The organism is Pedobacter hiemivivus (genome assembly GCF_005144565.1).
GTDB lineage: Bacteria > Bacteroidota > Bacteroidia > Sphingobacteriales > Sphingobacteriaceae > Pedobacter > Pedobacter hiemivivus.
The window spans coordinates 1-57,671 of the sequence record NZ_SWDX01000007.1; the positions used below are offsets into that span (position 1 = coordinate 1).

Sequence of the window (57,671 nt, forward strand, 5' to 3'; positions counted from 1 at the left end):
ATCATTGATAACGATGCAGCGAGCGTATCCATCTCGACTGCTGCTACAGTGAGCGAGGCCGCGGGTACAGCTACTTTTACAGTGACTTTAACAGGCAATGTCCAGGAATCCTTTACGGTAAACTATGCTACCTCAGACGGCGGAGCCATTGCGCCCGGTGATTACGCAAATGCAACAGGTTCGGTCATCTTTCCGGCAGGTTCAATAAGCGGAGCGACCAGGACTTTTACGGCATTGATCCAGAACGACAACCTTGTAGAAACAGGCGAAACATTTAGCGCCGCTTTAACGGGTATTACCGGTCTTGTAACAATAAATACGGCTACTGCCACCACTACCATTGTGGATAATGATGTCGCCGAATTAAGCATCACTGATGTAACAATGACCGAAGGCGATGGTGGAACAACCAATATGAGTTTTGGAGTGAAGCTAAATAATGCGACAGCAAAGGCTTTCAAAATCGGTTATACTACGGCTGATGGCACTGCAACAATCGCAAATAATGATTATGTGCCCGCACTTAGCGGTGCTACATTGGATTTCAATGGTTCAGCGAATGAAATTCAGACGATTACAGTGAAGATCAATGGAGATAAGAAGATGGAGGCAGATGAAAACTTTAAGGTCATCTTAGGAGCTATTTCTGAAACCTTTGGTGGTCGCTTAACGGTGAATAGTACGCAGGGGACAGCTACAGGAACAATAACGAACGATGATTCTGGAGAGATTACAATCACTAAAGTCAACGGCGATGAGCAGGGTTCTGTACCTGGCAGCTTTATTTTTAGTCTTCCTTCGGGTGTAACCTCGGGCCAACCGATAATCATAAATTATACGTTGGGAGGCAGTGCTAAGCATACGGCGCCGGATCCTGATTACATTGGTACATTAACAGGAACGGTAACGATTGCCGCAGGAGATGAGCGCGCAATACTGAACCTTCCGGTAAATGATGATGAGATTGTAGAGGACGATGAGACGGTAACCATTGATGCCAGTGTGAGCAGCATTTTTAGCGGGATTACGCTGAATGCATCCCGTCCGGTGGTAACGATTAAAGACAATGATGTAGCCAAACTAACCTTAAGCGGACCGGTAACTTTGTCGGAAACCAATAATGGTATTCCTACAGCCACATTTACAGTAACTTTGGATAAAAGGGCAACCGGTAGTTTTGATCTTAAGTATGCTACCGCAGATGGTACCGCAAAAGCAGGAGATAACGATTATATTTCAAACTCGGGTATTTTACATTTTGCGGGCAATGCCGGTGAGTCTTATCCCATTACGCTACAGATAAAAGGAGATAAGAAGATTGAGCAGGATGAAATCTTCAGTTTAGTTTTGAGTAATTTGAGCCAGTCGTTTAACAACCGTTTAACGATTCCTGTAACCAGCACTACGGTAACGATAGAGAACGATGATTCGGGGACGATAGTAATTGTACCCGTAAACGGATCGGAAGATGGTACCCCAGGTAATAGTCCTGCCAGCTTTACCTTCAGGTTCAGTGATCCTGATATGACCACTGATGTGCCGGTAACGATCAGTTACGGCTTGAGTGGAACCGCCTTAAGTACCGGAACCAACTATGATTATACCGCCAGTCCGGTGATAGGTTCTATTACGCTTCCTGCTAATGCGAAAAGTGTAAAGCTGAACCTGGATGTAAATGATGACCAGATTGTAGAAGGGACTGAAACAGTAATCCTTACCACAAACACTGGTGGACTTCCTTATGGAATTACAGTGAGCAATTCACCGCAAAGCTTGAATATAGCTGATAACGATGGTGCTAAGTTGACCATCAGCAATGGAACAGTAACAGAAGGTGACAGTGGAACGCAAGACATTACCTTTAACGTGAAACTGGATAAAGCGACGGGAGTACCGTTTGCCGTAACGTATGCTACTGCTGATGGAACAGCTACGGATGGAGAAGATTATGTTGGAAGAACAGGTGTTCTGAACTTTAATGGTACAGCTAATGAAATTCAAACGATCACCATCCAGGTGAAAGGGGATCAGAGGATTGAGCAGGATGAGACTTTTACAGTAACGCTTGGAACGCTGTCTAATCTTAATGATATTTTTAGCATCCCATCGCCGGAAGCAAGGGGTACCATTATAGATGATGATCGTACGCAGATAATTTTAAGCAAGGTAGCTGATGGCGAAGAGCCCTTAACAAATGCCCGCTTTAAAGTGAGTATCATAAACACTAGTGTGACCAGTTCGGAGGCAACACTAGTTTCCTATACCATTGCCGGAACCGCCATTAATGGAGTTGATTATATTGCACTAAATGGAAAGGTGATCATTCCTGCCGGATCGAACGAGGCTTTTATTGATGTGGAGGTGATCGATGATCAGTTGATTGAACCAACCGAAACTGTAATACTGAGTTTAACAGCTGCTAGCAGCGTCAGTTTTACTTTGCCTGTTCAGACTACTCCGATAAGTGCAAGCATAAAGGATAATGATCAGGTAGCGTTAACGGTGAGCAATCCTGTAGTAACAGAAGGAAACAACGGAACAGTTACGGCTACGTTTAATGTGATCCTGAGTACAGGGACTCCTAATGGTTTTACGGTTTCGTACAATACAACGGATGGAACAGCAACTGTTGCGGATAACGACTATAATGCCGTTAACGGAACATTGAACTTTAACGGAACAGCAGGAGAAACTCATGCTATTAGTGTAACGGTTAAAGGTGATCAGAAAATTGAACGTGATGAAACTTTCAACATGATTTTAAATCTTTCAGATACATTTGGAGGACGTTTAAACCTCATCGGATCGCCTGCGGTAGGAAAGATCCTTGATGATGATAACATCCCTGCGAATAAAAAGATCACCATCACTACAACGGATGGGATGGAAGGAATCTATAACGGAAGTTATACTTTTAGTTTCCCTACGGGCATAACTTTTGACTCGCCGACAACTATACCTTTTATACTGGGAGGTACAGCCTTCAAAAATCAGGATTATATAGCCATGTTCTCAAGTCCGATAGTCATACCAGCAGGAGTGAACAGCCTTAAGCTGCCCGTTCCAGTTATCGACGATGACATTATGGAAGGTACTGAGACCTTGCAGATGATCACTGCAGGAGTAGTCAACAGTCGTTACAATGGCATTACAGTTAATACACCTGTACCGGTATTAAATATTCTTGACAATGACTATAGTCAGCTGACAATTAGCAGTCCGACGATAAAAGAAGGAAACAGTGGAGGAACGTTGTTAACGTTTGAGGTGAAATTAAATGGTGCAACTGGTGCTGGCTTTATGGTTGATTATGTCACAGAAGATGGAACAGCTACCTTGAATGATAATGATTATAATTTCGTTAAGGGAACCTTGGTTTTCAATGGAACGGTTGAAGGGGAGACTAAAACCATTTCGGTTTGGATTAATGGAGACATCAATATTGAAGATGATGAAAACTTCAGGGTAGTGCTAAGTGGTTTATCTAACACATTTGGCGGCGCGTTAAAGATCAGTGAATGGCCGGGTGTTGGAACGATCCTGAATGATGATATACAGCCGGTGGCTTCAGACGATATCATTATGACAGATGAGGATACACCTGTAACATTTAGTGTTACAGGTAATGATGCTGATGTCGATGGAGCAGTAAACCCTGGTAGTATAAAAGTTGTTACCAGCACTGTTCATGGAACATTGTTGTTCAACCCTGACGGGACATTTACCTATACTCCGAAGGATAATTACAACGGAAAAGACGAATTCACTTACACAGTGAAAGACAATACGGGTATTGAATCGAATGTGGCCAAAGTAAGCATTGTAATCAATGCCCTGAATGATGCACCTGTGGCGCGCGACGATATATTTTATGTCAGAAAAGATGGTAGTCTTAATGCAACAGTAAAAGCGAACGATACTGATCTCGATGGAGATCGCTTGAATTTTACGGTGATAACTTCACCAACAAATGGAAAGATTACTTCATTTAATCCTGCTGATGGGTCGTTTGTTTATGTACCTGATAACGGTTTCGTGGGTATTGATCACTTTAGTTATAGGGCTTGTGATGCACCAGGTTTGTGTAGTACCGCTCAGGTTACATTGTATGTTCAGCCTAAGGTTACGGTTAAGCTTACTCCATCGGTGGCAACCATTACAGAAGGTGATTTAATCAGTATTACCGCTGAGATTGGTGAAGCATTATTTCAGGACGTGAACATTACCTTGAACTACACTGGTGCAGCATTGATAGAGAAGGATTATACCCTGGAAGGCGACTATATCACTATGGTTATTCCAGCAGGGAAGTTGAACACTACGCAAAAGTTCACAATTAGAAGTATAAAGGACTTTCTGAAGGAAGGTGATGAACTTATACAGGTGCGCGTGCAAAATGTTGATCCGTCCGACTTTGTAGATAAAGGGCAGGGTTCGGATATTCTTATTAAAGACTTCTATCCTGAGGATAAGGGAACTGATGAAAATGCAAATGGGGACATCAATCCGGATCCATTAGCATCACCTAACGGGGACGGTTTAGGTAATGAGAACTTTATCATTCATAATATAGAACGGTATCCGGATAATGAAGTGTTGATCTTCAACAGATGGGGTAATAAAGTTTTTCAGGTTAAAGGATACAATAACCGGGATAAGGCGTTTGCAGGTGTGGCAAATACTGGGCTTTTGGTAAATAAAAGTTCTGTTCTGGTAGACGGGGTTTACTTTTTTATCATTTATACGAAAGACAGTACGGGTGCTTTAAGAGTCAATAAAGGCAGTGTTATTATTAAGCGTTAGTATGGTTTTGGAACGCATTTGGGATTATAAAATAATTAAATTGATTGAACACATGAGAAAGATAATTTTAATTTCTATTTGTTTATATAGTTCATTTTTTGGGTACAGTCAACAACAGGCAATGTATACACAATACATGTTTAATGGCCTGGCAGTAAATCCTGCTTATTCAAGCATGGATGAACAATTATCCATCACAGCACTTTCACGTCTTCAATGGGTTGGTTTTAAAGGAGCTCCTAGAACACAAACTTTATCTATACACACGCCCATTAAAACATCAAATACCTTTGTCGGTGCGCTTTTAATTAATGATCAGATAGGGGAGGTTTTAAAAGAAACCGGGGGATATTTTAGCGTCTCCCAAAGAGTGGCTGTAGGGCAGGAGTCCTTTCTTTCCGTAGGGATAACCGGGGGAGCAAGTAGTTTCAGATCAACTTATTCAGAAAATTATCCTTATAGCCCCGAATCTGTCAATGATCCTGTCTTTGCCGATGAGAATAGTATAAGAGGTAATTTCGGGTTCGGGGTAATGCTTTTTTCCAAGAATTATTATCTGGGCTTTTCTTCACCTTATTTTTATCAGCGGGATTTTTCGTCTTATAATAAGGAGTCTGCATCCGCGAAGAACAAGCCGTATTATTTATTCCAGGCAGGGGTACTCCTGCCGCTTGGTGATGATTTTAAAGTAAAACCGAATTTCTTAATTAAATATGTGAATGGCTCTCCTGTTCAATTTGATTTAAACGCTAATTTATTAATAAAGGAAACCATATGGGTGGGAGCTTCTTATCGTTCTGCAGATTCTTTCGATGCAATCGCTTCTGTATACATTACACCACAAATTCAACTTGGGTACTCTTATGATTTTTCGAATACAGAATTGGCAAAGCGCCAATCAGGGTCTCATGAAATTATGCTTAAATTCAGTTTCTCTATTAAAGGAAGAGACCCTAATGATACCTGCTACTTTTAGCCCAGATCATTTATTGTCCAAGAGTTTTTTAGTTTAAATATTTATTGCTTCGGCTTATGGAAAGCGGATTGTGTTGGCATCAATACTATAAATCAATGGTATAATGTTTAATTTAAATTCTAAAGCAATGTTGGGTTCAAAAATCGACTTATTTGGCAATGAATGGCTTGATGTAGTATTTGATCAGAAAAACAAAAGCTATGGTGCTTATGCACTGCGCAGAGAAAGTTCTTCGAATACTTTAAGGGCACTTTTTATAGCGGGAACATTGTTTATCCTGCTGTTTTTATCTCCAAAGATCATTAGCCTGATCAAGGGAAATGATACCATTGAGGATATTCCTGATAAGGTAACAACGGTGACTGTGCAGTCGCCACCACCTGTAAATCCAGAAACTCCACCGCCAGCAGCCATTGAGCCACCTCCGGCAAGACAAAATCAAATCAAGTTTCCTCCCCCAATTGTTGTGGAAGATAATAAGGTGATTGATACTGATCCAGTACAGATTAAAGATCTTGTGGATGCAAATACAGCACAGAAAGATGCCCTTGGTGTACCTGATGGTAACATTGTAATTGATGGACCGCAAGGTAAGGGACCGGTAGGTGCTGGTGCAACTGAGGATAATACCGTGTACGAGATATTTATAGCGTTAGAAGTACAACCTACATTCCCTGGTGGGATGGATAAGTTTTATAAATATCTTTCAAAAAGTATAAGGTATCCGGCCATGGCTCAAGAAAATAATATTCAAGGTAAAGTGTACTTATCTTTCATTATCGAAAAGAACGGCACGCTAACCGATATTAAAGTTGAAAAAAAGGTGGGCTATGGAATCGATGAAGAAGCTGTTCGAGTGTTGGCCGCTAGCCCAAAATGGGTAGCTGGAGTACAGAATGGAAAGTTCGTCCGCGTAAAGTATAACATCCCGATTAACTTTGCTATGCCTCAGTAATTATCAGCATAAAAAAGGCCCGCTTTAAAGCGGGCCTTTTTTATGCTGATAATTCCATTTTATATTCGTTAATGAATATTTTATTTAGATGCGCTTCATAACGTTGCAGGTCATTTGGTACATCCGCATTTTTCTCTATATCATGAAAATGGATGCTTTCCAATGGCTCCATACCAGTAAAAGCATTCATGCGGTGGAAGCCAAACATAGGTCCTTCGTCCACGCTTTTTTCATTAAAAAATTCTCCAGGTAAGGTAAATGCTTCTTTAGGTGCATTCCATGAAGTGCTGAGCATATACTTTTTGCCATGCATCAATCCACCTGTTCCGTAATTGATGGCTGGATTAGTTGAAGATCTGCCATCACTATGGTAAATCCCATTGTTGTGACCTTCTGTAAACACTAAATCTATATATTTCTTAAATTCATTGGGGAGCTGGAACCACCACACCGGAGTATGGTAAATGATCACATCAGCCCATTTATAATTTTCTACTTCTTGTTTGATATCGTATGGTTGATTGATGTCGGTTGATCGTACTTCAAAGCCCTCATTATTTTCAAAAAAGCTTATTGTTTTATCTGTTATTGTCTTGTTGAATTTACCGCCAGAATGTCCAAAAACCTGTCCGCCGTTAATTACAAATATTCTTTTCATAGTTTTATCTTTTAATAACACTACAAAGGTAAAGCCGATATATGTATAATTATAATAGTTTAATTTATACATTTGTATCATAATTATGATAGTATGGTTAATTTAGAATGGTTCAGAACATTTAAAGCTATTTATGAAACCGGGACGCTTACAGGTGCTGCTGAAGCATTGTATATCTCGCAACCGGGAGTAAGTTTACACCTAAGCTCGCTGGAGGCCTATGTTGGTTATAAACTTTTCGACAGAACGTCGAGGAGAATGATCTCAACAGAAAGGGGTAAGGTGCTTTACAATTATATCCTCGAATCTTTAACAAAACTGGAAGAAGCTGAAAGGCATTTTCATAAAAGTGTAGAGAAGGACATTCCAACTATAAGCATCGGGATGTGTTTTGAAACTTTTCAGTTTACACTGGAATCTTATTTACCAACGCTGCCTTTCAATGTGATCATCAAGTTTGGAGAGTATCCCCAAATGTTGAATGATCTGGATAGTGGCATCCTTGACCTTATCATAACTCCTCAAAAAGGAGATTATAAGGGTTTATTTTATGAGCCTTTTTTTAAAGAAAAAATTGTACTGGTTTGCGGGGCAAAAACGGCTACAGAAGCGTTCGAAAGTTTAACCAAAGCAAAAGATACAAATGGCCAGTTGGACTGGCTAAAACAGCAAACCTGGTATGGTACTACTGGAGATATGGAACACCAGCGTAGGTTTTGGCACAATAACTTTGGTAAACGGCCTGATTTTAAACCTAACTATATTGTTCCTAATTTATGTTCCATTCTTAGGTGTTTAAGTGCAGGTAATGGTATTGCAGTAATGCCTGATTTCTTGTCTAAACGAGAACTTGATCAGGGAAGTATTAAGGTTCTTTGGGAGGGTAATGACCCTATCGAAAACACCTTATACTTCGGTACCCGCAAAAAAACAATTTACGAGGAGCAGATCAAAACCATCAAAGAGATATTTTTGAAAGAAATGGTTTAATGATTGTTTTTACTCACTAACCGAAAAATAAGTAGCAAAGTCCTATTGCAGTGCAAACACCAACTAAGTCAGCCAATAGCATCGCACCAATTGCATAACGCGTATTTTTTATGTTTACAGCGCCAAAATAAACGGCAACCACATAAAATGTAGTATCTGATGCACCCTGGAATATTCCTGAAAGTCGGCTAGGAAAAGAATCAGGACCATATGTTTCCATAGTACTGACCATCATTCCTCTGGCTGCGCCGCCACTTAGCGGTCTTATCAAGGCCGTTGGTAGGCCCTCAACAAACCTTGTATCAGCTCCTAACGAAGCGAATAGGGTTTTTATGCCACCAATCACTACATCAAAAGTACCGCTTGTACGTAATAAACTTATGGCTACCAGCATTCCAACTAAATAAGGAATAATTCTAATCGCGGTATCAAATCCATTTTTTGCGCCATCAATGAAAGCATCAAATACATCAATTTTTTTGTAGAGTCCAGCTAATATAATCACCAAAATAACGAATAAGATCAGTCCATTACTCAACACTCCTGAAAATGATTTAATGCCATCTGCATTAAGGGTGGTGATGTACAAAACTAATAAAGCAATGACAAACGAAATGCTTAAAATCCATCCAATTACCACTGGTTGTAAAAGGTTGATTTTTTGCTTGAAGGAAACAATCATCATTGCTGTTATGGTGCCCACAAAGGTTACAATCAAACAAGGTATAAATATGTCTGTTGGATTTGAAGCATTCTGTGATGCACGAATGGCGATCACACTTACAGGAATTAGGTTTAATCCAGCTGCATGAAGGCATAAAAACATAATCTGGGCATTAGATGCCACATCTTTACTTGGATTCAACTCTTGCAAACTTTCCATTGCTTTTAGTCCGAAGGGTGTTGCGGCATTATCCAATCCTAGTAAATTAGCAGAAAAATTCATAATCATATGCCCCATAGATGGATGTCCTTTGGGAATGTCAGGAAATAATTTTGAAAAGAAGGGGCCTACGATTCTCGATAATAAACGTATACCTCCCGCTCTTTCAGCAATACTCATCAAGCCCATAAAGAAGGCTAAAATTCCGATCAGTTTAAGACAAAGTTCTACCGCAACCCAGCAGGTTTGAATGATACCGTCAAGTTTTAATGGATTGGCAGCGTCATCGGCTTTGCCAATAACCATCCAGTTAAAAATATCAGTTTGTCCAAAAAAGAAACATTTTATACTTGCTACAACAATTGCAACGATTATAAAAGCAGACCAGATTCTACTTAATGCCATTAAAGATGATTTAGTTTAGGGCTTAAATTTAAAGTTTTGATTCTAATATCTCTGATTTAAATTTAAGGTTTTTCATTGGTCAGCTCAAATCCCCAGCTTTTGCCTTTCTCCGTTGCAGGTATGCCATTTACCATCCATGCCGGAGCTTTTGCACCTTTTAGGTAATAGTCAAAAAACTGCTGCTCTCTGATTTGGATATCTTTTCTGTTTTGGCGTTGCATTAAATTATGCGCCTCATTATTATAATTTAGTAACCATACTGGTTTGCCCAACCTTCTTAAGCCTGTAAACATTTCAATCCCCTGGTACCAAGGCACAGCTCCATCAGCATCATTAGACATAATTACTACCGGGGTTTTTACGTTGGGTAATTTAAATAATGGAGAGTTTTCGACGTATAGTTCTGGTTTTTCCCACAATGTAGCGCCAATGCGACTTTGAGTTCTTTCATATTGAAATTGGCGGTTCATACCGCTTTCCCAGCGCATCCCACCGTATGCTGAGGTCATGTTTACTACTGGTGCACCTGCCCATGCAGCAGCGTACATGTCGGTTCTTGTAATAAGGTGAGCTACTTGGTAACCGCCCCAGCTTTGTCCCTGGATACCTATTTTACTGCCGTCTACCCATGCATTTTTCTTTAAAGATTCAACACCCGAATTGATAAATTCTTCGGCAGATCTGCCTGGGTAACCTGTCTCATAACTAATATCAGGTGCAAATACCAGATATCCATTACTTACAAAATATGGGATATTTAACCTGGATGGAGTAGGTGCAGGAGCTTGATAGCTGTAAAGGCCATCAGATAGCTTTTCATAGAAATATACAATCATCGGGTATTTTTTAGCTGGATCAAAATTTTCTGGTTTATACAGTATCCCTTCCGAATTGAAACCTTTAGGTGTCGTCCATTTTACCAGGTCTGCAGTTCCCCAGTTGTACTCCTTTTGTTGTGGGTTTGTATTACTTCGTTTTACCTGTGCCTTCATATCGGTTGATACGTAAACATTAGGTGAGTTTTCATAATTGCCTTTATCAAAAATGAAACGTTCGGCATCTTTAGCTTTAACAAGATCAGTGTAGACCATTTTCTCCATCACTACCAGCTCGGGATTGTTGCGGTTGCCAATAGCCTTTTTATACCAACCGTGTTCTTTAGTGGTATTGTTAAAGGTATTGAGCCAGATGGTCGCCTTTTTATCTAAAAACTTGCTTTCAGGATTTAGTTTTTCATAACGAAAGGTCAGTTTGTTTTGTCTGCCAAATCCATTAGTGATATTTTGCGGAGCGTTTTTACCATCTGGACTAAACTCCCAAATGTCATATTTGTCGTAAATCAGCACAGTTTTGTCTTCTTCAGTCCAGGCGGCTATTCCATAAGAAGCTGGATCTTCCGGTACATCATTATCCTCATCAACAAATTTTACATTTAAGCCATTGTTTAAATAAGTAATTTTTGCCGTAAGCACATTGTAAGTGTACCAGTTGGATGTTTTTTTATCGAAGTACAGGATGTATTTACCAGCAGGAGAGGCCGTAGCTGATCCATTTAATCCTTCAATGATTTTCTTTTTTGCCCCGGTTTTTGTATCCACAAGGTAATAATCCCTTGGCGTACTGCCGGTCCATTGTGCCTGTATTCTATTGTCGTAATCAGTCCATGCCAATACAAAATTGGCGTTCCCTTCGGTTACTGGGATTGCATCTGGCAGTTTTACGTCTGTTAATGGAACGATTTTAGGCTCGCTGCTAAATACCTCAAAAGAAGATAAGTATGATTTCTTTAAGTCCTTTTCAAGATTTTTCAACTGCATAGGTTGGAGGTAGTCATCTTTATAACTCCATATATCCAGTTTTGCATTCTCAAAATCAACTAAAGTTGTATCTTTTGGTGTTTTTATGGGTGCAATGCCAAGGTATAACTTGCGACTATCTTTGCTGAATTTTAGATTACCATCTCCACTTATAGCCCATTTTTCAGGCATTCCAGGAATGGCTTTGTCAACCAAAATTTGGGCCGTATCAAGAGTAGGAGCGTTATAGTAAATCTCGAAATCTTTGATTTCCTTTTTCTCAGGACTGTTTTCACCTAAAAACACCAGGTATTCTCCTTCCTCATTGAAAGTGAAACTCTTAAAATTACCTTTTCCTTTTACCAGTGTTTTTAGTGTTCCTTTTTCTGTATTGAAAAGAAATACACCAGTAGGAGCCGACTTGTCTTTTTTGGAACCTGAGCATGCAAAAACCAATTGCTTGCCATTTTTATTAAAACTGTAGTCGGTTACATATTTGAAAATACGCAAGGTTCCGGTAGTTAAATTTTTAAAGATCAGATCCGTACCTTCCTGTTTGCCTTTAGTGTCTGGTTCATCAGCAAAAGCAATGGCGCTATCTTCTTTTTTCTCTGTTGATGGACTTGTACCTGTCGGTTTTGTTTTTTTTACCGTATCCAGCGGTTTATCTAGTAAATAGGCGATCACAATTGCACCATCCTCTGGCATTTTATAGGATTTTACCCTTGGTATTTTAAGGATATCAAAATTGTCAAGGTTAGCGATACCTAATGAGTCTTTAGTCATTTCATCAGGTTTCTTCTTTTTAATTTTTGCTTCGCGAGTATCCTTGTACAAAGGCTTGATCGTAAAGGCAGCATATTTTGAGTCTTTACTAAATTGTAAATTGGCCCCTCTGGCTACATTTCGCTTTGTGTTGGACATTAAGTTGTTCAGGTATAATACAGCATCACCTTCCTGTTTATTTATGACGTACGCAGCCCACAATCCATTATTTGACAACTGTTTGGTGCCAACTGCTTCCCAATTGTTGTAGACCGTATGGTCCAACGGTTTCTTTTGCGCAAAACTTACGCTGGAAAGGAATAACAGGGAAAGTGGAATTAGTTTTTTTAACATGTTTAGTAGAATTAATCGCCTTTTGGGTTCAACCTTTAAATGTTATAATTTTTATACAGATATCCTTATTTGTACGCCAAATTTTACAAAGTTGATGATAAAAAAAAGACCTGGATCATTATTAATGATCCAGGTCTTTTTGTCAAATAGTAAGGTGATTACTTATTTCTTTTTTTGCTGTGCAGCAGCTTGTTGCTGTTGACGCATGTAATCTTCTAATTTAGCACTAAATCCTGATTTCTTTTTCTTTTCCGCAGGTTTAGCTTTATTCTCTTGCAATGTTCTGTGGATCTTCTCATCATCAACCATTGTCTTAATTAAGAACTGCTGCGCAAAAGTCAACATGTTCGCAAGAAAGTAGTAATAATTTAATCCTGATGGATAGCTGTTCAGTACACCTAAGAAAATGATTGGCATGATGTAACCAATGTATTTCATTTGACCTGAAGCACCAGAAATCTGGTTGTTGAAATAAGTATAAATCAACGTAGAAATCGTCATCAATACGCACATTAAACTTAAGTGGTCACCAATAAAAGGAATAGTGAAGCCGAATTTAATGAAGTCGTCATAAGTTGATAAATCTTTCATCCACAAGAATGATTCGCCCCTTAATTCGAAAAGGTTAGGGAAGAAGAAGAAGAAAGCCATTACAAAAGGCAATTGTAGCAACATCGGCAAACAACCACCCAATGGATTTACACCCACTTGTTTGTAAAGTTTCAAATATTCTTGTTGTAATAAAGTAGGATTATCTTCACCAACCTTAGCTTTGATCACATCCATTTCTGGTTTCAAAATTCTCATTTTGGCCATTGAAAGGTAAGACTTGTAGGTTAAAGGTGACATCGCCACTTTTAGCAAAATAGTTAAAAGCAGAATAATCAGTCCGTAGTTCCAACCAAAGCTTTCTAAAAACTTAAATACAGGTAAAACAATGAATCTGTTGATGTATTTAAGCGGCCAATAGCCCATGTCTATTTGCTTTTCAAGCTCGTGACCTTGAGCTTTTAAAGTAGAGAACTTGTTGGTTCCGAAATAGAAATCCATGCTATAGCTTTGTGCAGCTAGTTGGTTAAAAGGCATGATCATGTTTGCGCCATACCATTTAATTTTACCAGGCTCAATGCTTACTTTAACTTCAAGATCTCCTTTTTCAAACGCATCTTTAGGGATTAAAGCAGCACTGAAGAACTGTTGTTTAAAGGAGAACCATTGAATTTTACCTTCCTTAAGGTCTTCTTTAACATCTTTGGCAACACCCAGGTGGTCAGGGTTTTTATCTACATACTTATAATATGGAGCCGAGTGTTCCTGCTCTTTCTTAGCTGATTTTTCTTGCTCAAGTAAGGTAGTTTCCCAGTTTAAAGCGATAGTGTTATTTTGAATAACCTGGTTTAAACCATTTAAATTAATGTTAAAACCTACTTGACTGCTGTTCGGCTTCAAGTTGTACACATATTCAATATATTTATCAGCCGAATAGTTAGCACGCATGTTGATGCTTCCTGCATTTTGTGTGGCTGTAAAATATAGGTCGTTTGTACTTACGATTTTACCACCGATGTTCAGGTTCAAGCCAAACTTGTTCTGATCACCATCAAATAAAATAACCGGTTTTCCATTATAGGTTTTCTCACCTTTAACTTGTACCGATAATATTTTACCACCCTTATTGCTGAAGGTTAATTTTAAATTTTCATTTTCAAGAACACTGGTTTGTACAGTTCCTGCGATGTTGCCACCGAAAGGTCCCGTTAACGCTGCAGAGTCTAACACAGGCAATGCTGCTATTGGAGCTACTGCGGTAGGAGCAGGTGCAACTCCAGCTTTTTCAAGTGAATCAGTCTTATGTTTTTCCTGAATTGATTTCATTTCGGCCTCGCTAGGCTTAAAGAAATAGAAGGAACCTGCTAAAACGATCATGATCAGGAATAATCCTGTAAACGTATTTCTATCCATTATTGTTAATTAAACGCGTATTATTTTGTTTTTTTCTTCGCAAACTCCATCGCAGCGGCGACAAATTTAACAAAAAGTGGGTGAGGATTAGCAACTGTTGATTTTAATTCAGGGTGAAACTGTCCACCAACAAAGAAAGGATGGTTTTTAAGCTCAACAATTTCAACCAGACTGCTTTCGGGGTTAATACCTGAAGCAATCATTCCTGCTGCTTCATACTGGCTCAGGTAAGCACTGTTAAATTCATAACGGTGTCTGTGACGCTCAGTAATGTGTTGTTTTCCGTAAGCTGCAAAGGCTTTTGTACCTTTTTTCAGATCACAAGGGTAAGAACCTAAACGCATAGTACCACCTTTAGCAGTTATGCTTTTTTGGTCTTCCATCATATTGATTACTGGGTGTACACTTTCTTCATCAATTTCAGTAGTATTTGCACCTTGCAGTCCTAACACATTACGACCAAATTCAATTACGGCACATTGCATACCCAGGCATATACCAAAGAATGGTACATTGTTTTCCCTCACGTATTTAATGGTGTCAATTTTTCCTTCAATACCACGACTTCCAAAACCTGGAGCAACCAAAATACCATCTAAATGGCTAAGTTTTTCCTTTGCATTGTCTGGATATATTCCTTCAGAGTGGATATACTCAACTTTTACTTTACATTCATTTCTTGAACCAGCGTGAATAAATGATTCAATAATTGATTTGTAAGCATCAGGTAATTCTACATATTTACCTACTAAACCAATTTTAACTTCAGATGTTGGGTTCTTTAAACGGCCAAGGAATTCTTTCCATTTTTCCATATCGGGCTCGTTTTTCTGCGGCAACTTAAGTTTGCTCAGTACCGTTTTATCCAATTGCTCCTTCATCATTAGCAAAGGAACATCGTAAATGGTAGAAGCATCAAGTGATTCGATTACTGCATTTACATTTACGTTGCAGAACAACGCGATTTTTTTACGAATATCTAAAGAAATAGAGCGCTCTGAACGACAAACCAGGATATCTGGTTGAATACCATATTCTAGCAACGTTTTTACAGAGTGTTGAGTAGGTTTTGTTTTTAACTCACCAGCAGCAGCAAGATAAGGGATCAGGGTTAAGTGGATCACGATCGCATTATGTGCGCCTTCTTCCCACTTAAACTGGCGTACAGCCTCTATAAATGGTAAAGATTCGATGTCACCTACAGTTCCACCAAGCTCGGTGATTATGATGTCGTATTGTCCGGTTTCACCCAACAAACGCATGTTTCTTTTAATCTCATCAGTAATGTGAGGAACTACCTGTACGGTTTTTCCTAGATACTCGCCCTGTCTTTCCTTGTTGATTACATTTTGGTAAATGCGACCAGTGGTTACGTTATTTGCCTGTGAAGTGGGAACGTTTAAGAAACGTTCATAGTGACCAAGATCAAGATCTGTTTCTGCACCATCTTCGGTAACATAGCATTCACCATGTTCGTAAGGATTTAATGTTCCCGGATCAATATTGATATAAGGGTCGAACTTTTGGATGGTAACACTATAGCCGCGTGCTTGTAGTAATTTGGCTAATGAAGCGGAGATGATGCCCTTACCTAATGAGGAAGTAACACCGCCCGTAACAAAAATATACTTAGTCATGTTTTTGATTTTCTGAAATAAAGCAGTAATTATATCACTGTTTTATTGTTTTTGTACGGGATACAAAGTTAGCAAATAAAACCAAAGCTGAGCCGCTCTTTTTGTAAAAAAACACATATATGTGAAAGAAGTGATAAAATCTTAGCTCCTAAAAAGTTACAGGGTGAAACCGTACAGCGTTTTCTTCGCTTGTTCTTCTTTTTCTTTTTTATGCTGATCGTAACGGGTAAATAATTCGATGAGTTTCTTTAAATCCTTATCAGTTTCTATTTTTTTTCCTTTAGTTGGGGGGACAATTTCAGCCTGCTGATTAGCAAACCCTTCCACCTTTGTTGCAAACCAGGTGGTGTTGTAGCGGGGGATAGCCAGACCCAATATGGTACCGGGTAAACCGCCAAATCCTTCGGGTCCTCCACGTAGTAAAATTTCGTCTGAATAAAAGGCAACTACATATACGGTATCGTAAATTACGCCTATGGCCTTTCTGCACTCGTATCCTGCAATATTTCTTACATCGTGCATAATCTTCCAATTTACCCGCGGAATGGTGTCAGTAAGCAGATAGGTGTCGTCCATTACCGTTCGTCTTAGTACCCTACGGTTTTTGCTGTAATCGGTATAGATTTCATTATTCTGTTGGTTCAAGGAAAAAGAAAAGAATCCCGCCTGGTTATTTTCAGCTTCCTTTTTGATGGGTTTGTAGACTGATTTTTCGAGATTGAAAAGAAATTCCCAATTGCTGCTGGAGTATTTTTGCATTTTCTCTTTGGCTTCTTCCGGGAGACCAGAGTTTTCTAGGCTTCTGATCAGGTTTATTTTTTTTTCGAATGTAATTTTACCATAGGGGATAAAGGCTTCCTGAGCTTTTAAACTTAGAAAACAATTACACACACAAAATAAAACAATAACCTTTTGCTTCATCAGATCAATTTATTTGGCTGCTGTATTCTTCATAAAATTACCACTTAAATTCCAGTTTATCCCAATTAATACATAACGCGGGATATAGCTAAATGTGTTTTCGCTTATCATGTTACCACCTACAAATCTATTGTATCCTATTTTTTGGTTTAGGATGTCGGTAACAGATAGCTTAATTTCAAGCGTTTCGCTTTTTAGTAGTTTTGTAGATATGTAACTATCCCAGATTGCGGTATTCACATCTTGTACAAACGAGGAATTGGCAGGACGGAAGGATAAAGAAAAAGAAGTGTGAAATTCGGATTTAAAGGGCAATTGAATGGTGCCTGAGATTTCATGATTGTGGGTAACACTTTTACCATCGTTAATTTCACCAATAGATGATTTACCAGTCATTAAAGTGGCTGATGGTACGTAATTGAATTCTATTTTAGGGGTATAATAATTAAAGGATGCCCTTAAGTTATATTGCATATTTGCCGCTTTATTTTGGGTAGCATTAATGATAGCTATAGTGTTCGATCTGCTGAAGCCCAGGTCAGCACCAAAACGCATATGCACCTTAGAAAAACCCTTAGAATAACTTAGGTTACCATTTATGGAATTATTGCCATTGGCATTGATAAAGCTAGATATTCTCTTGTTGAACTCATCTACCAATTCAGTGTTTACAATGGCATTATTGGTAAAGCTATAGTTGAAATTGGCAGAGATATATTGATCTGATTTGAACTGGAAACTGTTATAGGAAATGCCGAAATTGTTACTGAAAGAAGGTCTTAATGCCGAATTTCCGATAACTTGAAACAATGGGGTATTGATTTGTCGGACTGGCTGTAGTTGCTCAATACTGGGTTGCTGCATATTTCCATTGTAATTGACAGACATGCCGGTACTGTTGCTGATCTTATAAAATAGGTTGGTTCTGGGTGATAGATTTAAGTAGTTTCTTCTGAAATCTGTGCTTTTATCCAGGTCCTTCAATTCAAAGTTACTTTGAGTTGCTTCGAGCCCAGTCGATACCGAAATTTTTTGGTTACTATATTGTAGGATTATTTTACCAACATTGGAAAAATTGACAAACTTAAAGTTGTTACTTAAGGAGTCTATCTTTTTTGAATCATCTTTAATATTGTCGAAGACCATTCTATTACTACTTGAAGCTATAGTTTTGAAACTATACCCTGCTTCGAGTATCCATTTTTTAGAAATTGGATTAGTGTAATTGATCCTGGTACCTAATGAGTTTTGAGATCCTGAATTGCTTTTCCTAAGGTCGGTATTTTCAACTCTATCTAGAAAGCCATTGGTTTTAAAGTAATTGGTTCTGTTTAAACTGTACTCATTGTTGTTGCTGCTTTGGCTTTCTGGCTGCAAATCTATGGATAGCGTACGTCCTTTTTTCTTGAACCTTCTGGACCAGTTAATGTTTCCATTATAGATTTCAGTTGTACCTATCCCAGCATTCTTTTGCTTATTCTCACTGATAGGGAATCCATTATCTCCACGCGTAGAGTTAGCACTCCTTGAATTGTGTTCGTTTCTACGTTTACTCAATCCAAAAGATACTTTTAAGACAGAAAGTGGGTCTATATTGTAGGAATAAGTTCCCTTTAAAGATTCGCCTCCTACTTCGGTATTGTTATCGGTACTTTCTGAACTGTAAAATTTTGGCTGATCTGGAAGTAATTCTTCTGTATTGGCAGTTGTATGGTTGATATTATTGTTATTAAAGATTTTAAAGTTGAGTTTTAAACCCATTTTATTGTCCTTAAATTTATCGGCATAATAAGCTCCTAAACTTAAATTATTAGGTAATCCTCCCGAAGATGTGGTGTAGTCATCATCTTCACTGTCGGATACATACATAATGGAGCTGCCATCATCCCCAACTTCGATCAGGTCGTATTCTTCGCCCTTCAGTTTTCGCAACGAGTTGTTTATCTTGGATTCATTATTTAAGCGGGAATAGGTGCCATAAACAGCCGCTTTGAGTTTATTTTGGAATACACCAACCATACCTCCGTAATCTCCCAGCTTAGTAGTACTGGTATTCAGGTCAATTGTTGATAGGTACCCGTTTTTGGCATTTTCTTTTAATTTAATGTTGATGGTCTTATTCTTTATGCCGTCATCTATACCGGTGAGGTCGGCGTTTTTGCTTTTTCTGTCGTATACTTGAATTTCTTCAACTGCATTTGCCTTTAGATATTTTGTGGCCAGCAATGGGTCATCGCCAAAAAACTCATCCCCATCAACCAATACTGTTTTTACCTCTTTGCCTTGTGCCTTTATAGTCCCATTTTTATCTACCTCTATTCCTGGTAATCTTTTTAATAGCTCCTGTACATTGGCATTGGTACGTACGGCAAAACTATCTGCTTGGAAGACAAGCGTGTCGCCTTTCATCCTTGCAGCACTTTTTGTGGCTTGTATCACTACTTCGTGTAATATCTTGGATTTCAGTTCCATGCCGATGATACCTAAATTTAGATTTGAAGTGTCGGACACCCTTAGGTTCCGAATATAATCGGCCATTTTTGGGTAGGTAATTAGAATTTTATAGTCGCCTTTTTTTAAATTTCCGAACTCAAAATATCCTAGCTGATTAGCTCTGGTTGTTTTTACCAGCATAGAATCTGCGGCGCCGATAAGTAGGATGGCGCTATGCTCCAGCTTTCTATTTTCGATAGGATCTATGATTATACCTTTTATTTTTGCCTTTTGCGCTAAGGCTGTAATAATTGGAAATAGAAATAGAATACTAATGGAAATCTTTTTGAGCATAAATTACTTTGTAGCGAAGAGGCACAGTTCTTAAATCTAAGAACTATTTTTTTTATCGCATTAACTATTCGAAATAATATTCTTTTTATGAGTTGAAAATAGATTGAAAAGGCGTTAAATGAAAAAAGCCCGAAAATTTCCGGGCTCTTTTGTAAAAGTATATTTGGTTAGAATATGCTGATTGTTGAAAAGCAAACTACTTATTTGCTCTTTGATTATATAAACATAATATAAAATTTATAAGTATCATAATATTATTTTTATTTTTTTCTCGTTGAGGTATACAAAGTATGGCCATTTTACGTTAGCACATGCTTCTGGCCTTCAATTGAAGCGTTTTTTGGCAATAAAATTAAAATGAAATTATTTACAACAATTGTAATACGGCTTAACTTTTTTTTCTTTTTCAGACCAGGCAATATATACACTTGTCTCTTTTCCAGTACGGTACTTGAAACCGTTTAATGTAGACTGTTTTAGTTCGTTGTAAAAAGTTTTATCAGGAGTATACTGATCTGGGCTCTCACTTTCTGTAACTGCGGGTTCTAGAAAGTTCTCGTCATCTAGAAATAGCTTATATTCATTCATAATAAAGGCCTTCTGACTGCGCTCTTTTTTCAAATCGACGCTGGATTTGTAATTGTCTATCAAATCCACGGCTTTAAAATCTTTGTTGTAGATGAGTTTCCCGTCGTGGGCGGTTATGCTAAACCGAATGGTCATGTCTTTCAAATCATTTCCGTTAAGCGCAACTTTAAAAGTGTCTATCTTAACGGAATCGCTAAATGGTTTTAATACAATATGATTTTCAGCGCTGCCCTTAGTTTCGTGGCCCGAAGTACAAGCACTTAAAATGCCGAATACCAGTAAAATTGGGATAAGATAATTTTTCATAACTATAACCAATATAAGTAATAATTGAATTGCTTACCTAATGATCTTATTCAAATCTTCGGGCGTATCTATGGCAATGGTTTCAATGGCTGTGATGCGGGTTTGAATAGTATAGCCATTTTCTACCCAACGCAATTGCTCCAGACTTTCGGCTACTTCGAGCGAAGAAGGCAGAAGCTTGGTGATTTCGTGTAGGGTAGTGGTGGTATATCCATAAATGCCAATGTGCTTATAAAACTGGTGTGCATTTAGCCATTGGTCTTTTTCTGCACTTCTGATGTAGGGTATGGTATGCCTGCTGAAATAAACAGCTTCTTGTCTGCTGTTGATCACCACTTTTGGAATGTTGTTGTTAAACAGTTCTTCTTCGGTGTGGATTTTTTTAATTAGTGTCGCCAGTTGTACATCTTCCTCCTCAAAACAAGAAACAAGTAGGTCGATTTGCTTTGGGTTGATGAATGGTTCATCGCCCTGTATATTAATTACTGTATCGAAATCTGGGAAATGTTGTGATACTTCAGCACAACGGTCTGTACCACTTTGGTGTGTACTTCCGGTCATTACAAATTCTCCACCAAAGTTTTTTACTGCTTCAGCAATGCGTTCATCATCTGTAGCTACAACCACTTTGTTTAAGCTCGTAGCTTTTAAGGCTTGTTCATAAACCCGTTGGATCATGCTTTTACCCTGAATATCAATTAAAGGCTTGCCCGGAAAACGGGTAGAGGCATAACGAGCAGGAATAATGCCTAATACTTTCATCTTAAAATAATCCGTTAATCTCCGCGTCTATAGATTGAATAATGGTGCCCAGATCTTCTGGGTTATTGCTGAAATCCAATTTATCTTTGTCCAATATTAGTAATTTACCAAGACTATAGCCTTTAATCCAGGCTTCATATTTCTCATTAAGCTTAGATAAATAATCAATACGGATACTGGTTTCGTATTCGCGGCCACGGCGTTGAATATTGTTTACCAAAGTAGGTACTGAAGCACGTAGGTATACCAGTAAGTCTGGCGGTTTAATGAAAGAAGTAACGTTCTCAAATATAGCTTTATAGTTTTGATGATCTCTGGTGGTCATTAATCCCATTTCATGCAGATTATCGGCAAATATGTAGGCATCCTCATAAATCGTTCTATCCTGAATTACATTCCTATTAAAATTCTGGATGTCTACAATTTGCTGAAAACGGCTATTAAGGAAATAGATTTGCAGGTTAAAGCTCCAACGCTTCATGTCACTATAGAAATCTTCCAGGTAAGGATTATTATCTACAGCTTCATACAAGGCTTCCCAGCCATAATTTTTCGCAAGTAGACCTGTTAAAGTCGTTTTACCGGCGCCAATATTTCCAACTATCGCTATGTGCATATCTTATTTTTGAAGAGGAGTAAGGTACTTATTTTACACTAAATGTTAAAATGATTTGAATCCAATAATCTCTCTAACTTCCTTGATGGTTTTTTGTGCACTTTCTCTTGCTTTTAAGGCACCGTGTTTGGCTACCTGACGCAAATATGAAGTGTCCTTAGACATTTCTTCAATCTTTTCGCGGATAGGCGTATTGAATACAATCATATCTTCAGCAAGTTGTTTCTTGAAGTCACCATAGCGAATTCCCATTTTATTGTATAGTCCGTCAAAATGTTCAATGGTGTCAGGGGTAGAAACAATTTTCATCAAATCAAATAAGTTCTGAATCGCTTCTGGCTTTGGCTGGTTTTCTTCTGTAGGACCACTGTCGGTTACCGCACGAGATACTTTTTTACGGATAATTTCAGGGCTGTCTGATAAGTATATACAGTTACCCTCTCCGCTTGATTTGCTCATTTTACCATTTCCATCTAAACCCGGGATCTTAACGAGATTTTGTGAGTAGTTAAATGCAAATGCCTCAGGGAAGCATTCTGTATTATACAGCCTGTTAAAACGGTTTCCGAAGGTTCTTGTAAATTCAAGATGCTGTTCCTGATCTTTACCTACAGGTACTTTTGTAGCTTTATGGATAAGAATGTCTGCTGCCATTAATGTAGGGTATGTTAATAGTCCTGCATTAACATTGTCGGGCTGAGTTCTAACTTTATCTTTAAAAGATGTGCTTCTTTCCAATTCGCCCATGTATGCATTCATATTCAGGTATAAATACAATTCTGCAACTTCTGGAACATCAGATTGAATGTAAATTGTTGTTTCTTCAGGATCTATTCCACAAGCAAGATATTCTACCAGAACATGTTTTACATAACCATGTAGATCTTGTGGAGTAGGATGAGTAGTTAATGAATGTAGATCGGCAATGAAAAAATAGCAATTATAATCATATTGCATTTTTACAAAGTTGGTTACTGCACCAAAATAATTTCCTAAATGTAATTTTCCCGTTGGACGAATACCACTAACTACCGTTTCTCTCATTTGATTATTAATTGTTAATTTGATGAAAAATCCTTGCTTTAGATTTTGAGCCTAAGCTGAAGGTAAGATTCAAGAGGCCGAAATTAATAAAAAACCCTAATTCAGCCCGCTTATAATTTCATTTTTTATCTACATGCTAAATGTTTACACGTTAATGGCAGTTTTTGAGCATATGGGCTATTTTTAGTAATTTTGAATTCAATGATCAGCAACCTCAAACAAATACATCGGGTCTATTCTGTATTTATAATTGCTATATTTTCGATATTTTTTTATCCGTTTTATTATCTGGCCGCTCAAAATCCGAAAACTTACGGCCTGTTAAATGGCTTGCGTAAGTTAAAAAGTAGACTCTGCGCATTCTTTATTGGCTTTGTTCCTCGCTTTACTTTCGAGGAGCCATTACTGTCCGGTCAAAATTATATCTACTGCTGTAATCATACTTCTAATCATGATATCATGATCCTTTGCATATTAGCACAAGGTAGATTTCATTTTATGGGAAAGGCGGAGTTATTAAAGAACCCCTTGTTGAGGATTTTTTTTAAAACTATCGATATTCCGGTAGATAGAGATAGTAAAATGTCGGCCTTTAGGGCGTTTAAACGGGCAGGGACTAACCTTGAAAACGGAATGAGCCTGATTATTTTTCCGGAAGGGAAGATTGCGGATGAACACTATCCACCAAAATTGATGCCTTTTAAAAATGGACCATTTAGATTGGCGATAGAGAAGGGGGTGCCCATCGTTGCGGTAAGCTTAACGAATGTATGGAAAACGATGTGGGATGATGGGGTAAAGTACGGTTCTGCACCGGGAATTGGTGATATTTATGTCCATAAGCCGGTTTTGACGACCAATTTGACAATAAATGACTCAGATGAGTTAAAAGACCGTATTTTTGACTTGATAAATAGTAAACTTGTTGATAAATGATTATAGATAAGCAAACCATACATAAAGTAGCAGATTTAGCAAGGATCGCGGTTAAAGAGGAAGAAATTGATGCCTTAATACCGGATATGAACAAGATTCTTACTTTTATGGAGAAGTTAAATGAGCTGGATACTAAAGGCGTGGAACCTTTGGTGTACATGAATGCGGAAGAGAATGTTTGGCGTGAAGATGAAGTAAAACAGGAGATCAGTGTAGCAGACGGTTTAAAAAACTCAGCGCTACATAATGAAGCATTTTTTCTCGTTCCAAAGATCATAGAAAAATAAGGACTGCTGTAACATTAGCATGTTCGGTGCCGTCTAACCTCAAAAGAAAAGCAATGGAGAAAGCCTCTAGCACGTCGACAGCGTCAGATAAAGCATTAATACACATTAAAAATATTGCTCGTAAATATGTCATTGGTTCTGAGGTGATTCATGCCTTGAAATCAGTTACACTCGATATCCATAAGGGAGAATTTGTAGCATTGATGGGGCCTTCTGGTTCTGGGAAATCTACCCTGATGAATATTTTAGGTTGTTTAGATACGCCAAGTAAAGGCGATTACATTCTAAATGGGACTAACGTGAGTCACATGTCGGATAACGAGCTTGCGGAAGTTAGGAACAGTGAGATTGGTTTTGTTTTTCAGACTTTTAACTTGTTGCCACGTTCTACCTCTCTGGATAATGTGGCTTTGCCTTTAATTTATGCAGGGGCTAATAAAAAAGAACGCGAGGAACGTGCGCATAAGGCGCTAGAGAACGTTGGTTTAGGAAATAGGGTAACTCATAAGCCCAATGAGCTTTCAGGCGGACAGCGACAGCGTGTGGCTGTTGCAAGGGCATTGATTAATAATCCATCTATCATATTGGCCGATGAGCCTACCGGAAACCTGGATACGAAGACTTCTATAGAGATCATGGCGCTGCTGGAGGAGATCCATAGTAAAGGGAATACGATTATTCTGGTTACACATGAGGAGGATATCGCTCAACATGCACATCGTATTGTTCGTATGCGTGATGGCTTGATTGAAAAAGACTATCTAAATACAGACATTAAAACGGTGTCGCCAAGATTGACACATCTGAAAGAGAAGGGTGCCGATTTTGAAACCATAAATTAAATATGAAGATATACACCAAAACCGGTGATAAGGGCTTGACTTCTTTAATAGGAGGCACCCGTGTACCTAAGTTTCATTTGAGAATCGAATGTTATGGTACAGTGGATGAACTGAATTCTTACATCGGACTGATCATGTGTCAGGATATTGATGCACATCATCAAAAAATGTTAAAGGAAATACAGGACCGTCTTTTTACTGTTGGAGCCGCTTTGGCTGCAGATCCTGAAAAATCAAGGATGAAGATCCCTGACCTCTATGATAATGATATCAGTTTATTGGAGAAGGAAATGGATGATATGAATGAAGTGCTGCCGGAATTGAAACATTTTGTGTTACCTGGTGGAAATACAGTTGTATCTTATTGTCATGTAGCAAGATGTATTTGCCGTCGCGCAGAGCGTTTAACCGTTCATTTAGCTTCGGAAAGCTTTGTTGACGAAAAAATGACGATTTATTTGAATCGTTTAAGCGATTATTTGTTTGTTTTGGCACGAAAGCTGAATTCAGATGCTAAAACAGAAGAAAACATCTGGATTCCGCGATTGTAATTAATGAAAATTCAAGACCATTGGACTGAAAAACGATGGGATTGAAAATAGTGGAAAAAAAATTTGTTTTGCTCAGGTTTTTTAATATACTTTTGCGAAATAAATTTGAATAACTTAATAGTATAAGAAATATGTATTGGACATTAGAACTCGCATCGCATTTGGAAGACGCTCCATGGCCTGCAACAAAAGATGAATTGATTGATTACGGTATCAGATCAGGTGCCCCAGTAGAGGTGATTGAAAATTTACAAGCTTTGGAAGATGATGGTGAGCCTTATGAAACCATAGAGGAAATTTGGCCAGATTATCCTACAAAAGATGATTTCTTCTTTAACGAGGACGAGTATTAACCTGTAACGAAATAGTAGAGGCTCCCGACAAGGGAGCCTTTTTTATTTTAAACAATTTGCAGATTTAAGTGTTCCCTTATTAAAAATAAATATTATGGGAAATTTACTTTATCTTATAGCAGTAGTGCTGGTTATATTATGGATTATTGGATTCGTTTTTCACGGGTTTGGACCTAATGTGGGTGGTTTGATTCACATTTTGTTGGTTATTGCTGTAGTTGCTATTCTACTGAAAGTAATAAATAGGGCCGCATAACTAAGGTGTTCTCTTGATCATCCTTTTTAAAATGGAGGCAATCTCCAGATCCTCAGGGTGGGTGATTTTGATGTTTTCTCTTTCACCCGCTATCAGGTTAATTTTAAATCCAGCATATTCCGCTACAGAAGCATCATCAGTGAACTCGTTTCTAAAAGGAGCCTGATATGCTTTTCTGAGTAGGTCTATCTCAAACGTTTGTGGCGTTTGTATTAGCACCAGCTCATCTCTGCTGAGCGCTTCGCTTTTGCCATTTTCCAATACTCTTCTAACAGAATCAGTAGGCGTAATGCCAATAATGCAATTGCCTGTTTCTTCAGTAACCTGGTAGGATTTGGTAATTAGCTGAACTGAAATTAATGGTCTTACTGCATCGTGAACAGCAACAATGCCTTTTCCTTTAATGGCTTTTAAGCCATTTTTTACGGAGTGATATCGCTGTGCTCCACCATTAACAACCTGATGGGGGATCGTAAAATTATACTTCAAGCAAAGTTCTTCCCAATATTTGTGCTGGTCTATATTGAGCACCAGTAAGATGTGAGGATTTAATGCACATGAATGAAATGCTGTTATTGTATGCATAAGCACAGGTTGCTTATCTAATAACAAAAACTGTTTCGGGACAGCGCTTTGCATTCTGTTGCCTGATCCGCCAGCTACTATTATTGCATAATATTTCATGTTGTATTGCATTTAAATAAAAATAGGAGATTTAAAACTTACGTTTTCAAATCTCCTATGTCTATATTCTTTAAATTGAATAGATTAATCTTTAGATGATTAACATCGCATCGCCATAGCTATAGAAACGGTACTTTTCTTTTAAAGCTACTTCATAAGCGTGTCTAACGTAATCATAACCACCAAAAGCACTTACCATCATCAATAAAGTAGATTCTGGAGTGTGGAAGTTGGTGATCATTGAATTTGCAATACTGAATTCATAAGGAGGGAAGATGAACTTACTAGTCCAGTCGTTCGCAGCCTTAAGTGTTCTTCCTGAAGAAACAGCTGATTCTATAGCACGCATTGAGGTTGTACCAACAGCACATACTCTTTTCTTGCGTTCTAATGCCTGGTTTACAATATCTGCATCTTTCTGCTCAATGATGAATTGCTCCGAGTCCATTTTATGTTTGGTCAGATCTTCTACTTCAACTGATCTGAATGTACCTAATCCAACGTGTAAGGTAACTTCTGCAAAGTTGATACCTTTCAGTTCCAAACGTTTCATTAGTTCTCTGCTAAAGTGCAAACCAGCAGTAGGAGCTGCAACAGCGCCTTCATGTTTAGCGAAAATAGTTTGGTAACGTTCTTTATCCTGAGCAGTAGCTTTACGTTTGATGTATTTAGGTAATGGTGTTTCACCTAAGATTTCGATGTTTTTTCTGAACTCTTCGTCAGTACCATCAAATAAGAAACGGATGGTACGGCCGCGAGAAGTTGTGTTGTCAACTACCTCAGCAACTAATAGATCATCATCACCGAAATATAATTTATTTCCAACACGGATTTTACGTGCAGGGTCAACTAAAACATCCCATAAACGAAGCTCTTTGTTCAGTTCTCTTAACAGAAAAACCTCAATTGTTGCACCGGTTTTCTCTTTGTTTCCGTATAAACGGGCAGGAAAAACTTTAGTATTGTTCAGAATCATAACATCCTGATCATCGAAATAATCTAAAACATCTTTAAATATTTTATGTTCAATTTTACCGCTATCCCTATGTAAAACCATTAAACGGGCTTCATCTCTATGTTCAGAAGGGTTGTTGGCAACCAATGATTCGGGTAAATTAAACTTAAATTGAGATAACTTCATAGTGTTTTAATGTGATATTTAAGGGCGCAAATTTACAAAATAATATCCTGATTAATGTATAATTCTTTTTGATGGAGCCTGTTAATGCCAATATTTTATTGTTTTCTATTGATTTGTTATTAAAAAGGTATTTTGGTGACGAAATCTGAATTTATTTTGTTCGCTTTATATTTTTTATTTTTGGAGGAATTACTGTAACCTTTTTGGGTAGTTTTGATCTAAACTACAATTATGATTATTTTCAGACTAATAGGAGAAAGTTTTAGGTTCGCAGCTGATGCATTGCGCCAAAACAAACTGAGGACCATGCTTTCCTTGCTGGGAATTACCATTGGTATTTTCGCCATCATCTTCGTTTTTACTGCAACCGATACTTTTAGAAGTAAACTCCAGGAGAGCATTGACAAATTAGGTTCTAAAACTATTTTTGTGCAAAAATGGCCTTGGGGTGGTTTTGGAGATTACCCCTGGTGGAAGTATGTAAATAGACCTGAGCCTTCTTTGAGGGATTATACCGCGCTAAAAGATAGACTGGAGCATGCAGAAGGCGTTTCTTATGAGATTTATGCGGATAGTAGAACCGTGAAGTATCGGAGTAATTCAGTTGAAGGTGCCGGGTTAAAGGCCGCTTCACAGGATTTTAACAAAACATGGACCATCGACTTTCAGGAAGGTCGGTATTTTACCGAAAATGAGGGGAAATCAGGTTCGCCTGTGATCATCCTGGGTGCCGATATTGCCGATGGTTTATTTAACGGTGAAACTGCTGTAGGTAAGAAAATATTGGTAATGGGACGCCGACTGACTGTAGTTGGGGTATTTAAAAAAGAGGGGGAAGATATGTTAGGTATGTCGCAGGATAAGAACATCTTGATTCCTTTGAATTTTGCCAAAGGATTGTTTGACGTGCAAAGTGGAAGATATGATCCTACGATTACGGTAAGAGGAAAGGAACATATTGCTGTCGAGGAGATTGAGAGTGAAATAAAGGGCGCCATGCGAGCGATACATAAAATAAGACCTGGAGCTGAGGATGATTTTGCCTTGAATAAGAGCACCATTGCATCTAATCAGCTAGATCAGATGTTTGGTATCGTAAATATTGCAGGTTGGGTAATTGGTGGCTTCTCCATTCTTGTAGGGGGCTTTGGAATTGCCAATATTATGTTTGTGTCTGTAAAAGAACGTACCAATATTATTGGTATTCAGAAATCGCTGGGAGCTAAGAATTATTTCATATTGCTACAGTTTTTGTTTGAGGCTGTTGCACTTTGTTTGCTGGGTGGTGGACTGGGGATCTTATTGGTGTATATCGTCACGTTAATCACCGGAGCTATGGGATTTACAATGATCCTGTTCTTGAATAATATTTTGTTAGGAGTAGGGGTGTCGTTTGCGATTGGAACGATATCGGGGTTCTGGCCGGCTTATTCGGCATCTCGGTTGGATCCTGTCGAAGCGATCCGCTCGTAATATGGCTGTTCTTCTCTTAAAAAATGAGCATTACAATTCAAAGGCTGGAACCTTTGGCGCTGAAGAAGCGCAAAAATTCCTAGGCCTTTTCTTCGAACGCTCATTTTTTAAACATGGCACTTCAGCATAAACTCGCTATTCTCATTGTTGGGTATATAAAAAAAGTAGGGAGCATAAAAAAAGCAGATCATAAATCATGATCTGCTTTTTTACTAGTAACAGTGTTATGTGTGCTTAGCTTAATTTAGCTAAGGCATCTTTAATTTGGCTAACAGCTTTTCTTAATTGCTCTTCTGAAGCAGCGTAAGAGATACGGATACAGTCTTCGTTTCCGAAAGCCTCACCAGTAACGGTAGATACGTGTGCCTCATTTAAAAGGTATAGAGAAAGATCTTCTGCAGTTTTGATTACATTTTCGCCATTCTTTTTACCGAAATAAGATTTTACTTCAGGGAAGAAATAAAAGGCTCCATCTGGAAGGTTTACTTTGATCCCAGGGATTTCTTTTAATAATGCGTAAACGATATCTCTACGTTTTCTGAACTCATCAACCATTAAGTGTACGGATTCTAAACCACCCATATATGCACCTAAAGCTGCACGTTGTGCAATTGAAGAGGTTCCAGAGGTGATTTGTCCTTGTAGTTTATCGCAGGCATTAGCAATCTCTTTGTTTGCAGCCATATAACCAACTCTCCAGCCAGTCATTGCATAAGATTTAGAGAAACCATTGATTAAGATTACTCTGTCTTTTATAGAATCAAATTCTGCGATTGAAGCATGTTTTCCAACAAAGTTGATGTGCTCATAAATCTCATCAGAGATGATATAGATGTTTGGATGTTTTTCAAATACCGCAACCAAATCAGCAAGTTCGGCTTTACTATAAACCGATCCTGTAGGGTTACATGGCGAAGAGAACATGAACAATTTGGTTTTAGGCGTAATTGCAGCTTCTAACTGTGCACCAGTTATTTTAAAGTTATTCTCAGCAGATGCATTGATAAAAACAGTTTCACCTTCACCAAGTTTAATCATTTCTGAATAAGATACCCAGTAAGGAGTAGGTACGATAACTTCATCCCCTGGATCAACCAGACACATTACTGCATTGGCTAGAGATTGTTTAGCGCCAGTAGAAAGTACAATTTGGTCGAACGTATAAGTTAAGCCATTTTCCTTTAAAAGCTTGTCAACAACAGCCTTACGTAATTCAGGGTAACCTGAAACCGGGGTATAGTAAGAGTAATTTTCGTCAATAGCCTTCTTGGCAGCCGCCTTCACATCATCAGGTGTAAAAAAGTCAGGCTCACCAAAGCTTAAATTGATAATGTCTATCCCTTTTGCAGATAGTTCTCTTCCTAACTTCGCCATTTTAATGGTTTGTGACTCAGATAGGTTGTTGATTCTTTTTGATAAAAATGTCATAATGATTAATGCGCAAGCAAATATTATTTTGTGAAGTAGCAAATATAGAAACCTAACGGTATTATAAACTAAAAAAAATACTTTTTATCATAATTTCATGGGTAAACTGTATTTTTGGCTGCTAAACTCAGCAATTTGCAACCTCAAAAGAAAGCCATATTAATCGCATTATGTGTAAGCGTAGTGTTAATGCTGGCTAAATTTGCCGCCTATTTTATCACACATTCAAATGCTATACTTACGGATGCTGCAGAAAGTATTGTAAATGTATTGGCCAGTAGCTTTGCATTTTATAGTATTTACCTCGCTACTTTGCCAAAGGATGAGAATCACCCTTATGGGCATGGTAAAGTGGAGTTCTTTTCTGCGTTTATCGAAGGTGTCCTAATTGCCATTGCAGGGGTTATTATTATTTTGAAGTCAGGGTACGATCTGATTTATCCTAGGCCAATTGTACAGCTTTTTGAAGGAGCAAGCATTATTGGAGTCACGGGGGTAGTTAATCTTATTGTAGGATATTACTTAATTAATACAGGAAAGAACCATAAATCAATTACACTTGAGGCGGATGGGAGGCACCTGTTAACTGATGCGATTACCAGTGGGGGATTGGTTGTAGGGATTATTTTGATTAAGCTAACGGAGATTTTTTGGTTGGATAGTGTGATTTCAATTCTTTTGGGCTTGTATATATTATTTAGCGGTTATAAGTTAACCAGACGCTCAGTAGGTGGCTTAATGGACGAAAGTAATGTTGATCTGGTAGAGAATATTATAGATATACTTCAAAAAAACAGGAAAGATCCCTGGATAGATGTACATAATTTAAGGGCGCAGCAATACGGTGCCGATCTACACATCGATTGTCACATTACCTTGCCATATTATTTCGATTTGAATAGGGTCCATCAGGAAATATCTGAAATAGATAAAACAATAAACGGTAATGCGGATCGTAAGACGGAGCTTTTTATTCATACTGATCCATGTTTGCCGGCTTGCTGTAATTACTGTCACATGAAAGAATGCCCGGTTAGGCAGGAGGATTTCAGAGCTGAAATTAAGTGGACTATAGAAAATGCAACGAAGAATTTAAAACATTTTGACCAATAAATAATGAGCTATTTTAACGTTAGGGTATACGGATTATTGATCAACACCAACAGTGAGGTATTGATTAGTGATGAGCAGTCTGGAGGACGTATTTTTAGTAAATTTCCCGGTGGCGGTCTTGAGCTTGGGGAAGGCCTCGCTGATGCACTTAAAAGGGAGTTTATGGAAGAATGTAATGCCGAAATAGAGGTGTTGGGTCATCTTTATACGACTGATTTTTATGAGCAGTCTTCATTTAACGATAGTCAGATTTTGAGCATTTATTATATGGTTAAGGCAGTACATCCATTGGAAATTAATTTTAAAACTGAGGCGTTTGACTTTGATGAGGGTTCTTTGCAGTCGTTTAGATGGATCGCGCTGGATAAGCTAAAGGAAGATGATGTGACTTTTAAAACCGATAAAACGGCAGTTGATCTGTTACTGAAACAATACGATTTATGAGTTTAGTAGCACGTGATGCGCAAGTAATTTGGCATCCATATACGCAAATGAAGAATCCTTTGCCCCACATTCCTATTGTGAGAGGAGAAGGCGTGTATCTCTTTGATGAAACGGGCAAGAAGTATATTGATGCCGTTTCTAGCTGGTGGGTAAATATCCATGGGCATGCCCATCCTTATATTGCCGCTAAGGTTGCCGAACAGCTAAATACACTTGAACATGTGATATTTGCAGGTTTTACGCATGAACCTGCAGTGCAGCTTGCCGAACGTTTATTGCCCCTGTTACCAGGAAAGCAATCAAAAGTCTTTTACAGCGATAATGGCTCTACAGCTGTTGAGGTTGCCCTTAAAATGTGTTTACAGTATTGGGTAAATACGGGTAAACAGGTTCGGAAGAAGATCATTGCATTTAAAGAAGCCTATCATGGTGATACCTTTGGGGCCATGTCTGTTAGTGGGCGCAGCATATTCACAGATCCCTTTAATCAGCTATTGTTTGATGTAGAGTTTATAGAACTGCCCAATGCTCAAAACATAGAGCAACTAAAGTCGCGGATCAACTACCTTTCTAATGAGGTTGCATGTTTTATCTTCGAACCAATGGTTCTTGGCGCCAGTGGAATGCTGATGTATGAAGCTCAATATCTTGATGAGCTTTTGGAAAGCTGCCAGAAACATGGGATTTTAACCATTGCTGATGAGGTAATGACTGGTTTTGGTCGTACAGGAAAGTATTTTTCTTGCGAAGCATTAACCAATAAACCGGATATATTTTGTCTTTCTAAAGGACTAACGGGGGGGACGATGCCAATGGGAGTAACCACATGTAACCATAAAATATTTGATGCTTTTTTAAGTGATGATAAACTTAAAACGCTATACCATGGGCATTCATTTACGGCAAATCCTGTTGCTTGCGCCGCTTCATTGGCTAGTCTTGATATTTTATTGAACCCTGAAACTCTGCTGAACATTCAAAGAGTGGAAGCGCAACATAGCGGCTTTGCAGAAAGCATTAAGGGGCACCCGAAGTTGAAAGACATTAGGCAAGCTGGAACTATATTGGCTATGGAGTGGGAAACTGGCAATGATACCTCTTATTTGAGCGGATTAAGAGATAAGTTATACTTGTACTTTTTAGAACGTGGGATTGTCTTACGGCCATTGGGCAATGTGTTATATATTTTGCCACCTTATGTAATCAGTAATGAAGATCTAGCGTATATTTACCAAACTATTTCACAGGCACTAAAAGATATATAAATATGCAGATCCAGGCAATTTTGGAGAATATAGTTAATGACAATGTGCTGCACGCTAAATGGCTAAATACGTTGTCGTACATGGAAAATGCCGGTGCAAAAAAGATTTCAGCATCAGAGCATAAAGAACAGGTGAACCTGATTATTCTTAAACATGCTGCAGAAGAACATCGCCATGCGTATTACCTGAAGAAGCAATTGGATAAGCTGGAGGGGAATTTGTGTAAAACATATACCAATGAAGAGCTTTTAAGCCCTAATCATACTAAGTTTTATCTAAATGCGTTGGATGTCGCTGTATGTAGGTATTTAAAGCAGCATTTTAATTTGGCTGGCTATGAGTTGAAATTTGCAGCTTATTTGTTTGTTACGTATGCAATTGAAGTGCGAGCGGATGAGTTGTATCCTATTTATCAAAATGTTTTAACCAGAGCGGGGAGTAAGGTGACTGTGAAATCTATCATTTTGGAGGAAGAGGGGCATTTGGAAGAGATGTTGAATCAACTTAAAACCTTCTCGCCGGATTGGGAAAAACATGCAGAATTGGTTATAAAAATAGAACAGGATATGTTTGCAGACTGGATACAGAGCTTAGGTAAGCTAGTCGCTTAGTTGTTTGTCATATTATCGTTACAAAATAAATTTTCTTTCTAGTGTGGGTTTTTTGTCCTACTATGTGTAATTTATTAAGAAAATTAACACATGAAAGAAATTAAACGCGCTACAGAGAACAAAAATTATTTATTATGTAAAACGTCAGTACGGGAATCAATTGAAGATGAGTTCAATAGTGGGGATTTAAGGGTTTCGCATAGATCAGAAGAAGAACTGATGATCATTAACGACTTTTTGAATTATTTACGCAGTTTCCTGGATTACTCAGATGCATTTTATAGTTCAATATTGCCAATGCTTGAGGTACATACTTTGGATAAAATGACCGTTTTGGCAGCGGAGGGAGAAATAGGTACAGATGCATTTTGGTTACAATCGGGCTATGGGCGTTATTTTATTCGGAAAGTTGATGGAGAAGGTTTACCCCTGGAGGTTACTATAGATTTTTGCAAACCGGGTAAAGTAATGGTGATACCTGTAAACAGTAATTTTAATTTGCAGCTGGCCCGCGGTGCGGTAATTATCCTTTTACCAAAAGATTATTTTGAAAGACTGAAGTTGAATGCTCCTGTAGTGGAAGAGCTAAGGAACAAAATTCTTGATTTTGAGAAGCAGGATTTTTTAGAAAAAATGAGTATGGTGAATATGAAACCAAGAGAAAAATACCAGGAGTTCCTAGGTTTTTTTGGGGTAGAGATTGAACAGTACTTTGCTGTAAAGCACATTGCCAGTTATTTAGGAATGCAACCCTCTTTCTTGAGCAGATTGCGTGGCGAGAATTTTAAAAGGAAATCCGAATAAAAAAGTATCTACGTACAGTTTTTTTAATTGTTGAGGTGATCTAAATTGCCCTCAACAAAAAAAACTGTATGCCTTTCAACTTAGACGAACTAGATCTCAAATTATTATCTCATTTACAAGAGAATGCACGAATCAGTGCAAAGGATATTTCAAGGAAGATTCATTTATCTCCTAACTCAGTCAGTATAAGGATAAAAAGGTTAGAAGAGAGAGGATATATTAAGCAATATGTGACGGTTTTGAACAACACAATGCTAAACAGAAAGCTCATGACCTTTACTGGAGTGCGTTTAATTCACAATAACAGCTCTAATCTGGAATCATTTATGGAGTATGTAAAGTATGTTCCTGAAATAACCAGTTGCTATCATGTAAATGGAATGTTCGATTTTTTACTGCAGATTGTAGCTACAGATATGCAGGATTATCGCGATTTTTTGATCAATACGCTAGCTAAATTTGATAATATAAGTGAGCTCAGAACATTTTTTGTGCTGAATGAAATGGGGGCTGGCCACGCGATTGATTTAACGCATTTGCGTAGCAAATTTAAGCGAGATCAAAAGCGGATGAATTAGTCTTGAGTTAGGATAACTAATGCTAAGATTGTTGATTAACTAGCCAATTGAATGCCTGAAAAAGCAATTGAAAATCTTCAAATTGCAGTAGCCAATTTGAACTTAATTAACAGTATGAGATTTTTTTTTACAAGAACAACTATTATTGCTGCAGCTTTTTGTCTTAGTCAGGCTGTATGCTATGGACAGCAGCTTGCTTTTTTGCTAAAGCAGACTGATAGATGGGTGATACAACCCAACGGAAGTATTACATGGAACATTAACAATACAGTACCACATACCGACCATATTGAAATGGCGGGCGAAAAGGTAGCTATATGGGTTGAATACGGATTGGATAGTCTTAAAAGATCTAAAATTAGCAGAACGCTTGTATTCCCAACTTTTCGGATGTTACCCGATGGGACCAGAACACACATTACTTATTCATTTCAAGACATTGAACTACCCCGGTTTTATATTAATAAGAAGTTGTTTGATTTTGCAAGCCCTAAAAGCAATAAAAAAGGAAGTATAGGATACGATATTAAAAGTATCAATCATAAAGGCATCATGCGTGTAAACGCGGAAATAGGAGAGCCTGTTTTGTGTACTATGGAGCGGAGTTTCTACCCCTCCGTTGATCAACCTATGGCCATCGAGAAATTTGTCTTTACCAATGTATCTGAAGCAGATCTTCCGATTACAATGGAATATTTGAAACGTGAGGTAAGGACCGATCCATCAAGAAGTAAAGTGCAATCGCACAGTGTAATCATGGGGACAGTAGGTGATGGAAGTCAGGTTATAAAACCTGGAGATTCTGTAACCTTTGCCGTTTATTACCTGGCTACAGATCATCCTGATCAGTTACCCGTAATTAACCCTGATGCAGAAGAGCAAAAAAGAATTGCGAGAATCGACGAGATTGAGGCACCTTTAAAATTAGAAACCCCGGATAAAGTATTGAATACAACTTTCGATTTTGCTAAGCTTAGGGCGACAGAAAGTATTTATAAAACAAAAGGAGGGTATATGCATGGACCTGGAGGTTTGGCTTATTATGCCGCTATTTGGGCCAATGATCAGGCAGAATATATCAATCCTTATTTTGCTTTTTCGGGTGATAGAATTGCTAATCTTTCAGCAATGAATGCTTACGCCTGGTTTGCTAAGTATATGAATCCGAATTATAAAGCCATCCCAAGTTCTATTGTAGCTGAAGGTGATGCGGTTTGGAAAGGTGCGGGAGACCGAGGGGATCAGGCGATGATCGCTTATGGTGCATCACGTTATGCATTAGCCAATGGCAATATAGATTCGGCCCGTAAGCTGTGGCCTCTAATTGAATGGTGTTTAGAATACAGCAAACGTAAATTAAATTCGGAAGGGGTAGCTACCTCTGATAAAGATGAACTGGAAGGCCGTTTTCCGGCAGGTAAAGCTAACTTATCTACCAATACTTTATACTACGATGCTTTGCGTTCGGCGGTGTTATTGGGACAGGCTTTAAATAAACCTAAAAGCCAGACTGATGCTTACCGTAAGGAAGCCGATGCACTAAAAGTAAATATAGAAAAGTATTTTGGTGGCAATGTAGAAGGTTTTGAAACCTATAAGTATTATGAAGGTAATGATGTACTGCGTGCATGGATTTGTCTGCCTTTAACTATGGGTATTTTTGATAGAAAACAAGGAACCATTGATGCCTTGTTCTCGCCAAAGTTGTGGACTGCAGATGGATTAGCTACGCAGGCAGGAAAGGAAACATTCTGGGACAGATCAACTCTTTATGCGTTAAGAGGCGTACTGCAAGCCGGAGAAACTGAAAAAGCAATGGATTTTATCAAATACTATTCGAGACGTAGGTTGTTGGGGGATCATGTTCCTTATGCAGTAGAAGCTTATCCAGAGGGGAATCAACGTCATCTATCGGCTGAAAGTGGCTTGTATTGCCGCATATTTACGGAAGGATTGTTTGGGATGCGCCCTGTTGCTTTCAACAGCTTTGAATGTGTGCCAAGGCTACCCAAAGATTGGAATAATATGGCTTTAAGAAATATTCATTCTTTTGGAAATGTATTTGACCTGGAAGTTGCTCGCGCTGGTAAAGATAAATTACTGGTAACCATTAAAAAGGGTGGGAAAGCTTACAGATATCAAATTAAAGAGGGAGCTACTCAATTAATTAAACTTTAATAGAAATCAATTAAACATGACAAAATATATTGCCTGTTTTCTTTTGTTTTTAGCACTTGGCAAGGATGTCAATGCGCAAAAAGAAAAGCAGATCGTTGTTGAAACTAAGAATACCTCGCTCATTTTTACCGTGTCTTCTGCCCAAAAATTATATCAAAGTTACCTGGGACAAAAGCTTATCAATCCTGCAGATCAGGATTTACTGCAATCTACTCGAAGGGAAGCTTACATTGGAGCGGGTATGGGTGATCTTTTTGAGCCTGCTATCCGTATGGTACACAGCGATGGTAATCCTTCATTGGATTTAAAGTATGCAGGGCAGAAGAGCAGTAAAGAAGACGACAATGTAACCACGACTTCTATCACGCTAAAAGATCCACAATATCCTGTAGAGGTGGTATTGCATTTCTCAGCTTATTATAAGGAAGACATTATTAAAGAATGGACAGAAATAAAGCATAACGAGAAAAAGCCGGTTACCTTGACCAATTATGCTTCTTCAATGTTGCATTTTGATGCTTCGAAATATTGGTTAAGCCAGTTTGATGGGGATTACATGACTGAAATGCGTATGAAGGAAAGTCAACTTACACCGGGTATAAAAATACTGGATAGTAAGCTTGGCACCAGAGCACAAATGTATCGCTCACCTTGTTTTTTCCTTTCTTTGAATAAGCCTTCTGACGAATCTACCGGTGAATTGATTGCAGGTACATTAGCATGGTCGGGTAATTTTCAATGTTCTTTTGAAATTGATCAGCAAAACTCGTTGCGGATGATTACTGGTATGAATCCTTATGCTTCTGAATATAAACTACAGCCTGGAAAAACCTTTGAAACTCCTGCATTTATATTCACTTACACTAAAAATGGTAAAGGTGAGGCGACCAGAAACCTGCATCGCTGGGCCAGAAATTATGGCGTATTGGATGGTAATAAGCCACGACTAACACTTTTAAATAACTGGGAAGCTACGCACATGGATTTTAACCAAGATGTATTGGTCGAATTGTTTGATGGCGCAAATAAATTGGGGGTTGATCTATTTTTATTAGATGATGGCTGGTTTGGTAATAAGTACTCGAGAGATGCGGATAAAACTGCACTAGGCGATTGGCAGGTTGACAAGAAAAAACTACCGACTGGGATTGGTTACCTGGTTAGTGAAGCCAATAAAAAGCATTTACAGTTTGGAATTTGGTTAGAGCCAGAAATGGTAAGTCCTAAAAGTGAGCTTTATGAAAAACATCCGGAATGGATATTGAAATTGCCAAACCGAGAGGAAGCCTATTCACGTAATCAATTAGTGCTTGATTTGGTAAATCCTAAAGTTCAAGATTTTATATATGATATGGTAAATGATCTGGTGACCAAGAATCCGGGGATTGCTTTTATCAAATGGGATTGTAACCGAATGCTCACCAACACATATTCTCCATTTTTAAAGGAGAATCAGGGCAATTTATTTATCGATTATAACAGAGCCTTATTTGATGTTCTTAAACGCCTGAGAGAAAAACATCCGCACTTGCCTATTATGCTTTGTGCAGGTGGCGGTGGAAGAGTTGACTATGGAGGTTTGAGATACTTTACAGAGTTTTGGCCTAGTGACAATACCGATGGTTTGGAGCGTGTATTTATCCAATGGGGATACCTTAACTTTTTCCCTGCCTTAACTGTATCTAGTCATGTGACTTCAATGGGTAAGCAATCTTTAAAGTTCCGTACCGATGTTGCGATGATGGGTAAAATGGGCTACGATATACGGGTTAAAAATTTGACGGAACAAGAGATCAAGTTCAGTAATCAGGCCGTAAAAACGTATAAAGGTATAAGTGATGTGATCTGGTTTGGTGATTTATATCGTCTGATTTCCCCTTATGAAGAGAACAGGGCCGTTTTGATGTATGCAGATCAAAGTAAAAATAGGGCAGTGCTATTTAACTATTTGCTCAATTTTAGACGTAAAGAATTTATGGGTAAAGTGCTTTTGCAAGGTCTTGATCCAATGAAAAGGTACAAAATACAAGAGATTAATCTCCTGCCTGATACCAAATCTACTCAGCCAGAGGATGGAAAAATTTATAGTGGTGATTATCTGATGAGAGTAGGGTTGAACCTTTCGGCTGGTAAGATAGCCCCTTTAACCAGTGCTGTATTTGAACTTGTTGCAGAAAAATAACTATGAACAAACGAATCGTAATCTTATTGTTGCTAGCGGGGATTTTTCAGCAGACTTTCGCGCAGATCCGGAATAAAATAAACTGGGATACTTTCATGTCCCGCAATGACATGGTGTTTGATTCCTTATCCACCAAATGGGAGGAGGGTGCTTTTTTAGGTAACGGTTTACTTGGGGTGATGGTGTATCGTGAGGATGCAAATACCTTGAGGTTTGATTTGGGTAGAACGGATGTGGTTGCGCATGAGGAAGGTATTAACGCCTCTATTGGAAGGTGCAGGTTACCTATTGGGAGATTTGTGATGGGAGTAAAGGGGGCGATTAAAAGTATCAAGTTACGTTTGGATTTGCTTAAGGCAGAATTGTCGGGGACAATCGGTACTGATAAGGGGCTGGTTCATTTCAGTGGACTTGTAGCAGCAACTAAAGATGTCATTATTTTAAATACGCGCACAGAAAAAGATGAAAAGTTAAGCTGGATCTGGAAGCCGGAACAGGCTTTAAGTCCATTTTTGGCTTTAGGAAAAGATACCGTTTCAAAATACACAGCTAATTCGCCTTATCATATTTCTAAGGAAAACGAGGTAAATTACAATTATCAGGTTTTGGCAAGTGGAGGCAGCTATACCACTGCATGGAAAAATGCTACAAATGGGAACACCAACACCTTGTTGATCACTATATCAAGTACTTATCCTAAAGATGGATCGAAGGAAGCTGCGAAGCAAGTTTTAAATTCGATAAGCCCTACAAATGTGCCCCAAATTATTGCCGCGCACAGAACACACTGGCGTAACTTTTATCAGAAGAGTTTTATTTCTGTTCCGGATAGCCGTCTGGAGAGCTTCTGGTGGATTCAGCAATATAAAATGGCTTCGGCCACCAGGGTGGGTGCCTATCCGATTGATTTAATGGGGCCATGGTACAAGATGACACCATGGCCTAAATATTGGTGGAATTTAAATATTCAGCTGACTTACTATCCGTTTTTTAGCTCTAATCATGTGGAGTTAGTTGCACCATTGATGAAGATGATCGATGATAATATTGACAATTTATCTAAAAATGCACCGCAGCCTTATCAGCATAATTCGGCGGCTTTGGGAAGGTCTGGGCCATATACTATGACTTCGGGTATTAAAGTCTTAAAGGGGAATAACGGTACTGAAAGTAGTGATGCATCAAAGGAGCTGGGTAACCTGACTTGGCTTTTGCATGTCTATTACCAGGCTTATGAGCATACCATGGACAAGAAAATCATTAAAAACCTTTACCCGGTATTAACCAAATCTGTTAATTATTATTTGAATATTATGGATAAGGAAAACGATGGTAAATACCATCTTCCTTATACTTATTCTCCCGAATATCCTAAAGGAGTTACCAGAGATGCAAATTACGACTTATCTGTATTTCACTGGGGTTTAAAAACCTTGCTGTATATCAATAAAGAACTTGGATTAAAGGATCCTCTTGCGGCCAAATGGCAAGAGGTCCTAAATAATTTAACTCCGTATCCGCAGGATAAATTGGGCTACCGTATAGGTCGTGATGCTGATTTTTCTATTTCTCATCGTCATTATTCGCACTTGTTGCAGGTTTACCCCATCTATGATGTGAACTGGGATCAGCTGGAAAACCGCGACCTGATTAAAAGATCATTAAGCCAGTGGGAAAATAATTCAGCTTCCTGGAGAGGGTATTCTTATACAGGTTCGGGTTCTATTTATGCGATGATGGGCAATGGAAATAAAACCCATCAGCTATTGAATGAAATGATGAAGGGAAAATATAGTATTAAGCCAAATACGATGTACCTGGAGGCTGGGCCGGTGATAGAAACACCGTTTTCGGCAGTAACAACCGTGAATGAGATGCTTTTGCAAAGCTGGAATGGGATAATCAGGCCATTTCCTGCTGTTCCGGATAGTTGGAAGGATGCTACATTTAATGACCTGAGTGCAAAAGGAGCTTTTTTAGTAAGTGGAAGTCGTAGAGATGGAACAACTAAATTTATAAAAGTTAAAAGTCTCGCAGGTTCTCCTTGTTTAGTTAAATCAGATTTTAAGGGTGTTGTTAAAGCCATAGGGAAGCGTCAGTTCAAGATTACACCACAGGGTAAAGGAGTAGTTGAAATTGATTTAAAAGGCGGTGAAGAGGTGGTTTTGTATATAGGAGAGAAGCCGCTTAGTTTTACGCTTGATGCTGTGAAATCGGATGGTAAAAATTACTGGGGATTGAAATGACAATTCAGGTGATTACAATGCTAATGTAAGAGATAAATACAGCGGGAGGTGTTGGTATTTTAGGTTAATCAATTTTTAACCAAATAACCAATTAATTATGATTAATCGAACAACATCGTCCTATTGGTGTATCATGATTTTTTTATTGTGTTGTAGTGTGGTAGATGCTTTAGGCAAAGGTAATGCAATCAGCGATGAAAAACATTTTAGTAACCAATTAACAGTAAAAGGTAAAGTTTCTGACGCAAATGGTGCTTTGCCTGGTGTCATTGTAAAGTTGAAAGGAAGTACTAATTCTACTTCAACTGAAGGGAACGGTAATTACAGTTTAACAATCCCCGATGGTACTGGAACGTTAGTGTTTTCTTCTATTGGATATATTTCTCAGGAAATTGCTGTTGAAAACAGATCAGTAATCAATGTAACGTTAGTTGCTGAAAACAAAACGCTATCAGAGGTGATTGTGGTGGGCTATGGAACACAGCGAAAATCCGACATTACGGGATCTATTGTCTCTATAGGTGAAAAGGCACTTGCTGATGTCCCTGTAACTAACCTGTCGCAGGCTTTGCAAGGAAGAGGTGCTGGTTTGGATATCCAAAAAAGTGGCGGTAATAGTAAACCAGGAGCCACGCCCGTTATTAGGATAAGAGGAGTACGCTCGCTTGGTGCGGGTAATGATCCGCTATTTGTTGTAGATGGTATTCCATATTCTGGAAGTATGAATGATCTGAACCCGGATGATATTGCTTCTGTTGAGGTGCTTAAAGATGCATCTTCAACTGCGATTTATGGCTCAAGAGGTGCAAACGGTGTGATTTTGGTCACGACTAAAAAAGGAAAAATAGGCGAGGCTGTGGTCACCTATAGTGGTTATGCTGGGGTTACGAAGAACTTGGGAAAAATTGACGTTATGGATGGGGCTCAGTTTGCATTGTTAAAAAAATGGGCTACCGTTAACGGTACAACGAAGTATTCAGGAATAGATGATCCAGCGCTGGACGGTATTTTTGCTCCACAAGAATTGGAATCTATTAAAATGGGGCGTAGTACTGACTGGCAGGATCTGATTTATAAGAATGGAATTACAAATAATCACCAGATCGCAGTTTCTGGAGGATCGGAAAAGACCCTGTATGCACTATCTGGCGGTTATCACAATGAAACAGGGATTTATCCTGGTCAGGCTTTTACCCGCTATTCCGCTAAAATAAGTGTTGATCAGAAATTGGGTAAATATTTTAAAGTTGGGTTGAACAGTTTTAATACTTATAGTCTGACGAAAGGAGAAGGCTTCAACCCAATGGGCCAGGTACTACGCGCAAGTCCATTAGCTACCCCTTATGATGAAACAGGTAAATTATGGGGCTTTGTACCCGGAAGTGCAAATCAGGTATGGAATCCACTGGCTGATTTTGTTGATGGTGCTAAAGTAGAGAATCGTAAACGTTTTGGAACTTTCACTACCCTATATGCGGAAGCCTATATTACCGAAGGATTAAAGTACAGATTTAATGCTGGGGCTGAGCTTAAAACCGATATTTATGGCAATTTCTATGGCAGTGCAACCTCCAATAACCTTGGTGGCTTATCAACATCTAGCAATAGAACGGAGTTCAGAACAGATTATACGCTGGAGAATATCTTAACCTATGATAAAGTGATTGCCAAGGACCATAAAATAAACTTCACGGGTTTATTCAGTTTTCAGAAAGATGAAAACCAGCGTAATTCTTTTAATAATAATAACCTTGTTGCGGATGCACTTTGGTATTATAATCCAGAACTAGGCTCAAATCTTACTGCTACAGGAGGGTTTAACGAATGGTCGTTGCTTTCTTATATGGGGAGGGTAAATTACGGTTATAAGGATAGATACTTGTTAACACTGACCTTACGTTCTGATGCGTCATCACGACTTGCTCCTGGTGCTAAGTATAAAACATTCCCTTCTGCTGCAGCTGCATGGAACATCAGTCAGGAAAATTTTATTAAGAAGATATCGGCCATTTCAAATTTAAAACTGAGACTTTCCTATGGTTCGGTAGGGAATACTGCAATAGAACCTTATTCAACGCTTGGCTCGCTTGATGGGGTAGTTTATAATTTTGGTGATAAAACTACTACCGGGTTATTTTTAGCTAGCGTACCTAATCCAAAATTGACTTGGGAGTATAGTGCGACAGCGAATCTTGGTTTGGATTTTGGCGTATTAAATAATCGTATAACAGGGGCAATTGATGCTTATCATGTTTGGACTGATAATCTTATTTTACCACAAAATCTTCCTTTTACAACTGGAATTCCAAATGCGTATGTTACTAATGTAGGGAAATCTGAAAATAAAGGGATAGAGTTTCAGATCAGTACAGTGAACATTAATGGGGATGGTAAAGATAAGGTAAGATGGACTACCGACTTTAATGCTTCCATTAACCGTGGTAAAATTACTCGACTACAAGATGGGATTATCAACGATCCGGACAATAATAGATTTACCGGACAGCCTATCGGTACTATTTTTGATTTAAAAAAAGTAGGCATCTGGCAAAATACTCCTGAAGACATTGCTGAAGCTAAAAGATTGGGCTTAACGCTGACTGGTTCCAGTTCTGTAATAGGAAATATAAGGATTGCTGATACGAATAACGATGGTAAAATTACAGCTGATGATAGGATAATCATTGGTTCTAGCCAACCAGATTGGTCGGGTGGTTTTACTAATAGGTTTGCTTATAAAAACTTCGACTTTACTGTTGTTGCTTTCGGGCGTTTCGGTAGTACTATTGTAAGCAGTATGCACAATAGTGGATTTGCCAATACATTCCAGGGAAATTATAACAATCTGGATGTGAATTATTGGACGCCAACTAACGGTGAAAACTTCTGGCCTAAACCGAATGCCGCATCAACCAATACACCAAACAATTCGACACTGGGCTATTTTGATGGTACTTTCGTTAAAATAAGGACTTTAGCATTGGGCTACAATGTACCTCAAAAACTAGTGTCCAAAGTAGGAATCAAAGCATTGAGAGTCTATACTTCTGTAAATGATGCTTTTATTTTGTTCTCAGAATATCGTAATAAATACAAAGGGATAGATCCTGAATCAATTATAAGTAATACTGGTTCCACTAATAATAGACCTAATGTTGGTGTGGATACACCCGCTAGTTACTCCATGGTTTTTGGTTTAAATATGACGCTTTAACTCAATTTTAATTGTTATGAAAAAGAAATATATTATTTGCTTCGTAGCTTGTCTGTATTTAGCCGCTACCGGATGTAAAAATGCATTAATAGAAGAACCACATTCAACCTTAACTCCTGAGTATTTTTCTACTGCACAGGGCTTTCAAAAAGGATTGGATGCTGCATACGCAGGTAATCGCTCTTTCTGGGGGAATCAGGATTTGTTTACCATGACAGTAATTGGAACGGATGAGTTTTTTACTGGTAAGGATGGAAACAACAACATCAATAAATACAATAGTAATTACACCACTACAAATGGGCAAGTTGAGGCAGTTTGGAAAAATTGTTACTATAATATTAATACTTGTAATGGAGTAATAGATAATTCTTTAGTCGTTACTGGTTTGTCTGCTGATGTGATCAGCAGAAGTGTAGCCGAAGCAAAAATTTTAAGGGCAAATTATTATTTCCTGCTGGTTCAGTTTTATGGTGATGTAAGTTTAAATAAAAATTTTCAAAATACCCCTAAAACATCAGGCACACGTGAACCAATGGCCGAAGTGTATGATTTTATTGTGAATGATCTTAAAGAGGCCATTGCTACGCCAACCTTATATGCCAATCCGAAAACAACAGGTGCTGTTGCAGGTGAACTAACAAAAGTTGCAGCGCAACATTTGTTAGCCAAAGTTTATTTAACCAGAGCTGGATCGCTAGCAAAAAAAACGACAGATTATACGGATGCCTATAACATGGCAAAGACAGTAATCACTACAGGTGGTATGTCATTAATGCAAGACTTTGGGGATGTATTTGCAGAAGGAAATGAAAACAGTAATGAAGTATTGTGGAACGTTCAGCATACCTCTAATCTTGCTTATAATGGTCCCAATAATAGTGGTGGTGCTGATAATGTATTAAATCACATGTGGGTGCCTCAATATGAGCTTCGTCCTGGAATGGCACGTTCAGTAATCTATGGACGTCCTTACATTCGTTGTGTACCTACAAATTGGCTAACTGAGGTTGCTTTTCAAGAACGCATAAATGATACCCGTTATAATAAAACATTCCTAACCACCTGGTTGTGCAATAATGCCTCGTCTATTCCTAAGTGGCCTAACCCTCTTCCTCCAGGAGCTCCTGCAGGTGCGGTTTCAGGACAAAACAAGTTTTCAGTGGGCGACACGGCTATTTTTATGCCAGGTTCTGATGTAACGAATGCCAAAATCGCTGCCACTAGGTATTTACTCATTCCACCACGTCTGTATGATTTTACATTGTCTCCGTATATGAAGAAATACAATGATACCAAACGTGCAGATTTAAATTATCCATCTATTCGTCCCGTAATTGTTTATCGTTTAGCTGAAACTTATTTAATTGCAGCAGAGGCAGCTTATATGGGTGGTGCAACTCAACAAGATGCCCTAGATAACATTAACATCGTTAGAAGAAGAGCTGCATATCCCAACCCAAATCCGGCTGTGATGAATGTGACTTCCATTCCGTCTATTGATTTTATTCTTGATGAAAGAAGTCGTGAATTATGTGGAGAAAATGTGCGTTGGTTGGATTTGGTTAGAACAGGGAAACTAATAGACCGGATAAAAACTAAAAATTATAACCCTGAGGCTGCTGCAAACATTCAGCCCTTCCATATTCTGAGACCTATACCTCAAAAACAAATTGACGGTGTAACTACTGGCCCTAAATACCCTCAAAATCTTGGTTGGTTTTAAGGTTTTACAATAAAATCCTAAATAAATACTTTAAATAGATAATGGTCCGAACAATTAAAATGAAATTACTGGTTAGTTTATTCATGCTTGCAGCTTTTACCAATTGTGTAAAAGCTGCTGATTTCAACATTCTTAAATATGGAGCAGTTGGAGATGGTGTTACCTTAAACACTGCAGTCATACAAAAAGCTATTGATGAATGTCATCAATCAGGTGGGGGGAAGGTGATCTTCCCTGAAGGGAAATTTCTTTCTGGCACAATTGTATTGAAAGACAATTGTACCATCCATTTTGAGAAAAATGCGGTCCTATTGGGTAGCGTGGATCTGAAAGACTACAAAAATTTAGACCCTTTTACAGAAGGCTTAGGTATTGATGTAGGATGGGCGCTTTTAGTGGCTGTCGATGCAAAAAATATTGGACTGGAAGGTGCTGGGACTATTGACGGTCAAGGTTCGGCTATAAAAGCCAAACACATCTTAACAGATACGCGTCCTGAAGGGCAGCGTTGGGGCATGAGACCATTTTTGGTGCGTATTGTTCGTTGTGATGGGGTAACGGTAAAGGATGTGACCTTAAAGTACGCTGGAGCATGGACCTCACATTACTTTCAAAGTAAAAATCTTCGCATAGAGGATGTGAAGATCCAGAGTGTTGGTGTAGCACATAATGATGGAATAGGTATTGATGGCTGCCAGGATGTAATCATTAAAAATTGTGATGTAGTGAGTGGGGATGATGCTTTGGTGTTTAAAACTACATCTAGTAAGATGGCTTGCCGAAACATAGTTGTGAGCGGATTGCGCCTTAAAAGCAGTCAGGCTGGAATTAAAATGGGTACCGAATCTATGGCAGCTTTCGAAAACATCAAAATTTCAAATTGCCATATTTATGAAACCAGAAATGGTGGGATAAAATTGCTTACAGTTGATGGGGCAAATTTACGGAATATAGAGATTTCAGACATCACTATGGAGGATGTAAGAACGCCCATGCTTTTCCGCCTAGGCTCGAGGTTGAGCGTATTTCGTAAAAACAGTGAGACTCAGCAACCGACAGGTACATTTGAAAACGTAGTCATTAGAAATGTTAAAGCAAACGCTTCAGCAAATTCACAGCTGATGCCACCAACAGGGATATTAATAACAGGAGTGCCAGGCCATTATATTACTGGTTTAACCCTGGAGAATATTGAGATTAGTTTGGCAGGTGGTGGATTGGCAGAACATGCTCGTCAGGCTGTACCAGAGGCTATAGATCAATATCCAGAGGTAAAAACTTTTGGTCCTCGTGTACCGGCTTACGGGATTTGGGCAAGGCATGTAAAAGGATTGAAGCTTAAAAACGTAAAATTCAATTTAGCCAGTAATGATTTAAGACCAGCATTAGTATGTGAAGATGGTATAGGTGTTGAAGTATCTAATTGGAAGTTACCAGAGACCACAGGTGCAGCGTCGATCATCAGATTCGAAAATGTACAAAATGCCCAGGTTAAAGATGTGACAGGCAAAGTTACCGCAAAGAAATTTGTACTTGTTGAAGGAAACAGCAAGGCAATTAGTATAAAAGATAATAAAATCTCTGGTACAACTAATTAATCTATTATCAGTAGCCTAACAGCTCAAAAATCGTTAGGCTACTGATAATGATTTTTTCTCAGACAGCTGTTTAATATGATCCAACTCATTGCGGATCCCATCAATAGGGAAGTCACCTCTTTCCCCATAAGTTAGCAACCTTAAATATTCTCCCCAAACCAAATCTCGTCCGTATACTGTTTTAGACCACATCCGTCTGCTGATTGGATATTTTGCGATATCAGTAGTTAAAGGCAAAGGAATACAATGCAGTTCTACGGTAGGAAAAAATCTTTTTAAAGATAAAGCAGCCCTTGTAGAGGCGTAGGAATGCGACAAAAAGGTGATGCTTCTAATGTTTGCAAAAGAAACTATTTTCTGCGCTTCAACTATATTCTCAATGATATTCTTTGATTTGTTTTCTGTGTAAATCTTTTTATCTGCATATTTTTCAACTGGAATATGCGATTTGATTTGCTCAGATTCTGCTTCTTTTTTATAAAAGGAGCCGCTGTAGTTGGCAATTCCACCTGTAATTAAGATTTGATTTACGAACCCTGCATTTAGCATGTATGTAATAATATCAGCAATTTCGCGATGCTGAACATTCGAACCGAATACAAAAAGAAGGTCAGATGCAACTAAACTTTCTTCCTGAAAACAGAGTGTTGTTAGTGCTGAAATTAACTCAGCATCCATATCTGGGCTTGCCGGAACTTTTAGAATTTCCCGCTGTAATTCTTCTGACATATAATTGGGTAATTTATACATAGACGTTAATCGCGGTAGATTTGCTACAACAAGAGGTAAATATTTTTTTGGAACCTTTTTACCAGCTGTTTGTTCTTAAATTAACCTTGGTTTTTTGAATGTTGTTTTTAATCCTATAAAAATGAGATCAATATGGAACGGTTCGATAGGCTTTGGCCTGGTTAATATTCCTGTTAAGCTATATTCAGGAGTACACAGCAGCAGCCTTGATTTAGATATGTTGGATGAGCGAGATCATGCCAATATAAGATTCAAGAGGGTGAACGAGAAAACCCATAAGGAGGTAGCATATGAGCATATTGTAAAAGGATATTTTTTAAAAGATCGTTACATTGTACTGGATGAGCATGATTTTGAAGAAGTAAAGCCCGAAAAGACGAAGCTCATAGAGATTGAGAATTTTGTGAATATCGCAGAAATTAGCCCTATTTATTACGAAACCTCGTATTATACACAACCGGATACTCAGGGTAAAAGAGCTTATGTTTTGTTACTTAAGGCTCTTATGAAGTCTAAAATGGCCGGAGTTGCCCGTTTTGTATTAAGAAATAGCGAAAATCTATGTGTCATACATCCCATGAATGGGATTATCGTGATTACAAAGATTCGATTTCAGGAAGAAATCCGTGATACAAAAGAAGTCGAGCTAAAAGAAGCGGTTACCATTAACCCCAAAGAGTTAGAAGTCGGTTTGGCCTTAATTAAACAATACACTTCTGCTTTTAATATTGATTCTTTTAAAAATGATTATTCAAACGAGCTGCTAAAGATCATTAATGCGAAGGCCAAAGGTAAACGGGCAACAGTTAAAAAGATTAAGCCTAAAAAGGCAGTTAGCGAAGATTTATATGATCAATTAATGGAAAGCTTAAATAAAAGAGCCTGATTGGCACTTTAATATTTTTAATGATGTCTTTAGAAAAATATAAACAGAAAAGAGATTTTAGTCAGACTAAAGAACCTGCCGCAGGTAAGGCAACAGGGAAGAAGCTGAGCTTCGTAGTGCAGCGCCATCATGCTTCTAGTTTGCACTATGACTTTCGATTGGAGATGGATGGTGTATTGAAAAGCTGGGCGGTGCCTAAAGGACCTTCATTAAATCCTGGAGATAAACGATTGGCTATGATGGTAGAAGATCACCCTTTTGATTATAAAGATTTTGAGGGTGAAATACCTGCAGGAAATTATGGGGGCGGTGTAGTCACGATTTTTGATAAAGGCACTTATTCTGCCCTTGATAAGGGGACAGAAAAAGACTTGAAGAAAGGGTTAAATCAGGGTGACCTTAAGTTTAAACTGAATGGCAAAATTTTAAAGGGAGAATTTGTGCTGGTACGCTTTAAAAATTCCGAGCAAAATGCATGGTTGTTGATCAAGCACAATGATAATTATGCAGTTAAAGGAAAGTTCAATAGCGAAGATTTGGTGCCCGCGGCTATAAAAAAACTCGGGGTTGATTTTAAGAAAAGGAGTAAAACAGAAAAAAAGGGCAAGCCGACAAATCGTAATGATCCTACCAAAATTTCAGAAAAGCAAAGTGATGAGGTTTTTCAACCGATGTTGGCAAGATTATCTGCCCATATATTTGATGATCCTGATTGGATTTACGAACGTAAGTTGGATGGATATCGGGCACTGGCTTATGTGACTGAAAAAGATGAGGCTAAGCTCATCTCAAGAAATGGAATTGATTTTAGCACTACTTACCCTTCAATTGTAAATGCCCTAAAAGCTTTGGGGCTTGAGGCTGTAATAGATGGTGAATTGGTGGTTTTGGACAAAGCCGGTAAAACCAGTTTTCAGCTATTACAAGACTACGATTATAAAAAAAAGGATGTACAGCTAAGGTTCTATGTATTTGATCTGTTATCCCTAAATGGCCATGATATCAGAAGTATGGAGCTGGTAAAGCGAAAGGAGCTCTTAAGTAAAGTCATTCAAGGATTGGCTGACTCAGTAATCGTCTATAATGAACATCGCCTAGCTGAGGGGAAAGCGCTTTTTAAAGAAGCACAAAAGCTGGGTTGGGAAGGGGTTATTGGAAAAAATAGTCTGAGCCAATATTTAAGCAATAAAAGAACGGATTCCTGGCTAAAGTTTAAATTTCAACTTACCCAGGAGTCCATCATTATTGGTTACTCTAAACCGGAGGGGGAAAGGGGATATTTTGGTGCATTAGCATTAGCGATTTATGAGGGAAGCACGCTTACCTATATTGGTAATTGCGGTTCAGGATATAATGATAAAAGCTTAAAGACCATATATGAACAAATGCAGTCCTTAATCACCACTCAAAAACCAGTTGAACAAGCGGTACATAAAGAAAAAAGTTTTACCTGGATTAGGCCAGGATTGGTATGTGAGGTAGCTTACGCTGAATGGACTGCAGACCGGCATCTGCGTCATCCTGTTTTTAAAGGTCTACGTTTAGATAAAGCAGCCAAGGATGTTGTACATGAGGAAGTGGAGGAAGACTTGAAACCTGATAAACAGAAAAATGAAATGGTTGATGAAAAAGAAGAACAGTTTGGTAGTAAAAAAGTAAAATTAACTAACCTAAATAAGTTGTACTGGCCAGTAGAAAAAATTAGTAAAGGCGAACTGATTAATTATTATAAAGAAGTTGCAGCCTACATTTTACCACATTTAAAAGATAAACCTTTATCGCTTAACAGACATCCTAATGGCATTACAAAGCCTGGTTTTTTTCAGAAAGATCTGGATACCGATAAAATACCATCCTGGATTAAATCTGCCCCGATGCATTCGGATAGTAACAACAAGGATATTGATTACCTGATCTGTAATGACGAAGCTACTTTATTGTGGATGGTAAATTTGGGCTGTATCGAGATCAATCCTTGGTTAAGTACTTATAAAAAACCTGAAGCGCCATTATTTGCCGTACTTGATCTTGATCCTCATGATATCGATTTTAATGAAGTGATCGCTGTTGCCTTAACCGCTAAAATGTTGCTGGATCAGCGTAAAATCAGTTCATTTATTAAAACCTCGGGTTCCAAGGGCTTGCACATATTTATTCCCCTTACTGGAAACTACAATTATGACATTACACGGGATTTTACTCGTTATTTGGGACAGCTTATTTTCGAAATACATCCAAATACAACAAGTCTGGAGCGTAGTCCGTCAAAACGTAAAGGCCGTATCTACCTTGATTTTCTTCAAAATAGTAGGGGGCAGACTATCGCTGCACCTTATTCAGTTAGACCGAAACCAGGAGCTACAGTATCTGCCCCACTTAAATGGGAAGAAGTTAAAATAGGTTTAAAGATTCAGGATTTTCATATTTTTAATATGCCCGATCGATTAAAAGATACAGGCGATATATGGAAAGACCTGAAGCTGGCTAAAAATGATTTAAAAAAAGCTTTAAAGTTATTTTAAATGTTTACTTATATCCATAGCCAGCGTATAATGTTGTTCCATTTTGCGTAATGCAGGGATAGCGAAATTTTGTAGCGGGCTATCTCCTGAAGTTGTTGCAGATTTAAAAAGTTCAAGCGCCTTAACATGGCCTTTTACCATCATTTCCATGTAGTGTTTTTCGAATTCATTTACTGGCATCTTTTGTAGCTCGGCAATATGGTCCAGATCCTCTTTGGGGAGTACGGTTGGTAAAGGTATTTTTTTACTGTCAGCCAATACTTTCAGTCGTTCGGCAATTTTCGTGTGGTCTTTTATCATCCGTCTCGCATATCTCTTAATGTGTATGTCTGTAGCTTTTTGCGTTGCTACTTTTCCTAATTCTATTTCCAACATACCATCCAAGGCGGCTTCATTCATAAAAATGGTTAAGTTAGCTCCCCTGTTTAGTCCTAAAGTATCCGGTATAATGGCCTCATCAGGTGCAGGTGCTCTGGTTCCTGACTGTTCGGTTTTTACTCTTTTTTCCGGGCTTTGGCAAGCTTGTAGTACTAAAAAATTGAGGATCACTACAGCTAATATTATTTTTGTTTTCATAAGGTAAGCTATTAAGTGTTAGGTTTTTTAAACTACAATTTAAAGCTGAAAATGTTTTTATAATGTACTACAATTCCCATGGTTAATATTAACTTTGGGAATTCACATGCTTATGCGCTACTCTCTTTTTCTGCTGATCTGCCTGGCTTCAATTTGTAAATTGTATAGCCAGCCGTTACTGCATTTGGATGATGGTTTCCCCTATCAAAATATAGGGAAATCAATTAGTTATCTGGAGGATAAAGCGGGTAAATTAACGCTCAATGAAGCTAGAGCAATGCATCAGGCAGGGAAGTTTAGACCGTCGGACAAAGAGATTCTTAATTTAGGCAATACCACATCTGCATTTTGGCTGAAAATCGATTATATCAATAAAAGCAAAGGCAAAGCTTTTCTGGTGATAGATGTGCCCAATATTGAACATATTGATTTGTATGAGGAATTGCAGGGGGGGAAGTTATTACACTTACAAGCTGGGAGCCTTTCAGCTGCGACAAAAGGAGTAGTCGTTTCCAATAATTTCGTGTTTAATCTGCTAGCTTCGACGATAGATCCTAAACCTCAATCTATTTATTTAAGAGTCAAAACGAACAATGTTTTACTGCTCCCCATTAAGCTGGCAAGCTCTGAAAGTTTGATTGAAAATGGTACAGGTAAAGTACGATTTGAGGCCATGTATATTGGGGCAATTATTATCCTGTTTTTCTTCAATCTGTTTCTTTATCTGAGCTTTAAGGACCATATTTATTTTATATATAGCATTTATGTGGGGATGCTATTTATTTACCTGGTGTTTTTTATCAGGGGATATGGATACGTTTTTGGACAAGATTTTCGTTCATTTATTAATCTCTATCCGCATGTTTTTTTAAGCATATCCTGTTTGGCTTCAGCTTACTTTTCTATTAGCTTTTTGGAATTGAAAAAACGATTGCCAAAAGCCTTGTTCGTTTACAATATTTTAATTGTTTGTTGGCTGCTTATACTTGTGATGAGTGCATTGGGTTATAAAAATATGATATCCGCGCTCGTTAATTATCTATTGATGCTATCTGGACTATTTTTATGGGCTGTTGCTTTTTGGTCTTATTTAAAAGGACATAAGCCAGCATTGTATTATATAATGGCCTGGGCTTTTGTATGTGTGCCTATTTTATTCATTACACTGAGCTTATCCAATGTTTTTGCCTATGGTGATTACACCTTTTATGTCGTTCCAGTAGGTACTACGATTGAATTATTATTGCTATCATTTGCATTAGGCGATCGTTTTAATACAATTAGAAAGTACAATATGCTGTTGGTTACCACACAAAAGGAAAGACTGGAGAAGCTGGTACATGGCAGAACACTAAAGCTCCATGATAGTGTAAAGATGCTAAAGGAGAAAACGCTGAAACTTAATGAAACCATTGAGACACTTGAAGAAACAAATGCGATTAAGAATAAACTGTTTTCTATCATAGCTCATGATTTACGAAGCCCCTTTAATAGCTTGCTGAGCATTTTTTCATTAAAGGATATGGATCTGTTGACTTTTGAAGATCTTAAAATGTTGCTTAATGAAAGTAGAAGAAGCATAGATACGATACACAATACGTTAAATAACCTGCTGTATTGGGCAAAAAGCCAGATGGATGGGGCAATGGTATTTCCTACAAGATTTGATTTGCTCACATTGGTAAATGACCTGATTCTGGTGTATCAGCCATTAATTGAACGAAAATCAATCAATATCCTGTTAAAAGCTGATTCAGACCTGATGGTGCATGCTGATGAAAATCAGGTTCAATTGATTATGCGTAACCTGATTGATAATGCGATTAAGTTTACACCATTTGGCCAATGCATTACCATTAACCTGAAAAAGGATGAATCAAACGTTCATATTTGCGTCATAAATGAGGTGGCTGGCAGTGATAGGTTAAATGTAACTTCCTTTAATGCCGGTAAAATCCAAACCCCTGCTTATGGGACTGCTAATGAAAAAGGAGTGGGACTTGGTTTACATTTGTGCCGGGAATATATTATTCAAAACGGCGGAGAGCTTAAGATAGGTCTCCATCCCGATAAAGTCTCACTTTGCTTTAATCTAAGTAGCGCTCAATAGTTAATTGTGTATTGAATGGCATAATACTGTAATAATGCTGGATATACATTAGCTATAGTTTTTATATCAATTGGAATAGGGTACATTCGTATCAATGAACCCATTTAAACAGTTAAATATGATGTCTGATAAACAGTTTGCAAGACAATTTCGGACTGCTAAAGCTATGTTTAACCGTTTTTTAGTTCATCAATCTGTCTTAGGCGATTCCTTTCTTAAAAGTAGCAAAGACTTCATTCATTAAGCCCCAACCTTTTTAATAGGTCTGGGGAATTATTTCTTTTATTTCGATTATCATGTCCTCAGGTCTGACGGACAAGCTAATCTATTGTCTCAATTTTTAATCATTTTGAATTTATAGTTATGACTACATCAATCATATTATCAACAGGAATATTTGATCTTTTAAAGGATCACATCAGAAGAAGGAAATTAAGTAATTACAATCAGGAAAAACTGGTACAGGAACTTCGAAATGCAAGGCAGATCTTAAACAAAGATATTCCTGCAGACGTGGTTACTGTAAATACTAAAGTCCGTGTAAAAGAATTGGAAACTGGCTTAGAGTTTACTTATATCATTGTTCCACCAGCAAAGGCTAAAAACAAAAACCATACGATTTCTATTTTATCACCGATTGGTGTGGCTATAGTAGGTTATAACCAGGGAGCAGAGTTGAGTTGGGAAATGCCTGAAGGCCTGAAGAAATTTCGCATTGAAGAGGTATCCAGATTAAAATAATGACATAAAAAAACCGGCAATTTTGCCGGTTTTTTTATGTCATTATTTTAAGGTATTAGATTGATTATTCATCAACTCTTGGAATGTCTCGATAAATTTGCCTACATGATAACCATCCATCAAGGCATGATGTACATGGACAGAAATACTCATTTCTCTCTTTCCATTAGTTTCAGTAAGCTTAGCGAATGAAATTTTAGGCACACTATCATTAAACGAATAACACCTTGCATGAGATAAGGATGTAAAGTCTATCCAAGGTATGGCCGAATAGTGGATCACATCATCACCCGATACCAAGGGGAAAAGCTGGGTACTTTTCGAAACTCTATCCATTTCTTCTTTTGCAAGCTTATAAAATAGTGCTGGATCTTCATTGAAATAGATGTAAGAGAAGCCAAAAGTATCATTCGGACGGTTAATGGTTGCCGAAGCGTTGATCTGATCGTAAATTACCACCTTTTCGTCTTCAATTCTATACTTAAACTCTTCAATCGAATTTGCAGCTATCAAAGATTGATATAAATAATATAAAAAGAAAGATTGTCCGCTCTCCTTTGCATTGCGGTACGCTTTCGTACAATCTATTTTTGTAGTGATCCCAAAAAATGGTTCTTCAAATTTTCTAAAAAACTCAAAATGCTCTTTTCTCTTCCACTGGTCTATTGCTAGTTCTTTTTTCATTAATGCTCATTTTTGATGATGGTTACAAAAGTAAAGAAGTTTAGTTTATCATACCAGTCGTAATTCTGTAACCTAAAATTATCGCTTTTCTGTGTCTGTATCTGCTTCTATTTGATGTTTAATTTTGTAATCAAACGATAAGTTATGAATGAACAAAGTCATAAAACCAGAGGTGTCGAATTTAGGAAGGTATACCTTTCTGACCTGAGCGCAGTAATGAGGTTACATCAATTATCACAGGGAAGTATTACTAAGTTGACGGCAGATTTTGGTCTCCCACTAAG

At 38.2% G+C, this 57,671-nt stretch carries 45 protein-coding genes (1 of these 45 running past the window's edge); 28 read left to right on the plus strand and 17 right to left on the minus strand.

All coding sequences use genetic code 11. The features are described from left to right. The 3 genes from FBD94_RS17500 to FBD94_RS17510 form a co-directional block, all read left to right on the plus strand. Positions 1-4,803, plus strand: a 4,803-nt coding sequence (locus FBD94_RS17500) for a Calx-beta domain-containing protein (RefSeq protein WP_136881167.1), incomplete at its 5' end; no start/stop codon positions are given. 52 nt (positions 4,804-4,855) lie between these two features. Next, positions 4,856-5,779, plus strand: a complete 924-nt coding sequence (locus tag FBD94_RS17505) for a PorP/SprF family type IX secretion system membrane protein (RefSeq protein ID WP_136881168.1) — start codon at positions 4,856-4,858, stop codon at positions 5,777-5,779. A 103-nt stretch (positions 5,780-5,882) separates the two neighbouring features. Beyond that, positions 5,883-6,734, plus strand: a complete 852-nt coding sequence (locus FBD94_RS17510; RefSeq protein ID WP_225874806.1) for an energy transducer TonB — start codon at positions 5,883-5,885, stop codon at positions 6,732-6,734. 40 nt (positions 6,735-6,774) lie between these two features. Here FBD94_RS17510 and FBD94_RS17515 read toward each other — a convergent pair whose 3' ends face one another. Then, positions 6,775-7,392, minus strand: coding sequence for an NAD(P)H-dependent oxidoreductase (locus FBD94_RS17515; protein WP_136881169.1), 618 nt, complete (start codon positions 7,390-7,392; stop codon positions 6,775-6,777). A 93-nt stretch (positions 7,393-7,485) separates the two neighbouring features. Here FBD94_RS17515 and FBD94_RS17520 point away from each other — a divergent pair, with 93 nt between their 5' ends. Beyond that, positions 7,486-8,382, plus strand: a complete 897-nt coding sequence (locus tag FBD94_RS17520) for a LysR family transcriptional regulator (RefSeq protein ID WP_131611211.1) — start codon at positions 7,486-7,488, stop codon at positions 8,380-8,382. Between the two features lie 16 nt (positions 8,383-8,398). On the opposite strand, the gene FBD94_RS17525 is transcribed toward FBD94_RS17520, so the two are convergent. The 10 genes from FBD94_RS17525 to trpS all read right to left on the minus strand — a co-directional run bounded on the left by FBD94_RS17525 (position 8,399) and on the right by trpS (position 23,208). Continuing rightward, a complete protein-coding gene (locus tag FBD94_RS17525) occupies positions 8,399-9,670 on the minus strand; it encodes a nucleoside recognition domain-containing protein (RefSeq protein ID WP_136881170.1) in 1,272 nt (423 codons plus the stop codon). A gap of 62 nt (positions 9,671-9,732) precedes the next feature. Then, the gene (locus FBD94_RS17530; RefSeq protein WP_136881171.1) at positions 9,733-12,585 is read right to left on the minus strand and encodes an alpha/beta hydrolase family protein; all 2,853 of its coding nucleotides are present in this window, start codon (positions 12,583-12,585) and stop codon (positions 9,733-9,735) included. 162 nt (positions 12,586-12,747) lie between these two features. Beyond that, positions 12,748-14,547: a membrane protein insertase YidC gene (yidC, locus tag FBD94_RS17535; protein WP_131611214.1), complete on the minus strand. Its 1,800-nt coding sequence runs from the start codon at positions 14,545-14,547 to the stop codon at positions 12,748-12,750. A gap of 20 nt (positions 14,548-14,567) precedes the next feature. Beyond that, the gene (locus FBD94_RS17540; RefSeq protein ID WP_136881172.1) at positions 14,568-16,184 is read right to left on the minus strand and encodes a CTP synthase; all 1,617 of its coding nucleotides are present in this window, start codon (positions 16,182-16,184) and stop codon (positions 14,568-14,570) included. 156 nt (positions 16,185-16,340) lie between these two features. Then, positions 16,341-17,105, minus strand: coding sequence for a GLPGLI family protein (locus FBD94_RS17545; protein ID WP_131611216.1), 765 nt, complete (start codon positions 17,103-17,105; stop codon positions 16,341-16,343). A 9-nt stretch (positions 17,106-17,114) separates the two neighbouring features. After that, positions 17,115-19,892: an outer membrane beta-barrel family protein gene (locus FBD94_RS17550; RefSeq protein WP_136881173.1), complete on the minus strand. Its 2,778-nt coding sequence runs from the start codon at positions 19,890-19,892 to the stop codon at positions 17,115-17,117. Positions 19,893-20,255: 363 nt separating this feature from the next. Further along, on the minus strand, positions 20,256-20,786 hold the full coding sequence (locus FBD94_RS17555) for a hypothetical protein (RefSeq protein ID WP_225874807.1): 531 nt from the start codon (positions 20,784-20,786) through the stop codon (positions 20,256-20,258). Positions 20,787-20,819: 33 nt separating this feature from the next. Further along, the gene (gene kdsB, locus FBD94_RS17560) at positions 20,820-21,548 is read right to left on the minus strand and encodes a 3-deoxy-manno-octulosonate cytidylyltransferase (RefSeq protein ID WP_131611218.1); all 729 of its coding nucleotides are present in this window, start codon (positions 21,546-21,548) and stop codon (positions 20,820-20,822) included. A gap of 1 nt (position 21,549) precedes the next feature. Next, positions 21,550-22,164: a deoxynucleoside kinase gene (locus tag FBD94_RS17565; RefSeq protein ID WP_131611219.1), complete on the minus strand. Its 615-nt coding sequence runs from the start codon at positions 22,162-22,164 to the stop codon at positions 21,550-21,552. 45 nt (positions 22,165-22,209) lie between these two features. After that, the gene (trpS, locus tag FBD94_RS17570) at positions 22,210-23,208 is read right to left on the minus strand and encodes a tryptophan--tRNA ligase (protein WP_131611220.1); all 999 of its coding nucleotides are present in this window, start codon (positions 23,206-23,208) and stop codon (positions 22,210-22,212) included. A 201-nt stretch (positions 23,209-23,409) separates the two neighbouring features. Between trpS and FBD94_RS17575 the strand changes: the two genes are divergently transcribed. The 6 genes from FBD94_RS17575 to FBD94_RS17600 all read left to right on the plus strand — a co-directional run bounded on the left by FBD94_RS17575 (position 23,410) and on the right by FBD94_RS17600 (position 26,433). Beyond that, complete coding sequence (locus tag FBD94_RS17575; protein WP_136881174.1) at positions 23,410-24,144, plus strand: lysophospholipid acyltransferase family protein; 735 nt, start codon at positions 23,410-23,412, stop codon at positions 24,142-24,144. Beyond that, positions 24,141-24,431 carry an Asp-tRNA(Asn)/Glu-tRNA(Gln) amidotransferase subunit GatC gene (gatC, locus tag FBD94_RS17580; protein ID WP_136881175.1) on the plus strand — a complete coding sequence of 97 codons (291 nt, stop codon included), beginning with the start codon at positions 24,141-24,143 and terminating at the stop codon, positions 24,429-24,431. The genes FBD94_RS17575 and gatC overlap by 4 nt, the downstream gene beginning before the upstream one ends. A gap of 53 nt (positions 24,432-24,484) precedes the next feature. After that, positions 24,485-25,273 (plus strand): ABC transporter ATP-binding protein, encoded by a 789-nt coding sequence (locus tag FBD94_RS17585; protein ID WP_131611225.1) that lies wholly within the window; start codon positions 24,485-24,487, stop codon positions 25,271-25,273. A 2-nt stretch (positions 25,274-25,275) separates the two neighbouring features. Continuing rightward, the gene (locus tag FBD94_RS17590; RefSeq protein ID WP_136881176.1) at positions 25,276-25,824 is read left to right on the plus strand and encodes a cob(I)yrinic acid a,c-diamide adenosyltransferase; all 549 of its coding nucleotides are present in this window, start codon (positions 25,276-25,278) and stop codon (positions 25,822-25,824) included. A gap of 131 nt (positions 25,825-25,955) precedes the next feature. Continuing rightward, positions 25,956-26,177, plus strand: a complete 222-nt coding sequence (locus tag FBD94_RS17595; RefSeq protein ID WP_008240955.1) for a DUF2795 domain-containing protein — start codon at positions 25,956-25,958, stop codon at positions 26,175-26,177. 94 nt (positions 26,178-26,271) lie between these two features. Further along, complete coding sequence (locus FBD94_RS17600; protein ID WP_131611230.1) at positions 26,272-26,433, plus strand: lmo0937 family membrane protein; 162 nt, start codon at positions 26,272-26,274, stop codon at positions 26,431-26,433. On the opposite strand, the gene FBD94_RS17605 is transcribed toward FBD94_RS17600, so the two are convergent. Continuing rightward, on the minus strand, positions 26,434-27,117 hold the full coding sequence (locus tag FBD94_RS17605) for a 2-C-methyl-D-erythritol 4-phosphate cytidylyltransferase (protein WP_131611232.1): 684 nt from the start codon (positions 27,115-27,117) through the stop codon (positions 26,434-26,436). It lies immediately after the preceding gene. Positions 27,118-27,208: 91 nt separating this feature from the next. Next, positions 27,209-28,258 carry a tRNA preQ1(34) S-adenosylmethionine ribosyltransferase-isomerase QueA gene (gene queA, locus FBD94_RS17610; protein ID WP_131611234.1) on the minus strand — a complete coding sequence of 350 codons (1,050 nt, stop codon included), beginning with the start codon at positions 28,256-28,258 and terminating at the stop codon, positions 27,209-27,211. 231 nt (positions 28,259-28,489) lie between these two features. On the opposite strand from queA, the gene FBD94_RS17615 reads away from it, so the two are divergent. Beyond that, positions 28,490-29,731, plus strand: coding sequence for an ABC transporter permease (locus FBD94_RS17615; protein ID WP_131611237.1), 1,242 nt, complete (start codon positions 28,490-28,492; stop codon positions 29,729-29,731). A 234-nt stretch (positions 29,732-29,965) separates the two neighbouring features. On the opposite strand, the gene FBD94_RS17620 is transcribed toward FBD94_RS17615, so the two are convergent. Further along, on the minus strand, positions 29,966-31,159 hold the full coding sequence (locus FBD94_RS17620) for a pyridoxal phosphate-dependent aminotransferase (RefSeq protein ID WP_169472343.1): 1,194 nt from the start codon (positions 31,157-31,159) through the stop codon (positions 29,966-29,968). A gap of 135 nt (positions 31,160-31,294) precedes the next feature. Here FBD94_RS17620 and FBD94_RS17625 point away from each other — a divergent pair, with 135 nt between their 5' ends. The 12 genes from FBD94_RS17625 to FBD94_RS17680 all read left to right on the plus strand — a co-directional run bounded on the left by FBD94_RS17625 (position 31,295) and on the right by FBD94_RS17680 (position 49,118). Continuing rightward, on the plus strand, positions 31,295-32,272 hold the full coding sequence (locus tag FBD94_RS17625; protein WP_165503685.1) for a cation diffusion facilitator family transporter: 978 nt from the start codon (positions 31,295-31,297) through the stop codon (positions 32,270-32,272). 3 nt (positions 32,273-32,275) lie between these two features. Next, the gene (locus FBD94_RS17630) at positions 32,276-32,716 is read left to right on the plus strand and encodes an NUDIX domain-containing protein (RefSeq protein WP_136881177.1); all 441 of its coding nucleotides are present in this window, start codon (positions 32,276-32,278) and stop codon (positions 32,714-32,716) included. Beyond that, positions 32,713-33,981, plus strand: a complete 1,269-nt coding sequence (gene bioA / locus FBD94_RS17635; protein WP_136881178.1) for an adenosylmethionine--8-amino-7-oxononanoate transaminase — start codon at positions 32,713-32,715, stop codon at positions 33,979-33,981. The genes FBD94_RS17630 and bioA overlap by 4 nt, the downstream gene beginning before the upstream one ends. 2 nt (positions 33,982-33,983) lie before the next feature. Then, entirely contained in the window at positions 33,984-34,592 is a 609-nt protein-coding gene (locus FBD94_RS17640) for a hypothetical protein (RefSeq protein ID WP_136881179.1), read from the plus strand. A 90-nt stretch (positions 34,593-34,682) separates the two neighbouring features. After that, positions 34,683-35,396, plus strand: coding sequence for a Crp/Fnr family transcriptional regulator (locus FBD94_RS17645; protein WP_136881180.1), 714 nt, complete (start codon positions 34,683-34,685; stop codon positions 35,394-35,396). Positions 35,397-35,464: 68 nt separating this feature from the next. Then, the gene (locus FBD94_RS17650) at positions 35,465-35,974 is read left to right on the plus strand and encodes an Lrp/AsnC family transcriptional regulator (RefSeq protein WP_136881181.1); all 510 of its coding nucleotides are present in this window, start codon (positions 35,465-35,467) and stop codon (positions 35,972-35,974) included. A 114-nt stretch (positions 35,975-36,088) separates the two neighbouring features. Continuing rightward, a complete protein-coding gene (locus FBD94_RS17655) occupies positions 36,089-38,152 on the plus strand; it encodes a glucosidase family protein (protein WP_235884545.1) in 2,064 nt (687 codons plus the stop codon). Between the two features lie 16 nt (positions 38,153-38,168). Beyond that, positions 38,169-40,334 carry an alpha-galactosidase gene (locus FBD94_RS17660; RefSeq protein ID WP_136881183.1) on the plus strand — a complete coding sequence of 722 codons (2,166 nt, stop codon included), beginning with the start codon at positions 38,169-38,171 and terminating at the stop codon, positions 40,332-40,334. Between the two features lie 2 nt (positions 40,335-40,336). Continuing rightward, positions 40,337-42,580 (plus strand): glycosyl hydrolase family 95 catalytic domain-containing protein, encoded by a 2,244-nt coding sequence (locus FBD94_RS17665; protein ID WP_136881184.1) that lies wholly within the window; start codon positions 40,337-40,339, stop codon positions 42,578-42,580. 97 nt (positions 42,581-42,677) lie between these two features. After that, entirely contained in the window at positions 42,678-45,794 is a 3,117-nt protein-coding gene (locus FBD94_RS17670; protein WP_136881185.1) for a SusC/RagA family TonB-linked outer membrane protein, read from the plus strand. Between the two features lie 16 nt (positions 45,795-45,810). Further along, entirely contained in the window at positions 45,811-47,520 is a 1,710-nt protein-coding gene (locus FBD94_RS17675) for a RagB/SusD family nutrient uptake outer membrane protein (protein ID WP_136881186.1), read from the plus strand. A 59-nt stretch (positions 47,521-47,579) separates the two neighbouring features. Next, on the plus strand, positions 47,580-49,118 hold the full coding sequence (locus tag FBD94_RS17680) for a glycoside hydrolase family 28 protein (RefSeq protein WP_169472344.1): 1,539 nt from the start codon (positions 47,580-47,582) through the stop codon (positions 49,116-49,118). Between the two features lie 33 nt (positions 49,119-49,151). On the opposite strand, the gene FBD94_RS17685 is transcribed toward FBD94_RS17680, so the two are convergent. Next, positions 49,152-49,847 (minus strand): ElyC/SanA/YdcF family protein, encoded by a 696-nt coding sequence (locus FBD94_RS17685; protein ID WP_169472345.1) that lies wholly within the window; start codon positions 49,845-49,847, stop codon positions 49,152-49,154. Between the two features lie 142 nt (positions 49,848-49,989). Here FBD94_RS17685 and ku point away from each other — a divergent pair, with 142 nt between their 5' ends. Further along, positions 49,990-50,754, plus strand: coding sequence for a non-homologous end joining protein Ku (ku, locus tag FBD94_RS17690; RefSeq protein ID WP_131611265.1), 765 nt, complete (start codon positions 49,990-49,992; stop codon positions 50,752-50,754). 20 nt (positions 50,755-50,774) lie between these two features. Next, positions 50,775-53,276 (plus strand): DNA ligase D, encoded by a 2,502-nt coding sequence (gene ligD / locus FBD94_RS17695; RefSeq protein WP_136881189.1) that lies wholly within the window; start codon positions 50,775-50,777, stop codon positions 53,274-53,276. Here the strand turns inward: ligD and FBD94_RS17700 are convergent. Further along, positions 53,268-53,852, minus strand: a complete 585-nt coding sequence (locus FBD94_RS17700; RefSeq protein WP_136881190.1) for a DUF4142 domain-containing protein — start codon at positions 53,850-53,852, stop codon at positions 53,268-53,270. The two genes, ligD and FBD94_RS17700, sit on opposite strands and share 9 nt — an antisense overlap. Before the next feature lie 106 nt (positions 53,853-53,958). On the opposite strand from FBD94_RS17700, the gene FBD94_RS17705 reads away from it, so the two are divergent. Together FBD94_RS17705 and FBD94_RS17710 are read left to right on the plus strand one after the other, a co-directional pair. Continuing rightward, positions 53,959-55,962, plus strand: a complete 2,004-nt coding sequence (locus FBD94_RS17705) for a sensor histidine kinase (RefSeq protein WP_136881191.1) — start codon at positions 53,959-53,961, stop codon at positions 55,960-55,962. A gap of 363 nt (positions 55,963-56,325) precedes the next feature. After that, complete coding sequence (locus FBD94_RS17710) at positions 56,326-56,703, plus strand: GreA/GreB family elongation factor (protein WP_136881192.1); 378 nt, start codon at positions 56,326-56,328, stop codon at positions 56,701-56,703. Positions 56,704-56,745: 42 nt separating this feature from the next. On the opposite strand, the gene FBD94_RS17715 is transcribed toward FBD94_RS17710, so the two are convergent. Further along, positions 56,746-57,387, minus strand: a complete 642-nt coding sequence (locus FBD94_RS17715; RefSeq protein ID WP_136881193.1) for a chloramphenicol acetyltransferase — start codon at positions 57,385-57,387, stop codon at positions 56,746-56,748. A gap of 144 nt (positions 57,388-57,531) precedes the next feature. On the opposite strand from FBD94_RS17715, the gene FBD94_RS17720 reads away from it, so the two are divergent. Next, positions 57,532-57,671 carry the start of a hypothetical protein gene (locus FBD94_RS17720; protein WP_131611277.1) on the plus strand. The gene runs 235 nt beyond the window's last position, so 140 of the gene's 375 nt are visible here — the first part of the coding sequence; its start codon is at positions 57,532-57,534; its stop codon lies beyond the right edge, outside the window.

Coding starts and splice junctions, on each gene's coding strand:
- gatC (WP_136881175.1), top strand. CDS start 24,141: ATGATTATAGATAAGCAAACCATACATAAAGTAGCAGATTTAGCAAGG.
- FBD94_RS17645 (WP_136881180.1), top strand. CDS start 34,683: ATGAAAGAAATTAAACGCGCTACAGAGAACAAAAATTATTTATTATGT.
- FBD94_RS17525 (WP_136881170.1), bottom strand. CDS start 9,670: ATGGCATTAAGTAGAATCTGGTCTGCTTTTATAATCGTTGCAATTGTT.
- FBD94_RS17640 (WP_136881179.1), top strand. CDS start 33,984: ATGCAGATCCAGGCAATTTTGGAGAATATAGTTAATGACAATGTGCTG.
- FBD94_RS17710 (WP_136881192.1), top strand. CDS start 56,326: ATGACTACATCAATCATATTATCAACAGGAATATTTGATCTTTTAAAG.
- FBD94_RS17530 (WP_136881171.1), bottom strand. CDS start 12,585: ATGTTAAAAAAACTAATTCCACTTTCCCTGTTATTCCTTTCCAGCGTA.
- bioA (WP_136881178.1), top strand. CDS start 32,713: ATGAGTTTAGTAGCACGTGATGCGCAAGTAATTTGGCATCCATATACG.
- FBD94_RS17680 (WP_169472344.1), top strand. CDS start 47,580: ATGAAATTACTGGTTAGTTTATTCATGCTTGCAGCTTTTACCAATTGT.
- FBD94_RS17540 (WP_136881172.1), bottom strand. CDS start 16,184: ATGACTAAGTATATTTTTGTTACGGGCGGTGTTACTTCCTCATTAGGT.
- trpS (WP_131611220.1), bottom strand. CDS start 23,208: ATGAGAGAAACGGTAGTTAGTGGTATTCGTCCAACGGGAAAATTACAT.
- FBD94_RS17685 (WP_169472345.1), bottom strand. CDS start 49,847: ATGTCAGAAGAATTACAGCGGGAAATTCTAAAAGTTCCGGCAAGCCCA.
- FBD94_RS17700 (WP_136881190.1), bottom strand. CDS start 53,852: ATGAAAACAAAAATAATATTAGCTGTAGTGATCCTCAATTTTTTAGTA.
- FBD94_RS17595 (WP_008240955.1), top strand. CDS start 25,956: ATGTATTGGACATTAGAACTCGCATCGCATTTGGAAGACGCTCCATGG.
- FBD94_RS17715 (WP_136881193.1), bottom strand. CDS start 57,387: ATGAAAAAAGAACTAGCAATAGACCAGTGGAAGAGAAAAGAGCATTTT.
- FBD94_RS17675 (WP_136881186.1), top strand. CDS start 45,811: ATGAAAAAGAAATATATTATTTGCTTCGTAGCTTGTCTGTATTTAGCC.
- FBD94_RS17665 (WP_136881184.1), top strand. CDS start 40,337: ATGAACAAACGAATCGTAATCTTATTGTTGCTAGCGGGGATTTTTCAG.
- FBD94_RS17510 (WP_225874806.1), top strand. CDS start 5,883: ATGTTTAATTTAAATTCTAAAGCAATGTTGGGTTCAAAAATCGACTTA.
- FBD94_RS17555 (WP_225874807.1), bottom strand. CDS start 20,786: ATGAAAAATTATCTTATCCCAATTTTACTGGTATTCGGCATTTTAAGT.
- FBD94_RS17650 (WP_136881181.1), top strand. CDS start 35,465: ATGCCTTTCAACTTAGACGAACTAGATCTCAAATTATTATCTCATTTA.
- FBD94_RS17590 (WP_136881176.1), top strand. CDS start 25,276: ATGAAGATATACACCAAAACCGGTGATAAGGGCTTGACTTCTTTAATA.
- FBD94_RS17660 (WP_136881183.1), top strand. CDS start 38,169: ATGACAAAATATATTGCCTGTTTTCTTTTGTTTTTAGCACTTGGCAAG.
- FBD94_RS17575 (WP_136881174.1), top strand. CDS start 23,410: ATGATCAGCAACCTCAAACAAATACATCGGGTCTATTCTGTATTTATA.
- FBD94_RS17655 (WP_235884545.1), top strand. CDS start 36,089: ATGAGATTTTTTTTTACAAGAACAACTATTATTGCTGCAGCTTTTTGT.
- ligD (WP_136881189.1), top strand. CDS start 50,775: ATGATGTCTTTAGAAAAATATAAACAGAAAAGAGATTTTAGTCAGACT.
- FBD94_RS17520 (WP_131611211.1), top strand. CDS start 7,486: ATGGTTAATTTAGAATGGTTCAGAACATTTAAAGCTATTTATGAAACC.
- yidC (WP_131611214.1), bottom strand. CDS start 14,547: ATGGATAGAAATACGTTTACAGGATTATTCCTGATCATGATCGTTTTA.
- FBD94_RS17515 (WP_136881169.1), bottom strand. CDS start 7,392: ATGAAAAGAATATTTGTAATTAACGGCGGACAGGTTTTTGGACATTCT.
- FBD94_RS17565 (WP_131611219.1), bottom strand. CDS start 22,164: ATGCACATAGCGATAGTTGGAAATATTGGCGCCGGTAAAACGACTTTA.
- kdsB (WP_131611218.1), bottom strand. CDS start 21,548: ATGAAAGTATTAGGCATTATTCCTGCTCGTTATGCCTCTACCCGTTTT.
- FBD94_RS17630 (WP_136881177.1), top strand. CDS start 32,276: ATGAGCTATTTTAACGTTAGGGTATACGGATTATTGATCAACACCAAC.
- FBD94_RS17585 (WP_131611225.1), top strand. CDS start 24,485: ATGGAGAAAGCCTCTAGCACGTCGACAGCGTCAGATAAAGCATTAATA.
- FBD94_RS17620 (WP_169472343.1), bottom strand. CDS start 31,159: ATGACATTTTTATCAAAAAGAATCAACAACCTATCTGAGTCACAAACC.
- FBD94_RS17545 (WP_131611216.1), bottom strand. CDS start 17,105: ATGAAGCAAAAGGTTATTGTTTTATTTTGTGTGTGTAATTGTTTTCTA.
- FBD94_RS17615 (WP_131611237.1), top strand. CDS start 28,490: ATGATTATTTTCAGACTAATAGGAGAAAGTTTTAGGTTCGCAGCTGAT.
- FBD94_RS17600 (WP_131611230.1), top strand. CDS start 26,272: ATGGGAAATTTACTTTATCTTATAGCAGTAGTGCTGGTTATATTATGG.
- FBD94_RS17705 (WP_136881191.1), top strand. CDS start 53,959: ATGCTTATGCGCTACTCTCTTTTTCTGCTGATCTGCCTGGCTTCAATT.
- queA (WP_131611234.1), bottom strand. CDS start 28,258: ATGAAGTTATCTCAATTTAAGTTTAATTTACCCGAATCATTGGTTGCC.
- FBD94_RS17605 (WP_131611232.1), bottom strand. CDS start 27,117: ATGAAATATTATGCAATAATAGTAGCTGGCGGATCAGGCAACAGAATG.
- ku (WP_131611265.1), top strand. CDS start 49,990: ATGAGATCAATATGGAACGGTTCGATAGGCTTTGGCCTGGTTAATATT.
- FBD94_RS17670 (WP_136881185.1), top strand. CDS start 42,678: ATGATTAATCGAACAACATCGTCCTATTGGTGTATCATGATTTTTTTA.
- FBD94_RS17505 (WP_136881168.1), top strand. CDS start 4,856: ATGAGAAAGATAATTTTAATTTCTATTTGTTTATATAGTTCATTTTTT.
- FBD94_RS17550 (WP_136881173.1), bottom strand. CDS start 19,892: ATGCTCAAAAAGATTTCCATTAGTATTCTATTTCTATTTCCAATTATT.